41 protein-coding genes are annotated in these 45,374 nt (G+C 52.2%); 18 read left to right on the top strand and 23 right to left on the bottom strand.

The features are described 5' to 3' along the window. From ACPGUT_RS08735 to ACPGUT_RS08725, 3 genes are all read left to right on the top strand, one after another. Positions 1 to 2,103, top strand: a 2,103-nt coding sequence (locus tag ACPGUT_RS08735; protein WP_423990433.1) for an RHS repeat domain-containing protein, incomplete at its 5' end; no start/stop codon positions are given. A 17-nt stretch (positions 2,104 to 2,120) separates the two neighbouring features. Beyond that, positions 2,121 to 2,903, top strand: a complete 783-nt coding sequence (locus tag ACPGUT_RS08730) for a hypothetical protein (RefSeq protein ID WP_423990431.1) — start codon at positions 2,121 to 2,123, stop codon at positions 2,901 to 2,903. Positions 2,904 to 3,060: 157 nt separating this feature from the next. Next, positions 3,061 to 4,275: an FAD-dependent oxidoreductase gene (locus tag ACPGUT_RS08725; RefSeq protein WP_423990429.1), complete on the top strand. Its 1,215-nt coding sequence runs from the start codon at positions 3,061 to 3,063 to the stop codon at positions 4,273 to 4,275. A 475-nt stretch (positions 4,276 to 4,750) separates the two neighbouring features. Here ACPGUT_RS08725 and ACPGUT_RS08720 read toward each other — a convergent pair whose 3' ends face one another. The 19 genes from ACPGUT_RS08720 to ACPGUT_RS08630 form a co-directional block, all read right to left on the bottom strand. Next, positions 4,751 to 5,509: a hypothetical protein gene (locus tag ACPGUT_RS08720; RefSeq protein ID WP_423990427.1), complete on the bottom strand. Its 759-nt coding sequence runs from the start codon at positions 5,507 to 5,509 to the stop codon at positions 4,751 to 4,753. 153 nt (positions 5,510 to 5,662) lie between these two features. After that, on the bottom strand, positions 5,663 to 6,379 hold the full coding sequence (gene socB, locus ACPGUT_RS08715; RefSeq protein ID WP_423990425.1) for a type VI toxin-antitoxin system SocB family DNA replication inhibitor toxin: 717 nt from the start codon (positions 6,377 to 6,379) through the stop codon (positions 5,663 to 5,665). Further along, positions 6,357 to 6,866: a type VI toxin-antitoxin system SocA family antitoxin gene (gene socA, locus ACPGUT_RS08710; RefSeq protein ID WP_423990435.1), complete on the bottom strand. Its 510-nt coding sequence runs from the start codon at positions 6,864 to 6,866 to the stop codon at positions 6,357 to 6,359. The genes socB and socA overlap by 23 nt, the downstream gene beginning before the upstream one ends. Positions 6,867 to 7,520: 654 nt before the next feature. Then, a complete protein-coding gene (locus ACPGUT_RS08705; protein ID WP_423990423.1) occupies positions 7,521 to 8,114 on the bottom strand; it encodes a plasmid pRiA4b ORF-3 family protein in 594 nt (197 codons plus the stop codon). Between the two features lie 10 nt (positions 8,115 to 8,124). Further along, entirely contained in the window at positions 8,125 to 9,276 is a 1,152-nt protein-coding gene (locus ACPGUT_RS08700; protein WP_423990421.1) for a tyrosine-type recombinase/integrase, read from the bottom strand. 395 nt (positions 9,277 to 9,671) lie between these two features. Beyond that, complete coding sequence (locus ACPGUT_RS08695; protein WP_423990419.1) at positions 9,672 to 12,356, bottom strand: Ig-like domain-containing protein; 2,685 nt, start codon at positions 12,354 to 12,356, stop codon at positions 9,672 to 9,674. Positions 12,357 to 12,793: 437 nt separating this feature from the next. After that, entirely contained in the window at positions 12,794 to 13,015 is a 222-nt protein-coding gene (gene rpmE / locus ACPGUT_RS08690) for a 50S ribosomal protein L31 (RefSeq protein WP_423990417.1), read from the bottom strand. A gap of 11 nt (positions 13,016 to 13,026) precedes the next feature. Beyond that, positions 13,027 to 13,401, bottom strand: coding sequence for a 50S ribosomal protein L19 (gene rplS / locus ACPGUT_RS08685; RefSeq protein ID WP_423990415.1), 375 nt, complete (start codon positions 13,399 to 13,401; stop codon positions 13,027 to 13,029). 269 nt (positions 13,402 to 13,670) lie between these two features. After that, entirely contained in the window at positions 13,671 to 14,471 is an 801-nt protein-coding gene (trmD, locus tag ACPGUT_RS08680) for a tRNA (guanosine(37)-N1)-methyltransferase TrmD (RefSeq protein ID WP_423990413.1), read from the bottom strand. After that, a complete protein-coding gene (locus ACPGUT_RS08675) occupies positions 14,464 to 15,306 on the bottom strand; it encodes a hypothetical protein (protein ID WP_423990411.1) in 843 nt (280 codons plus the stop codon). Before ACPGUT_RS08675 ends, trmD begins: the two co-directional genes overlap by 8 nt. Continuing rightward, positions 15,303 to 15,815 carry a ribosome maturation factor RimM gene (gene rimM, locus ACPGUT_RS08670; RefSeq protein ID WP_423990409.1) on the bottom strand — a complete coding sequence of 171 codons (513 nt, stop codon included), beginning with the start codon at positions 15,813 to 15,815 and terminating at the stop codon, positions 15,303 to 15,305. Before rimM ends, ACPGUT_RS08675 begins: the two co-directional genes overlap by 4 nt. Before the next feature lie 3 nt (positions 15,816 to 15,818). Beyond that, positions 15,819 to 16,448 (bottom strand): 5,6-dimethylbenzimidazole synthase, encoded by a 630-nt coding sequence (gene bluB, locus ACPGUT_RS08665; protein ID WP_423990407.1) that lies wholly within the window; start codon positions 16,446 to 16,448, stop codon positions 15,819 to 15,821. A 35-nt stretch (positions 16,449 to 16,483) separates the two neighbouring features. After that, positions 16,484 to 16,852 carry a 30S ribosomal protein S16 gene (rpsP, locus tag ACPGUT_RS08660; protein ID WP_423990405.1) on the bottom strand — a complete coding sequence of 123 codons (369 nt, stop codon included), beginning with the start codon at positions 16,850 to 16,852 and terminating at the stop codon, positions 16,484 to 16,486. Positions 16,853 to 16,911: 59 nt separating this feature from the next. Then, positions 16,912 to 17,208 carry a chorismate mutase gene (locus tag ACPGUT_RS08655; RefSeq protein ID WP_423990403.1) on the bottom strand — a complete coding sequence of 99 codons (297 nt, stop codon included), beginning with the start codon at positions 17,206 to 17,208 and terminating at the stop codon, positions 16,912 to 16,914. A 77-nt stretch (positions 17,209 to 17,285) separates the two neighbouring features. Continuing rightward, the gene (locus tag ACPGUT_RS08650; RefSeq protein ID WP_423990401.1) at positions 17,286 to 17,849 is read right to left on the bottom strand and encodes a GNAT family N-acetyltransferase; all 564 of its coding nucleotides are present in this window, start codon (positions 17,847 to 17,849) and stop codon (positions 17,286 to 17,288) included. Positions 17,850 to 17,852: 3 nt separating this feature from the next. Continuing rightward, the gene (locus ACPGUT_RS08645) at positions 17,853 to 18,185 is read right to left on the bottom strand and encodes an NIPSNAP family protein (RefSeq protein WP_423990399.1); all 333 of its coding nucleotides are present in this window, start codon (positions 18,183 to 18,185) and stop codon (positions 17,853 to 17,855) included. Continuing rightward, positions 18,186 to 19,736, bottom strand: a complete 1,551-nt coding sequence (gene ffh, locus ACPGUT_RS08640) for a signal recognition particle protein (protein WP_423990397.1) — start codon at positions 19,734 to 19,736, stop codon at positions 18,186 to 18,188. It lies immediately after the preceding gene. 262 nt (positions 19,737 to 19,998) lie between these two features. Beyond that, positions 19,999 to 20,577 (bottom strand): FMN-dependent NADH-azoreductase, encoded by a 579-nt coding sequence (locus ACPGUT_RS08635; RefSeq protein ID WP_423990395.1) that lies wholly within the window; start codon positions 20,575 to 20,577, stop codon positions 19,999 to 20,001. A 101-nt stretch (positions 20,578 to 20,678) separates the two neighbouring features. Then, positions 20,679 to 21,149 (bottom strand): hypothetical protein, encoded by a 471-nt coding sequence (locus ACPGUT_RS08630; protein WP_423990393.1) that lies wholly within the window; start codon positions 21,147 to 21,149, stop codon positions 20,679 to 20,681. 185 nt (positions 21,150 to 21,334) lie between these two features. On the opposite strand from ACPGUT_RS08630, the gene ACPGUT_RS08625 reads away from it, so the two are divergent. The 14 genes from ACPGUT_RS08625 (at position 21,335) to ACPGUT_RS08560 (ending at position 41,274) form a co-directional block, all read left to right on the top strand. Beyond that, the gene (locus tag ACPGUT_RS08625) at positions 21,335 to 22,240 is read left to right on the top strand and encodes a LysR family transcriptional regulator (RefSeq protein WP_423990391.1); all 906 of its coding nucleotides are present in this window, start codon (positions 21,335 to 21,337) and stop codon (positions 22,238 to 22,240) included. Between the two features lie 84 nt (positions 22,241 to 22,324). Next, the gene (locus ACPGUT_RS08620; RefSeq protein ID WP_423990389.1) at positions 22,325 to 23,200 is read left to right on the top strand and encodes a DMT family transporter; all 876 of its coding nucleotides are present in this window, start codon (positions 22,325 to 22,327) and stop codon (positions 23,198 to 23,200) included. A 162-nt stretch (positions 23,201 to 23,362) separates the two neighbouring features. Then, complete coding sequence (locus ACPGUT_RS08615) at positions 23,363 to 23,740, top strand: DUF805 domain-containing protein (RefSeq protein ID WP_423990387.1); 378 nt, start codon at positions 23,363 to 23,365, stop codon at positions 23,738 to 23,740. 258 nt (positions 23,741 to 23,998) lie between these two features. After that, positions 23,999 to 24,475: a YHS domain-containing (seleno)protein gene (locus ACPGUT_RS08610; RefSeq protein WP_423990385.1), complete on the top strand. Its 477-nt coding sequence runs from the start codon at positions 23,999 to 24,001 to the stop codon at positions 24,473 to 24,475. A 305-nt stretch (positions 24,476 to 24,780) separates the two neighbouring features. Then, the gene (locus ACPGUT_RS08605; protein WP_423990383.1) at positions 24,781 to 25,740 is read left to right on the top strand and encodes a dihydrodipicolinate synthase family protein; all 960 of its coding nucleotides are present in this window, start codon (positions 24,781 to 24,783) and stop codon (positions 25,738 to 25,740) included. Next, entirely contained in the window at positions 25,731 to 26,681 is a 951-nt protein-coding gene (locus ACPGUT_RS08600; protein WP_423990381.1) for a proline racemase family protein, read from the top strand. The genes ACPGUT_RS08605 and ACPGUT_RS08600 overlap by 10 nt, the downstream gene beginning before the upstream one ends. An 8-nt stretch (positions 26,682 to 26,689) precedes the next feature. Next, a complete protein-coding gene (locus ACPGUT_RS08595; RefSeq protein ID WP_423990379.1) occupies positions 26,690 to 27,934 on the top strand; it encodes an NAD(P)/FAD-dependent oxidoreductase in 1,245 nt (414 codons plus the stop codon). 12 nt (positions 27,935 to 27,946) lie between these two features. After that, complete coding sequence (locus ACPGUT_RS08590; protein WP_423990377.1) at positions 27,947 to 28,969, top strand: trans-3-hydroxy-L-proline dehydratase; 1,023 nt, start codon at positions 27,947 to 27,949, stop codon at positions 28,967 to 28,969. Between the two features lie 128 nt (positions 28,970 to 29,097). Then, the gene (locus ACPGUT_RS08585; protein ID WP_423990375.1) at positions 29,098 to 29,778 is read left to right on the top strand and encodes a GntR family transcriptional regulator; all 681 of its coding nucleotides are present in this window, start codon (positions 29,098 to 29,100) and stop codon (positions 29,776 to 29,778) included. A 101-nt stretch (positions 29,779 to 29,879) separates the two neighbouring features. Then, on the top strand, positions 29,880 to 31,385 hold the full coding sequence (locus tag ACPGUT_RS08580; RefSeq protein ID WP_423990373.1) for an aldehyde dehydrogenase (NADP(+)): 1,506 nt from the start codon (positions 29,880 to 29,882) through the stop codon (positions 31,383 to 31,385). Between the two features lie 198 nt (positions 31,386 to 31,583). Beyond that, positions 31,584 to 32,318, top strand: a complete 735-nt coding sequence (locus tag ACPGUT_RS08575; RefSeq protein WP_423990371.1) for a Crp/Fnr family transcriptional regulator — start codon at positions 31,584 to 31,586, stop codon at positions 32,316 to 32,318. A 521-nt stretch (positions 32,319 to 32,839) separates the two neighbouring features. Then, the gene (locus ACPGUT_RS08570) at positions 32,840 to 37,918 is read left to right on the top strand and encodes an adenylate/guanylate cyclase domain-containing protein (protein WP_423990369.1); all 5,079 of its coding nucleotides are present in this window, start codon (positions 32,840 to 32,842) and stop codon (positions 37,916 to 37,918) included. A 45-nt stretch (positions 37,919 to 37,963) separates the two neighbouring features. Then, the gene (locus tag ACPGUT_RS08565; RefSeq protein WP_423990367.1) at positions 37,964 to 40,171 is read left to right on the top strand and encodes a lipoxygenase family protein; all 2,208 of its coding nucleotides are present in this window, start codon (positions 37,964 to 37,966) and stop codon (positions 40,169 to 40,171) included. Next, positions 40,168 to 41,274 carry a hypothetical protein gene (locus ACPGUT_RS08560; protein WP_423990365.1) on the top strand — a complete coding sequence of 369 codons (1,107 nt, stop codon included), beginning with the start codon at positions 40,168 to 40,170 and terminating at the stop codon, positions 41,272 to 41,274. The genes ACPGUT_RS08565 and ACPGUT_RS08560 overlap by 4 nt, the downstream gene beginning before the upstream one ends. A 65-nt stretch (positions 41,275 to 41,339) precedes the next feature. Here the strand turns inward: ACPGUT_RS08560 and ACPGUT_RS08555 are convergent, their stop codons facing one another. The 4 genes from ACPGUT_RS08555 to ACPGUT_RS08540 all read right to left on the bottom strand — a co-directional run bounded on the left by ACPGUT_RS08555 (position 41,340) and on the right by ACPGUT_RS08540 (position 44,819). After that, positions 41,340 to 41,933 (bottom strand): GcrA family cell cycle regulator, encoded by a 594-nt coding sequence (locus tag ACPGUT_RS08555; RefSeq protein ID WP_423990363.1) that lies wholly within the window; start codon positions 41,931 to 41,933, stop codon positions 41,340 to 41,342. 141 nt (positions 41,934 to 42,074) lie between these two features. After that, a complete protein-coding gene (locus ACPGUT_RS08550) occupies positions 42,075 to 42,965 on the bottom strand; it encodes a DMT family transporter (RefSeq protein ID WP_423990361.1) in 891 nt (296 codons plus the stop codon). A 132-nt stretch (positions 42,966 to 43,097) separates the two neighbouring features. Beyond that, positions 43,098 to 43,928 (bottom strand): class I SAM-dependent methyltransferase, encoded by an 831-nt coding sequence (locus ACPGUT_RS08545; protein ID WP_423990359.1) that lies wholly within the window; start codon positions 43,926 to 43,928, stop codon positions 43,098 to 43,100. Positions 43,929 to 44,027: 99 nt separating this feature from the next. Then, entirely contained in the window at positions 44,028 to 44,819 is a 792-nt protein-coding gene (locus ACPGUT_RS08540) for an ATP-grasp domain-containing protein (protein ID WP_423990357.1), read from the bottom strand. A 371-nt stretch (positions 44,820 to 45,190) separates the two neighbouring features. Between ACPGUT_RS08540 and ACPGUT_RS08535 the strand changes: the two genes are divergently transcribed. After that, positions 45,191 to 45,374 (top strand): aminotransferase class III-fold pyridoxal phosphate-dependent enzyme (locus ACPGUT_RS08535; protein ID WP_423990355.1); only part of this gene is annotated, 184 nt, incomplete at its 3' end.

The following is a 45,374-nucleotide window of genomic DNA, read 5'->3' as shown; positions in this document are numbered from 1 at the left end:
ATCCTCCTTTATTCAAATCCTCAAATCTGTCCAACGGGTGCTGACGTCAGACAGTTGCAGTACAATATACAAGGTTTGGTTTCGCAGGCAAAAATGCCAAATGGAGCTGTTCATAAATTTACATATGATGAATTGTATCGATTGGTTTACGAAGAAATCTACGAGCGCGCTTCCCAGGAGGTTCCTGTTGAAACCATAGCATTCGATTATGACAACAGGGATAGGCTGGTCAAAATTGATAATAGCCACCACGTGCTGGAGTTTGAATATGACGGTGCAGGGTTCCTCACTAAAGAGACTATAAATGGTCGTGAGGTGTTGCACGACCATGACGAGATCACAGGGCAGCGGGTACAGGTCAAAAGTTGCGATCTTCTCGCAAAGTTTGTGTTCTCTCCCGGGGGATTGCCCAAGTCGATTTCCTTCCAGGGCGCTGTTGGTATTGATCTGTCATATAATCCGGATGGAATAGAAACACAGCGTCATACCAGTACTGGCTTTGCATCCGTGCAAACCTACGGACAATCGGGTGAATTAATTTCTCAGACCGCTGGTAAAATTTCTCCTGAGAACTTCCCCAGTGACGACATCCACAGCTTTAGCAATGCGATGGCGTTTTTAGCGGATCTGAAAGGCGCTCAATCGCAGCGTATCTACAAGTATGATAGTACAGCGCGGATCAGTCAGATTGCTGATCGTACATGGGGATCGACTGACTATAGTTATACCAATTCTGGTCAGGTAAAAGCGGTTTCATATGACCGGCGACACTCACATAATGATCTGCGTGAGGAACGGTTCGGATATGATAACAACCACAATCTTAAAGCCACAGGATCGTCTCGGCATCGCCACGCTTCACTGGATACAGGTATCATTCAGCACGCCTTTAGCAGCGTCGATCAACAGCGTGGTATTGCCGGAAGAATTGAGCGCAGAGGGGAATGCACCTTTGCCTATGACGTCCATGGACGTCTGATCACTCGCAAAGTTGTCCGCAAAGGGTTCAGGCCGCAAATCTGGCACTTCGAATGGGACCATCGTGACAGGCTTTCTGTCGCTCGGTCCAATACAGGCGAAACATGGAAATATACCTATGATCCGTTCGGACGGCGGCAATCAAAAACCTGCATAGCAGGGCTGCAGAGAGGGCAAGAAACGGCCTACCTCTGGGATGCCGACGCAATGGTTGAGGCCGTGACAACCGCCTCTGGTGAAATTACTGAAACCATCCGCTATCTCTATGATCCCGGAACTCTGCGCCCCGCAGCGCAGGAAGTGAATGGCGAACTGCAATACATCGTTTGTGACCACCTGGGTACACCCACCGAACTCTTCTCTGAGGCAGGTGATCTGCTCTGGTCGCGCAAATTACGCCTGTGGGGAGAAGATTATGGTGTAGAGCGGCTGCGTGCTGCGAATGATAATGGAGGCTATGTCGATTGTCTGATCCGGTTTCAGGGACAATTTTTTGACGCGGAGACGGGTCTTCATTACAATCGGCACAGGTATTACGACCCTTATGCGGCCGAGTATCTGTCGCCCGATCCGATTGGTCTAGCCGGTGGGTTGCGATCATTTGGGTATGTAACTGATCCCACAAGTTGGGTGGATCCCTTGGGTTTAGCCGGGTGTAAAGCAGGCCTGAGTCCCAAAAGCTTTGATTTAGAAACGCTATCGCAAAACCCGAGGTTACATCGCCACTGGACCAATGCAATGAAGAGTGCCGCTTCTTCAACTCGAAAAAATGGTTACCAGAGATATTTGGAAACCTTGTCTAAAGGTAACACACCAACAACTAAGCAGCTCGAGAGTGCCTTTAGTGCGGTGAACCAAAGGTTCATGAAGTTAGCCCGTGCTGATGGCTTTGATATAGCTCAAGTTCATCACTGGAACTACAATAAAGGATCTTACCCCACTCAAATCGTCGACCCCAGACATTTGGTTCCTGTATCAAGTCGAGATCTGCACACAATACTTCACAGACAAACCACATCGAATCCAGGTAACATTTGGAAGGGGCCAATATCGCCTGAGCATGTTATAAATATTCCGGATTGGTCAACGCCTCTCCCATCGAACTGGTTTAAACCTACTCCTTAATACGATATAAAAACACCATGAGTACCATCCTTGACCTTCTTCACTACCCCAGACTCAATTGTTTGGCTGAGACAGATTTATCAAAGACATTCCCCGACCTGACCGGCCCTGCTGAATGGTACGGTCACCCTCCTGCGTTGATCCCAGTTCTTTCTGATGGATCATTGCCAGCATATCTGGGTGTTTGGTACAACTGGTTTAAGCCAGAACAATCAAGTTTCGTGGGAATGAGCGTCTCAAACAACTACATGCTATCCGAACTTGCTCGCAACGAACATCAAGCTGTGATTTATTTGTGTGCACGTTCCATTGTTGGCGCGGATGGTGTAACTGCCGAAATCTTGCATCTCGCAACAAAATTAGGAATTAGCGCCGATGAACTGGCTCAAATTGACGAAATAACAATTGAAACAGGAGATGATCCTGAAGGATTACTTGAACTCAGCGCATTCAAATCCTCTTCTCCGAAAGAGTGCAACCCTGAAGGTTATAACGGCTACTTCCCGTATCAAGAATCTGAAAATTTGATGCAAAACACTATATTTGAGTTTGATTTCCCCCCATCTCAAGAAAACGCCCCTTGGCTTGATAATCAATCGAACAAAATAGACCTTTTTGAACGAGCACTCGAAGCTGGAGACCTGACACAAGCATGGTTATTGTTAAACGCATCTGGATGGCCTTTTAGGCTCGCAGCAAAAGCCTTGAGGAAGTTATCTGCCGCTAAAAACGATCTAACGTTTCGTCTCTTCTGCAGTGCATGGATAGAACAGGCAGAACATTATGATGGTGGGTATTAATTAGGTCTGTCCATAACCGTTGGTTTTTAGGAGTGAGGTTCTGGCTCGCTTTTGGAGGCTGATATTCTGTCTAAAAAGAAGACGTTCGGTTAAAGTCGTATGAAGGACCGAATATCTGAACTTTATTCGCAGCGACTTGGGGCTATGGAACTTCTAAATGAACCGACGTGATTTCTTATCCTACGCATCAATGGCTGCGGCTGGAACCTTCATTCCCTGGCGTGGCGCTCAGGCCGAAGGACGAACTCTTCGTGGATACCTGCGATCCAATTGGAGCCGTGATCCCTATACATTTGGATCGTACTCTTATGTCGCCAGGGATGCGCAGCAACCTGATCGGCTGACGCTTGGAAAACCTGTCGGGAACCGTGTTTATTTTGCAGGTGAAGCAGTGCACCCCACCCACAACAGCACGGTACATGCTGCTTACGAAAGCGGTGTGATGGTTGCAGAGGATGTTGGGCGTAACACGTCAGGTAACGTTGCCATTATTGGCGCAGGTGTGAGTGGCCTGGCCGCGGCGCAGGCTCTCTCTGAAGGCGGGCGAACAGTAACTGTCATCGAGGCCCAGGACCGCATTGGGGGCCGTGTTCGTACAAGCAACGTTTTAGGATCGCCTCTAGATCTGGGTGCAAGCTGGATACACGGAACGCGCCGCAACCCTATACATGCGCTCGCACGTGATATTAACGCACAAACTGTGGCCACGGATGAGACCTATATCGCGCGCGGTGCCGCCGGACAGGTTTTGGACGATAACACCGCGCCTGGATGGCTTGAAAACGTAACAACCATTCAGCACAATGCTGGTGCTGACAGCAGTGAAATCAATCTTAATGCATATAATGCACAGACGGAATACAGCGGCAAAGATGTGATATTCCCTGAGGGGTATGAAAGTATACTACCTGCCCTCCAGGGGAATTACGATATACAGACCTCAAAACCTGTCAGCGCTATTTCCTATGGAGAAGAGGGTGTCTCTATCACCGCCAACGGTATCGCAACCCAGTTTGATGTGGTCGTTGTAACATTGCCGTTGGGCGTTCTGAAGCGGGACATTGTCACCTTTTCACCCCCACTACCTGCAGACAAACAGGCTGCAATTTCCAAACTGGGAATGGGTACGCTCGACAAATTATACCTGCGGTATGATCAGCCATTTTGGGATGAAGACACCACCTGGATTGCGACCCCGGAAAATGGTCTCCCACAAGGACAATTCAATCAATGGCTCAATCTCTACAAATACATAGGAGAGCCGATTATTATGGGCTTCAACGGCGGGCCACCCGCACTGCAGTTGGCCCAATTGTCTGATGATGAAATTGTGCTGCAAGGACAACAGGCCTTGGAGAGCGCATACTTTTGACGTCGATAAAAATTCGTCGCAATACCCTTTTGTGCATTGCTACAAACTCTGATCAAAACACAATCAGGTAGCGAAGGTTCTTGTGGCTAACGCGAAAACAGTCGTTAGCTGCATTGCAAGAAACTGGTAAAGTGGGCTCATTCCTGCCGTTTGCTGCAATTTTTCCCTATGACCGCTTTTGCCTACTGTTGCCATGGCGCACGTTCCTAATAAGGTTGTGCGTCAGTCTTATTGGGATTCACGCGGCAATCCGGTGGAAATGTGCACCCAGGGCTGTATCTGTCGCCCGACCCCATTGGACTGGCAGGCGGGTTCAGACCCCCAGGCTTATGTGTAAGATCCTGTGGGGTGGATGGATATTCTTGGGTTGAGTGGAGGCCCTGTTGGAGCTGTCCGAAACGCCACGGATAACCTATTGGGTAATGCATAATCCACGCTGCAATTAACGGTAACACTGTTATAAAGAAGCAATGTTTCATTCCCCACAGCGATTAAAGTATTTCCTAAGGACGTTGGTTATAACACCGAAGCTGCTATTTGCCCCTGCGAGATAAGGTCCAATTTTTTGAGCGTCACTTGGAATCTCAACACACTCACTAAACGGTATTTTTATAAACTTGACTTTGCCATCATCACCAAGCTCTTCCGTCCCCTTTTCGACAACTTCCATAGCATTAATGAAATACCAAGATCCTTGGGTGTTTTTCTTCCCGTCGCCGAGAAACGCAAACCAAAAACACATCCTAAAGTGGCTTTCGAACTCTGCCGAAAGCACTAGGTCTTTTTCAAGATCCACTCTAAAATAGCCTTCATCAGACTTCAGAAACTTAACATCAACCGCGATCAAGCCAAGACGCTCAATAAGGACAAAAAAATCAGGTCTTTTAAGTGCGTTTGAAAAAGAAAGGGCAAAACTGTTTGAGCCGCTTTGCTTGATAAACACATAACCTGCCTTTTGACCGTCCAGCCATTTAGAGAATCTTAACTCCCCAAGGTCACCTTTTTGCTTAGATGTTAGTTTTTCTTCATCAACTTCCGTTAAATCTTGCTGCCTTTTTTCTGGTGAAAGAATTTCGGCTATTTTTTTCCTCCGAGATTGAATGCCTCCAACTGCCCGCTCTAAACTCGATGCAATTTCTCCATTTTCGCATCCCTCTCGCACAAATGAAATCAATTTCATTTCTTCGTCTAAAGACCACTGATCTCCTGCTCTATTAGGTTTCTCTCTACTCAAAATATCTACCTCAAATTAGCACAATTTACTCAAGTCGCTGAGCCAGTTACTCAGCGGTTTCCATTTAATCACTGTTCGGCATGCTGCAGTGCAGCCCGTCATGATGTGGAAAGCTCAGAAGGCGTTCGGCGTTACAAGTGTCTTACAAGGTCACTAGATCAGTGGCCCTGTACCAGTTGCGCGGCCACGTGTTTCCCGATCCCGTTCCTCAAGCACATCGCGCCACATCTCGTAGGTTGATGCGACCATGAGTTCGAGCTCCTCGCGAGAATACAAATCGATGCCTTCGTCCGTGTAAAGGCGAACAGCACGGCGACCACCTTCTGGCTTGTGGAATTGTGCGATGGTCAAACAAACACCGGCATAGTCCTCGTCAGCCGCTCGAATACGTTCGTGCATCATGGAAAAGGCGAACCTGCGCCCCTCAGCAGACAGGCCTTTGGAGCCACGTGGTTCAATGAACAGGGCACTCGGTTGTTCGTCAATCGCAAGAATCATTGGCAGCCAGTAGGTAACTTTCCGCCCCATACCCATTGCGAGCGGAAAGAACTCCTGGCGACGACCAATAACACGACCTGACTTAGCGAAGTCGTACAAGCCGAGGGCAACCCGCTTATTGTACCTGAACTCGTCATCCGACTTGCAGCGTTTTTTCAACTCGGTTTCGATCACAGGCCAAGGTGTTGCGGCGGCGCTTCCGAAGTCGAGAGCAGGCTGGATATTAAAAATATCGTCAAAGCAGGACCGTACGGGCCTGTAGGAAAACGTCGAAAACCCACCTTTCATCTGTTCCAAGCTCCGTCGTTTCATATCGTCTCGTTGTGGGGCAATACGAGCAAGGTCGGTGTCAGGCAAAGGGCGTATCGTCACTAGGTTCTCCTGCGTTCGGTTCTATACCGACCGATACCTTGTGATACCGGAATCGGTCCATAATCACATTATCTGGTATTTGTAGCCCCAAAGCAATCGACGTTCTTGATTTGTCCACGATATACGCCCAGGGCGAGTCTTTCGCGTGTGAAAGATCAACCAAGCGCCCGGCAGACATCTTTCCATATGAGCGTAAGACATGGCGAATAAGGTCAATGACTTCGTAGTCCTCCACTGTACGTACAGGACGAGGGCGCCCCGTTAAAGGGTCCTTACCTTCTGCGCGTGTAGTGATCGGAGCGGAGCCGGAACTCTTGAATGCTCTGTATGCCGACGGATGAACAGGGCCATATTGCCACGCCTCAAAATACCCTGAAACGAGGGGCTTCTTGGTTTGGGTCAGGTACATGCCGTGAGCGAAATATAGCAATTTCTGTAGGGCTAGGTTCGTTATATTTATGCCACGTTGATCCGCCTCATCTAACATGAGGTTGGCAATTGCCCGTGGATCGTGGACCGTCATTTGGATGTTCTCAAGGCTTTTGTTCTCATTTTGTTCGCACTCATAATGCCTGAGAAGAAAGTGATTTGGCAAGAGGCATTGGGAGATCTCTTCGCGGCGGCAACGCTCAGCAATTCAATCTTAGCCAAGCCGGTTGCCTAGGGACTGTTGGCGTTCATTTTATGTGCGGCCGAAGTGATTTTCGATAACGTGCAGCCATTTGCAGATCTCCTTGTGAAGCCTGTCTGGAGCCTTCGGTTAGATATTGGCGATATGATCGGGATGATGTCGCAGGCCAGAAGGTCATTTCTCAACCAATCCGCATCGAAAGCCCTGTCGACCAGAAGATGCCCGGCAACAGATCGCGGATCAACGGATCGGTCTCGCGTAAGTCGTGAGCTTGCCCGGGCATCAGACAGAGCTCAACAAGGTTTTCCGAGTGCTCAGTATCTTCGTCGTTATACCCTCTCGAGAGCGCCAAATGGCTTAGCACAGTGTCCCCCTTCTGCGCCCTGATCTCCTTTGCTGCGGTACATGTTGTCAAAAGAGCGGAACCAAACAGCGGCAGAAAATTGACCCTTGTGAGAGATAAGTCCAATTTGTAAACAGTATTGATAACCCAACTCGTCTCAATTTGAACTAGCGCATATTTAACTTTTTCTCGTGTTGTTCATTTCCCCATACAAACATTGCCCCGACCGCAGCATTGGCTTGTTGTAGGCTGAAAACCTTCGGTTGAAAACAACCAGCCCACTGCTTGGTTTCGCGATGCTCGGGATGTTTTTTGTCCGTCAGTGCTTCAAGAAAACCTTCATAGGAATAAGGGCCTCCGCAATCTTCCGGAGGGCAAGCTAGCTCCCCGCCAATACAAGCCGGAAAATCCAGATCTGTCCGTCCGCCATCTTTACTGGTTTGTTCTACAGTTATAAGATGTCTCCACCCATCACCGAAATCGTAAGTATAGGTAAACTGGTCACCTTTCTTAACCAGCTTGCTCAACACGAAGCACTTTTCGTCAAATCGTTCATCTCCACGGTCCCAGCTATCGTCGCTTGACTCTTGCGCTTCGTAGCGTCGTTCGCCGATCTCAAATTCATGTAAGTGACAGTCTTGCCACGGCATTGCACCTTGAATGACGTTGTGCAGCACATCCAATGAAATATCATTTGGTACAACAACGCGCCGCCAGATCGTTGGTGAAATGCCCTGCAGTTCAATTTTTAACTCAATCACTTTTTTCTCCTCAGTTCGTACTGCTCAAATAGTTGGCCCAACTCTGCACTAGGTGTGCCCGTTTTTCCAGCCGATCTGACCGCTGATAAGCTCCGACGACACCCATGTCGACTTTATGACCAAGCGCCATTTCTTTGACCTCAAACGGCGTATCGGTGCATTCTTCAACCCACGTGCGAAAACTGGCCCGAAATCCATGAGGGCGCGCGTCGTATCCTTCACGTTTCATAAACGCGCTCATGGCCGCATCAGACATTGGTTTGCCATGTTCTGTTGGGAATACCAGGCTTTCTGTACTCGATTTGCGAGCGAGATGCAGTACGTTCAGAGCTTCTGCTGACAAAGGGACACGATGCACATTGCCCGTTTTAGTGCGATCTGCACCGATGGTCCAAATGCCATCGGCAATTTCGTCAAAGGTAGCAAAGCGAATTTCACTGGTTCTCGCGACTGTCAGGATCAGAAAACGCAACGCCAACACTGACGTTAATTCCGATTTCTCACACAAAAATGTATAGAAATCAGGAACGTCTTTGTAGGACAGGGACGGGATATGCTTTTCTACATGTCGCCGCTTCCCGAGCAGTGCTTGGGCTTTCATCGTAGCTTGCAGATCTGTATCCAGTCCCAGTGCCGCTGTGTGTTTGAGCGTCAGATTGAGGCGGTTCATAGCCTTACGAGCGGTGTCCGATTTTGTATGCCAAATCGGTTCAAGCACCTTTTTAAGCGAGTGCTGATCTAGATCTTCGACGGCCATATCACCAATTTTTGGCAGGACATGCACATTTAACGGGGACAACCAGCGCCCCGCTTTGCCATCGTTTTTCAACTCAGCTTGTCTCGCTGTGAAACAGCTTTGCACAGCTTCGGCGACTGTCATGCGATGAACTTTACCGCGCTCTTTTTTGCGTTCTTGAATAGGATCGACGCCATCGCGTAATCTGCGGCGTGCTAGTGCGGATCTTTCTCGTGCTTCGGCAATGCTCACATCCGGCCACGGTCCCAACCCCATTTCTCGACGCTTGCCATTCACCACCAATCGAAGCATCCAACGGCCCGCATCTCTTCGAGATTTTACCAGCCACAGCCCTTTCCCATCAGCGTGTTTTCCAGCGCCCAATGACTTGGTTTTCATCTGCGTTAGAACATTGTGCACCGTCATTTGTGAACCACCTTAAAAACCACCTTTTGGCGTGTGAAATGATGTTCACTTATGTTTAGTCATGTTGCAAGGATTTTGATGAACTCCGTTAAATTACAGCAATTTAGTGCTGATATGTTAAACTATGAGTAAAGCATAAAGTGCCTCTTCTGGGCACCACTTTTACCCAAAACAATACTATATATTGCCATACCGAACTAAAGATCACGCCCTTAGGTCGCATCAGCAATCTTTGCCTCTAGTTAACCTCAAAAACCTGAAAATTCACAGGAAACGGCGCCCAACCTCGCAAGTGTAGGCCCCACAGTTCCGGCCCTCTGTGCACCCCAGAGAACGCTGAAAGGGCAAGGCAGAAAGCTTCCCCTCGCTCATGAACATACAAGCAATCAAAATGATCAGAACTTCATGTTGAAGCTCATGTTTAGGCCATAACTTTCATAATCAGACCCGATACCGTCGTAGAAACTGGAGACATTAATTTCCCCTAGCGGCGTCACCTGGTAGATACCACCGGCTGAAATGCGGGCGCGGAGACCTTCGTAGTCGGATGTAGCGCCACTCAGGGAAGAATAGATGCTGCTCAACCCGCCCGTCAGCGTCAGATCTCCGAAATCTGTTTCCAGTGGGGTACGAAAGTTCATGCCTGCGGTCACCTGCGTTAGGCGCAGCTTCTGGCCAGGGATCACGTCACCTACACCATTGACGTATGCTTTCTGTGCATCCTGAGTATAACTCACATCCAGAAGAGGGATAAGCGTAGTGCCTTCGACCAGAAGCTTGCCAGATGTGCGAATTTGGGCAAGCCAGCGCTCTGTGTCATAGCGGTCCGGGGCGCCGCCATAGGGGGAAATCGAATTGCGGGTCTGACCATACAGCAGACGCCCTTCGAAATACAAAGGTTGCCCTGATGCTTTTGCCACAAAATACGGCCCTGCAAGCCAACCTTCGCCAAAGGCATTATTTTCACGCTGCTTGGCAGAATCAAATTGCAACATACCGCCAATCAGCAGATCGGGCGACAGGTGGTGATGAGACCCGATAGACGCCAGCGTATAGGAACGCCCGTCAGACCATGAACCTGACAGGGCGGCCCACATCCCACCACGAGACGCGCACCCCGACACTGCCCCGCCGTCCTCTGATGCGCTGGCATCGAAAGACCCGCACCCGCCATCCAGAAGGAAATGCGTCAACTCAGGCTGGTTAGAGGTCAGGGCATTCATACGATACGCCATGAATTCAGAAATCGCACGCTGGGTGTCAGCAACCGTTGTGCTGCCAATACTGACTGTGTTCGACTCAGTATTGTCGTTCGGACCCCCATCTTGTGCTGCACCTGCGGGAACCATAACAGTGATATCACCCGCCCCTGTGGGGGTGATATCCACGGTGTAGGCCGCCGGCCCACCAGCAATATCTGTGACTGTAGCATTTGCTACAGTTAGATCCGCGACCATGTCATCAAAGCCAAACACATCTTCAGAAAAGGTGACGTCCAGCGTAAACGGTGTCGTTTGCGTGTAACTGTCTGGCGCCCCAGATACCACAACCCCAGGTGCTTCGGTATCGGCCTGCGCCAAACTAACAGGGCCGGACGCCAGATTGCCGTTCATTGCACCGTCCTGCGCTGCGTTCTCAGGAATAACTATGGACGTGGGGCCAGTCCCGGTCGGCGTGATTTCGATCTCGTAAACATCAGGCGCCGTTGGGGTGATAGCCGTCGCCGCCCCATTGGTCACGACGAGATCCCCTAACAGGTCATCAAACCCAAACACATCCTCGGAAAAGGTCGCTGTAATCGTAAACGGAGTGGTGCCTACAACAGAGCTTGTGCTGCTTGAAAGCGAAACAGTGGGGCGCGTTATGTCGCTGAGAATGGTAACCACTGCAGATGGAATGTTAGGGGCGAAACTTGACTGGGAATATGCAGCGGAAGCTGGAACCGCGATTGTTATATCACCTGTATCCGTTGGGGTGATTGTTATCACGAAGTCCACAGCTGGCGTGAAGTCAAAAGGAGGTCCAGTTACAGTCGCGTTGGTTATATTGAGTTGGTTATACTGGAAGTATATGACGGGGGCACTGAAACGAACGGTTACGTCAAATGGTGTAACCCCATTGAATGCTGCAGGCGCGCCAATGATCTCGACCGAAGGTGCGTTGGCATTGAAGAACGCGGTGACTTCATTGGAAGCAGTGTTCTGGTCACCCGCAGCGTTTTCGGCGATGCCTGCAGGGACAGACAGTGTCACATTACCAGCGCCAGTGGGTGTTAACGTCAGCGTATAGCTTGAAGGACCAGCCGAGACGGCAGTTACATTGGCGTTTGTGAGGCTCACATCGCCTGGTGTGCCGATGGGGTCAAATCCGGAAACATCATTGTCAAAGACAACGGTCACATCAAACGGCGATGCATTTATGGCGTTGGGCATTCCAACAACTTCAGTAAGAACGACATTCGGGTCATAGACCACGGTCACCGGCGAAGAAACGACGCTTGGTGTTCCTGCGAAATCTTGGGCGGCACTGGCCGGAACAGACATGACCATATCCCCGCCGCCGGATGGAACAACAGTCAATGTGTATGTCGCACCGCTTTGCGAAACGGCAGTAATGGTTGCGTTTGTGATGCTGAAATCGCTGCTTTCAGAAACAGGGTCAAATCCGGTGACTTCGCGTGAAAACGTTACATCCACGTCAAAGGGCGTTGTCCGGTGAACCGTTGTGGCTGATGACGTGACTGTAGGTTCTGGAGGTGCGGCATTGACTGGAATGATGCTAGCGATCGCGATCGTGTCGGTTGCCCCGGAGAACGCAAATTCATACCGAGAGCGCACCCCTGTTGCATCGTCCGTACCGATGAATGAATAGCCAATATATGTTTGGCTTTCGTAGATTTGGCGGCCCGTGGCTTCGTCTGGATAAAGCCCGGTGTAGGTAATGCTTTGATCTACAGATGAAATCACCAAGTTGGCGATGTCGGAGATGCCACAGCCTTCAATCGTAGACTGGCTCAGCACAGGGTTGTTCTTTCCATAATATGATCTCATGCCCTGCGAACCGTAGATTGTTCCACTCAACGATGTGCCTCCTGGGTGGGCACCGGACATGGATATGAGGACCCTGCCTTGAAGTGTTGCGCTACTATAGGCAGTTTGCTGGTTTACCGAACATGAGCCGAGAGAGCTGTTTTTGGAAGTGTTCGAAACATTCCCATCAAATGCATTTGCCTGTCCGTAATTCAGACAGATACCCACAATAATCGAAAAGCAAACCCGAAAAACACTCTTGAACACCATACACCCCAGTAGTTGTTGACATTTCATCTATTGCGCACTTCGGGCTTCTTGGAAGCATCCCGCACAATTTGATTTATATGTAATGTAGTTTGTCGTTTTTATGGCGCGTTTGCGCCGCTTGTATAGCAATCAAATGTGTCATCATTGAAAATAATCGGACAATAAAAAACCCGGCTGCAAGCGCAACCGGGTTTTCTTAAAATCGAATGAAGCTAAGCTTAGAAACCCAGACCTTCGTATTTCTTTTTGAACTTGGATACACGACCGCCAGTGTCCATCAGGCGTGTGTTGCCGCCGGTCCACGCAGGGTGCGCAGATGGGTCAATATCCAGCGCCATTTGGTCGCCCTCTTTGCCCCAAGTGGAACGCATTTTTACGATATCACCATTGGTCATTTTGATATCAATGAAGTGGTAGTCGGGATGGATGTCTTTTTTCATGGTATCCGTCCTTATGCTTTAGGGGCTTTGTAGTTGGTAACTTCTGCGATACGCGCAGATTTACCACGACGTGCGCGGAGATAGTACAGTTTCGCGCGACGTACACGGCCACGGCGAACAACTGTGATGCTGTCGATGTTGGTGGAGTGCAGTGGGAACACGCGCTCTACACCTTCACCGAAGGAGATTTTGCGAACGGTAAAAGAACCAGCAATGCCGGAACCGTTTTTACGCGCGATGCAAACGCCTTCGTAATTCTGTACACGTGAACGTGTGCCTTCGGTTACTTTGTAACCAACGCGGATGGTGTCACCCGCTTTGAAATCGGGAATGTCAGTTCCCAGGGCGGCAATTTGTTCCGCCTCAAGCTGTGCAATCAGGTTCATGACCTAACTCCTTGATGCTCGTGGTTGTTCCACGAAGTTGATATCACGCGAGAGCTCCTGGTCTTCCATCGGGTCCGGTCATGCCGCCCGCCGGAGATCGGCGTGGTGTTCATCTGGTCGTCGCTACGCCTCTTTCGCTCTGAAGAAAAAGCGCTATGGCAATAACTGACAGTCCGGACGACTCATAAGAGTGCCGGACAGGCGGTGTATAGGGGACAGAGATGATGGGATCAAGCGATGTTTTACAAGCCTAGGTGGGCATAAAGGCATTATTCCGCCTTATATTTTTCCCACAGGTCCGGACGGCGTTCGCGGGTGATTTTTTCGCCCATCTCCTGGCGCCATTGCGCGATCTTTCCATGGTGTCCAGACGTCAGAACATCCGGAATTTTGCGGCCACGCCATTCAGCAGGACGCGTGTATTGCGGATGTTCTAGAAGCCCGTTGGAATGGCTCTCTTCTTCTGCAGAGGCTTCATTTCCCAGAACCCCAGGCAGCAACCGCACGGTGGCGTCAATCATCGCCTGAGCTGGAATTTCACCGCCCGTCAGGACAAAATCACCAAGACTGACTTCTTCGATCTCATATTCTTCCAACACCCGTTCATCAACACCTTCAAACCGGCCACATAGAACAGTCATCCCCTTTGCTTCGGAATATCGCTGGGCCATAGCCTGTGTCAGGGGCTTGCCGCGCGGGGACATAAAGACAACCGGCCATTCCTTTCGATCCATCGGGGTGCCTCTACGGGCGTCATCTAGCGCGCGTGAAACAACATCCGCACGCAAGACCATACCGGCCCCGCCACCGGAAGGTGTGTCATCCACATTGCGGTGCCGGCCCTCGCCAAAACGGCGCAAATCGATACATTCAAGCTGCCACAAACCATCTTGCAGCGCCTTGCCCGTCAGAGATGCGCCCAGGACCCCAGGAAAGGCATCGGGAAACAGCGTCACAATCTTTGCGGTCCAAGCATGTTCCAGATCGGGGCGTGGCTGTATCAGCTCGCGCGGCTGCAAAGTGGCTGAGATCGCGAGACGTCCATGAGATTTCTTCGGGCTGTCAGACATCGGGCTTGCTTTCGATTGGGGTGTTTGCATTTTGCCGGGCTTCACGCAGGCTGGCAATTTCCTGCTTCAGCGTGTGTTTAATATCTGCCAGTTCATCATCATTCAAATCGCTGCGATTCAGATCCAGCAAATGCTGTGCCATTTCCATCGTCGGAGATGTGTTCTGCGGTGCGATCCGGCGCAGTGTCTGGCGTAATTCTGGCGGCATTCGGAGCCAGTCAACCATTGGAGTTGCGGGCCCGAATTCGGTATCATCCAGACTGGTTAAGTTATTTTCAACAAATATAATCTTAGGAAATTCTTTCCGCAGATCAGACAAAACGGCCTGATGATCTGATGCAGGTTTCAACTTTTCACGCATGGTTTTCAGATCCAGCGTCAACCGATCTGCCAACAAAGTATGTTTCCAGACTGATCTGGCCCAGCTTTCGGCATCGCGGGTGCTGAACAATACGGTCACCTCTGCGGGTTCCGGGAAAATGTCGCGAATGCATTCCAGCATGCTGCCCAACAGGATCGGGGCCGTGTCGTAGCTCCAGACATCAAATTTTCCAGGCATCTGACCAATTAGATTTTCTTCACTGATCAAAACCTGCAAATCATCCTGCAATGGCAGTTCTTCCAGCAGGGTTGTGAATTTACGGCGAAAGCGGCGCAGTTCGCGTTCCTGGCCTGTGCGCGAAAACTCTGTCGCTTCCGGGTATAGTGTTTTCATCTTCCGGCGCAAAACAGGCACACAGACCTGACGTATGATGCGGAAGTTTTCCCGCAAAAAGGCCTGTGCCGTTGTTGTGCCCGTCTTGTGAAATCCCAGATGAAGCAGGACTCGGTTCAAGGAAAGATCCCTTCAGGCGGGTCAGCAATGATACGCCCGCTGTTCAGGTCCACCGTAGGAACCGCAGCCTCTGTGAACGGCAACATCACGGTTTCACTGCCCTGTGTTTGCACTTCCAGAATATCACTGGCCCCGTGATTGCGCACGTCTTTGACAATGCCCAAACGCGTGCCGCCCGTATCCAGCACAGCCAGGCCAATCAGATCGGAATAGTAATATTCATCATCGGGCAGACCCGGCAGGCGCGAACGATCAGCCATCAAGCGCACACCACGCAAGGCATCGGCATCTTCTTTCGTGTCCACACCACTAATGCGGGCGGTAAAGCCGTTTTTTGTTGTGCCTGTCAGGGTGATCAGCATGCTCTTGCCAGAATTTTCAGCAATCAGCGGCTGGTAATCTAGGATCGCGTCGGGTTCAGCGCAGAAGCTTTTCAGGCGCACTTCACCGCGGACCCCAAAAGAACCACCAATGGCACCAACACAAATCTGTTCGGGGTTTTCACTCATCTCTTATCTCTCAGTTATCTGCGGACCGTCGGTCCGCGTTTCCCAGCCCTTGCGTTCAAGTTCTGGCTGATCCGTATTTTCAGCAGGCCAACCAACGCAAAGCCATGCAACCATGCGCCAGTTCTCTGACACCTTAAGATCGCGCGTCAGCTGGTCAGGGTCAAGGATAGAGACCCAACCAACTCCAAGCCCTTCCGTTCGGGCCGCCAGCCAGAACTGCGTGATGGCCGTCACGACAGAATAGCGGCGCATTTCAGGCATTGTACCAGCGCCAAGCCCCGCGCCCTTATCGGTTTCTTCATCACAGAAGATCGCAAGTTGCACCGGGGCGTCGCGCATTCCTGAAAGTTTCAGATTGGCATAAATCTTTGCTTTTTCACCGGAATATCCGGACAGAGCCTGATCATTACAGGTCTGGAAATTCTGTTCCGCGGCCTGACGCGCCTGGGGCGACGTCACGCGGACAATGCGCCAAGGCTCAGACAGACCGACCGAAGGCGCAAGGTTAAACGTAGAAAGGAGACGCAGCAGCTGCGCCTCCTCTACAGGATCAGGGCGAAAGTGGCGCACATCGCGACGCCACCGCAGCAACTGGTCAAATTCTTGTCGGAAACTATCCGAAAATTCGTCCATGCTGTTCACCCCGTATTTGCCCTAAGGCGCTGATTTTACTCAGCAGATGCAGCAGCTTCAGCAGCGTCTGCGGCTTTAGCAGCTTTTTCTTCAACGCGTTCTTGGGCTTTTTTGCCTGGAACAGCTTTTTTCGGGTTGTTACGTTCTTTTTTCGCAACAACGCCAGCAGCTTCGAGGAAGCGGGATACGCGGTCGGTTGGCTGGGCGCCTTGGTCCATCCAGTGCTTTACGCGCTCCATGTCCATTTTCACGCGCTCTTCGGAATCTTTAGGCAGCAGTGGGTTGTATGTGCCGAGTTTCTCGATGAAACGACCGTCGCGTGGCATGCGGGAATCCGCAGCAACAATACGGTAAAAAGGACGTTTTTTAGAGCCGCCACGTGCGAGACGAATTTTCATAGCCATGATGAGTTTCTCCTAGATAAGCTATTGATCAGGGGCGCTAACCCGCTGAGATTTCGATATTATTCCTGATGTTTCTTGTGATGCTGGATCACTTCGCTGATGATGAAGTTCAGGAACTTCTTCGCGAATTCGGGGTCAAGGTTCGCACGTTGTGCAAGGTCCTCAAGTCGTTCAATCTGGCTTGCTTCGCGGGCCGGATCAGACGGGGGTAATTCATGGCTGGCTTTCAAAACGCCAACGGCTTGGGTGTGCTTAAAGCGTTCGCCCAGGGTGTAAACAAGGATCGCATCCAGGCGATCAATGCTTTCACGATGTTCTTTCAAAACCTCTGCGGCGCGGGTCACGGTGTCAGTCATCTCTCACCTCCACAGGTGATGCACAAAGCATGCACATGTTATGCATACAGTATGCATATGATTTCGGTTTAGGCCTGTCATGTCAGCGCCTCTGGTGAGGGGTGGCGGTAGACAAGGCAGGGCTCATCGTCGGGCTTTTCAGCCGCTTCATCCACGGTGCAGCCCAGACGTTGTGCAAGGCGGATGGACCCTGCATTGGCGGGATCAATATAGCTGACAGCTGTGGTCCAGCCGAGCGTGTTGTAAGCCCAGGCACGGACAGCTTCGGCTGCTTCGCGCGCAACACCGGTGCCTTCAATCGCCGGATCATAGATAGACCAGCCGATTTCGGCCTCGGGCCAGTTGATGGGATGCCAAGGGCCGATGCCGCCAAGCGCCAAATCATCGCCTTTGCGACACACCATGGACAGGCCATAGCCACGCATGTCCCACATGCCCATGACATGGCAGAAAGCGCGCCAGGTCATGTTTTCATCTGGCGCACCAGGCATGCGTACAAAAGTTCCACGGTCGGAATGCAGAAAGGCACGGAACACCTCAAAATCGCGCGGCTCTGGACGGCGCAAGACAAGGCGTTCTGTTTCCAAAACGATCCGGGTCTTTGCCGGTGAGGGCGCGATATATGGGGTGAAGCCGGTCATGTGTTAAATCCCCAGATCGTCAGGGGTGGCACCTTCCAGCACGGGGCGGGAAAAGGTGCGGTCATAACGGATGATACAGCCGGTTTTCGCAGCATGTGCATAGGCACGCTGACATTCAGCGTCCTCTGCCATACGGGCGCGGTAATCTTCATAGGCAGCCAGCGATGGGAAAGAAAACTTCGCCCATGCCACATCATTGGCACCTTCATGGGGCAGCCAATAGCCGTGATGTGCGCCGCCCAGCTTGTTCACCAGATGAATCCAAACCTTTGCGTAGGTTTCGAACGCATCCAGCTTGGCCGGGTCCAGCTGATATGTCACGGTGCAGGTGATCATTTATTTCTTCTTCCCAAAGCCGGAAAGACCGGGGGGCAAAGCGCCGCCGCCAAGACCAGGCAGGCCACCAGCGCCGCCACCCATGCCACCAAGGCCGCCGGGCAGTTTGCCACCCATTTGTTTGGCGGCTGCTTCCAGGGCCTTCGGGTCCATTTGGGACGGGTCCATGCCCGCAGGCATACCGGGCATTCCGCCGCCTTTGCCGAACATGCCAGCCATGGCCTGTTTCAACATGCCGCCTTTGCCCATTTTGCCCATCTTCTTCATCATGTCGCCCATTTGGCGCTGCATTTTCAGAAGTTTGTTCAACTCGGACACTTCAAGACCCGCACCTTTGGCAATGCGTTTCTTGCGGGACGCTTGCAGCAGGGAAGGATTGGCGCGTTCGCGTTTGGTCATGGATTGGATCAGGGCGATCTGACGTTTCAGGATCTTATCATCCATGCCCGCTTTTTCAGCCTGGGCTGCCATTTTCTTCATGCCGGGCATCATGCCCATCAGGCCTTCCATGCCACCCATTTTGATCATTTGTTCAAGCTGCATCTTCAGGTCGTTCATGTTGAACTGACCCTTCTGAAAGCGCTTCATCATACGTTCGGCTTGTTCGGCCTCGATGGTTTCCTGGGCTTTTTCTACAAGGGAAACAATGTCGCCCATGCCAAGGATACGGCCCGCGATACGTTCGGGGTGGAATTCCTCGATCGCGTCCATCTTTTCGCCAAGACCGACGAATTTGATCGGCTTGCCGGTGACGGCGCGCATGGACAGGGCCGCACCACCGCGACCGTCGCCATCCATACGGGTCAGGACCACGCCGGAAACGCCGATTTGGCCGTCAAATTGTTCTGCAACATTGACCGCATCTTGGCCGGTCAGGCCATCGACAACCAATAGGGTTTCACGCGGGTTGGTGACGTTGCGCACGTCTTCCACTTCCTGCATGAGGGTCTCGTCGATGTGCAAACGTCCTGCAGTATCAAGCATATAGACGTCATAACCGCCCAAGGTCGCCTGTTGTTTCGCGCGCTTGGCGATATCAACGGCGGACTGGCCTTTGACGATGGGCAGCGTGTCAACGCCGACCTGTGCACCAAGAACAGCCAACTGATCCTGCGCCGCAGGGCGATAGATATCGAGGGACGCCATCAAGACGCGTTTGCCTTGCTTTTCCTTGAGGCGTTTCGCAAGTTTTGCAGTGGTTGTGGTTTTACCAGAGCCCTGCAGACCGACCATCAGGATCGGGGCCGGGGCGTTGTCGACCTTGAGTTCACCCGCGTTTTCGTCGTCACCCGCCAGGAAGTGCACCAGTTCATCATGAACGATTTTCACGACCTGCTGACCAGGTGTCACGGATTTGGTGACGTTTTGACCGGTGGCTTTGTCCTGAATGGCTTTGATGAAATCACGCGCGACGGGCAGGGAAACGTCGGCCTCAAGCAGGGCAACGCGGACTTCGCGTAGGGCGGTGGTCACGTCAGAATCAGACAGCGCGCCTTGTTTGGTTAGGCGATCTAGGACGCCACCAAGGCGATCGGATAGATTCTCAAACATAGACAGCTCCCGTTGTCGTTACCTTTGCCCCGCACATAAGTACGAAACGCTTCAATTTCAGCAGGAAACGCCCAAAAGAGCCGCCTGCGAATGCACAAACGCCCCTGCGGGCGAATATCGCTGGCAGGGGGCGATCCCGACATGGGCCGGGACCGGAAGATTAAAACTTCCGGATGTTGGGGGAGGATGTAGGCCGAAATAGGCGCGGAGTCAATGCCGTACAAAGGCAATGATGGCAGGGCGATTGCCGCCCTGCCCGGTATCATACGGCGATTGCAGAGATCGCGCTATGTGCGGATTTTAGTTTTGTCTCGGCATCCTGAGCAAGGGCGTCTGCGGCGATGACTTCGACATTGGTCACGCCGATAAACCCAAGAACATGTGTCAGGTAGGGCACTGCGAAATCGATGTCAGACCCAACCTGTGTGCCCCCGGAGGCCACCGCAAGAATGGCGCGCTTGTTGGCAATAAGGCCTTGAGGGCCCTTTTCTGTGTATTGAAAGGTGCGGCCAACCCGGCTGATCAGATCGATCCAGGCCTTAAGGGATGCGGGCACAGAGAAGTTATATATCGGAACGCCAATGACGATGACGTCGGCGGCCTCTAGTTCATCGACAAGTGTATCTGACAGGGCGAGGGTGTCTTTCTGCGCGTCAGTCCGGGCGTCGGCGGGCGTGAATGTTGCGCCAACCCAGTCGCCCGTCACATGGGGAAGGCTGTTGTTCAGGTCACGATATGTAATCTCTGCACCCGTGAAGTGGGCTGTTATGCGGGCGGTTAGATCGCGCGACACGCTGCCTTCGGTGCGGGCAGAGGCGTCGATATGAAGAATATGGGTCATTGAGGTGTCCTGTGAAATGCAGTGTTCCATCACAGAATAGCTATGTGCAGCCACAAACGAAATACACACCCACACACAACGTGTGTGCATATGTGCGGATTTCAAGTAAGGCGCAGCCAGGTGTTGATTGTATCGACAGTCTTCTGAGGGCGCTGTCGGAGCTCATACAATTCAGTTGTCAAAAAGATCGCCGTTCCATTTGCTGTATCGAGCTGACAGCGGAATGTTTCGCTGTGGTTTTTGCCAAAATGGGTCACTTCAATGGATGCCTGAAGGATCTCTCTGAGATCATAACCGTTCCGTTGCACACCCCAGACGCGCTTTCGATCTATATTCATGCGTTCTGTCGCGCGATCAAAGATGACGTCTGTGCGCAATGTCATACGTGCGAGGATCAGAGACGGAACCACCAGCCCCAAAAGAACCAGCGACCAGCCATAGTAAATGCCGTTCACGCCCAGAAACACACCCGCAAAGGCAAAGCCGATCAGGAACATTGCGATGAAAACAAAAAGCCCCACAGGGTGATGAAAAAGGACCAGCCGATCAGGATGATTGTGCATAACCTTCATGAAAATCCCCACATTCAGATCTAGGGAGCTTGGAGAAAACGAAGATTGGCCACAACAGTGTATCTACAAGTTTCCCAAGCGAGGAGCCAAATAACAGATAAATATAGTTGTCGGGCTTGTGATCTGTGAATTTACGCACATATTATCCCCAATATGTGAAGACATACACAGTTCGGGGAGAGATCATGGACAACTGGGACGAAATCAGAACGGCCTATCAGGTGGCGCGTGTGGGCACTGTGTCCGGTGCTGCTGAGATCCTGGGGGTGCACCACGCAACTGTAATCCGTCATATCGATGCGCTGGAAGAACGGCTTGGGACAAAACTGTTTCAACGCCATGCGCGGGGCTATTCCGCAACAGAAGCAGGGCAGGATCTGATGCAGGTGGCCCAGGCCACGGATGACCAGATGACCCAACTTGCAGGCCGTATTCGCGGCCAGGGCGATTCTGTTCAGGGCGATCTGATTATCACCTCGCTTGCCTCCCTTTCACCGTTGCTGACACCGATCTTGGTCGAATTTCAGGAAATGCATCCTGATGTGAATATTCAATTTCTGACCGGCGATCGCCTGTTCCGCCTGGAATACGGCGAGGCCCATGTGGCAATCCGTGCGGGGCAAGCCCCGGATCAGCCCGACAATGTGGTGCAAAAACTGACGACCCAATGTGTCGCGCTGTATGGATCCAAGAAATATCTTGAGAAAGCCGGTTTTCCTGAAACGATTGAAGATCTGAAAAACCATCGTTTTGTTGCCGGCGATAAGAGTTATAAGCGCGCCCCATTTTACCGGTGGCTGGAGGAAGAGATCCCTGATGTTAAGATTTCTTTCAGGGCGTCAGATTTCACCAATATCGAAGATGCTGTCATTGCCGGAGCCGGGCTTGGCTTTATGACGGAATGGTTCGCAGAAATGCATGATGACATGGTTCAGGTGATGCCGCCCCGTCCAGAATGGGTTGGTCGGTTATGGCTGGTGACCCACGTGGATTTACACCGGACATTGAAGGTGCAGACGTTCCTGAAGTTTTTGAAAGAAAAAGCCCAGGACTGGGGCCCGGAAAATGGCATGGGCTGTGACAGCGAATAAAAGAACAGGGCGGGGTGTCTTACCGTCCCTGACGGGACACTTCACCACCCCGGCGCACGCGGGAGACATCTTGTGGTAAAGGGGATGACGCAAAGCGCGCGCGGGCATGCTGCGATGTTAATGTTTTCCGCCCTGGTTGCGGGATCCTTCAGTCTTGGATCGCTTGCAGCCAATGAGATCGCGCCCCTGGCTGTCGTGTTTGCGCGGTTTGTCTTGGCAGCCGTTCTAATTGGGGTGCTGGTTGCGCTGCGCGGTGGTGTCCCACGTGCCGCAATGGCGGCACCTTGGCGGTATCTTGCCTTGGGTGGGTTGTTCGCGATCTATTTCGTTCTGATGTTTGAGGGTCTGAAAACCGCGCCTCCGGTGTCTGCCGCTGCTGTGTTCACCATGGTGCCTGTGATGGCTGCCGGTTTTGGCTGGATCCTGTTGCGCCAGGTGACCACGCCTTTGATGGCGCTGTCTTTAACGGTTGGTATGCTTGGGGCGCTTTGGGTGATTTTTCAGGCGGATCTGGGGGCGTTGCTGGCGTTTCGCATTGGGACGGGCGAGATGATCTATTTCGTGGGATGTGCGGCGCATGCATTATATACCCCCTTGATCCGCAAGTTAAATCGCGGAGAAGATCCCCTTGTATTTACCCTGGGCACACTGGCGGGTGGGGCCATTGTTCTGGCGCTGGTCGCCGGCCCCACGGCCCTTGCGACGGACTGGGGCGCATTGCCCTGGATTGTTTGGATCACCATCGCCTACACCACAGTTTTTGCGACCGCGATCACATTCTATCTTGTGCAATACGCGACCTTACATCTGCCGTCATCCAAGGTCATGGCTTACACATGGCTGACCCCAAGCTGGGTCATCCTGTGGGAAATGGGGTTTGGCAATGGTGCGCCACCCATTTTGATCCTTATGGGCGTGGCGTTGACGATTGCGGCGCTTATTGGGCTGCTGAAGGAGTGAGGTTTGAAGGGCTACTAATTTTCCCGCGTAAGGAAAGTGTTATGGCGGGCGCGGCAGGCGGGCACCCTGTGCTTTTGAAAAATCACAATATTGCACTGTACCCGCGATTATTTTTCAGGCATTCACCTATCATCATTACGTGATTAATTCAAAGGAAACGCCATGACGTTTGGTCAGTCAATTAAAACCTGTTTATCGAAATATGTTACTTTTTCTGGTCGCGCACAGCGATCCGAATATTGGTGGTGGTCGCTGTTTGTCATCGTTCTCACTTATGGTGTAATGTTTATTGAAATCGCAGTCCTTGGAACTGCAGTTCTCAACCTAATCATCTCCCTCGCACTTTTACTGCCGGGTATCGCAGTGACCGTACGCCGGTTACACGACCTTGACCGAAGCGGCTGGTGGATTTTGATCGCGATTATTCCGCTTGTCGGCCCGATCATTCTGCTTGTCTGGTTCTGTACTAAGGGAACAGCGGGCAGCAACAACTACGGCCAGGATCCTCTTGGTGGTGGTGATGCGGACGTCTTTGCGTAAAGCAAGCCTGCATACAAGAGAACAAGGCGGTGCAATTGCGCCGCCTTTTTTGTTTCGCGTTTCTGAACGCTGATTAAAAGTCGCCTTCACCCTTCATTTTCGCACAGACGGCCTGATTTGATGCACATACACGTTTAGTTGTTTTGAATGTGAACCGATCGGTCCGCATATGATTTCCATGAAGAGACGCCCCATGACGTTCTGCTTCATGCTGAGATCCAGATGCGCCCTGCGGGGCCTGATAACGAAAGGTACATTATGAACTTCATCAAAGCAGCCCTAAGCGGTATCGCACTGTCCGCAACTATCGCCAGCTCCGTATTTGCGGCAGGCAATGACGTTAACGCAACCCCGACCGGCTTGGCCCTGCAGGGTTATGACCCGGTTGCGTATTTCACCGATGGCGAGCCTACAAAAGGCGACTGGAACATCAGTTCTGAATACAATGGCGCGACATACCGCTTCGCAACCGAAGCGCATAAAGCGACCTTTGAAGCTGACCCGGAAGCATATGCACCAGCATACGGCGGCTATTGTGCATTTGGCACCGCAATGGGTTTCAAATTTGACGGTGATCCAACACTTTGGAAAATCGTTGACGACACATTGTATCTGAACCTGTCCCCTGCCGTGCAAGAGCGCTGGTCAGAAGACATTCCAAACCTGATCGAGGCTGCGGACACAAACTGGACTGACATTGTAGACAAGTCACCAGAAGAACTGCAGACCCAATAAGATCCCTGCAGATTCACAGTTTCAGACGGCGATGGGCAACCATCGCCGTTTTGCGTTTTCGGGACGTAGTGTTGCGAATTTACGATCTGGGGAACCATACGAACGCCTGCATTCCCCTTTAAAACAGGCGCTTTCACGAAGGGCTTGCCCACAAAATTCATATTTTCAAATTATATATTGGATTTTGGATCCAATTATTATATCAACGCCCCAACACGACAAATTTTCGGACCTATCTGTCTGAAACTGAACAGCGCCTGCTGATCTTGGCAGGCAAGATAACAACATTTCTCAAGGGGATCCCCATGTCTGATAACATCTTCACCGGCACCATGCCCGCCCTCATGACCCCTTGCAAAGCGGATCGCACCCCTGATTACGATGCGCTGGTCAAAAAGGGCCGCGAAATGATCGACGCGGGCATGTCCGCAGTTGTCTATTGTGGCTCTATGGGGGACTGGCCCCTGCTGTCAGACGAAGAACGTATGACGGGCGTTGAACGCCTGGTCGAAGCAGGTCTGCCCGTTGTTGTTGGCACCGGCGCGATCAATTCCAAATCTGCAGTGGCCCACGCGGCCCATGCGCAGAAAGTCGGCGCTGTTGGCCTGATGGTCATCCCACGCGTTCTGTCCCGCGGGTCATCCCCGGCGGCACAAAAGAACCACTTCAAAGCGATCCTAGACGCGGCACCAGACGTGCCAGCGATCATCTACAACAGCCCGGTTTATGGTTTCGCAACCAAGGCAGACCTGTTCTTTGCCCTGCGTGCGGAACATAAGAACCTGATCGGGTTTAAGGAATTCGGCGGCAAGGACGACCTGCGTTACGCGGCAGAACATATCACCAGCCAGGATGATGATGTGACCTTGATGGTTGGCGTTGATACCGAAGTGTACCACGGGTTCGTCAACTGTGGCGCAACAGGTTCCATCACAGGTATCGGCACCGCCTTGCCAAAAGAAGCCCTGCTTTTGGCGGCGCTGTCCAAGAAAGCCGCTGAGGGTAACGCGGAAGCCCGCACACGTGCGCTGGAGCTGGAAGAAGCATTTGGCGTGCTGGCAAGCTTTGATGAAGGCACCGATCTGGTTCTGTACTACAAGCACCTGTTGGTTCTGAACGGCGAAGATGAATACCGCCTGCATTTCTATGAAACAGATGAATTGTCCGATGCGCAGCGTAACTATTGTGAAACGCAATATGCTTTGTTCAACTCTTGGTTCGCAGATTGGTCAAAGCAGGGCGGGATCATCGCTGAATGCATGTAATCGACAGCCACACCGGCGGGATGCCCACCAGGGTGATCCCGCAAGGTGGCCCGGATCTTGGGTCTGGGCCGCTTGACGTGCGGGCGCAATGTCTCGCGACGGATCACGAGGCGTTCTACAAATCGGTCATGCTGGAACCGCGCGGGCAACCCGGTATGGTTGGTGCGCTGCTGGTTGAACCAATTGATCCGGACTGCGTCACCGGTGTGATTTATTTTGATGCCGAAGCCGTTCTTGGCATGTGCGGCCATGGCACCATTGGCCTTGCCGTGACCTTGCATCACATGGGGCGCATTGGTGTTGGCACACATAAGATCGAAACGCCTGCCGGTGTTGTGACTGTGGAACTGCATGATGCGAACACCGTTTCCGTCACAAATATCGAAAGCCGCGTGATCACTGCAGGTGCAGTGATTGATCTGCCCTCTGGTCCTGTCAAAGCGCCCGTTTCAGGGCCGGTATCAGGAGACGTCGCCTATGGCGGCAACTGGTTCTATATTGTCGATCCCAGCCCCCTGTCCGTCACCACGACGAACATACCCGCCCTGACAGAGCTTGCCATTTCCATGCGCGAGGCCTGCAACAGAAATGGTATTGGCGGACCACAGGGCCAGCCGATTGATCACGTTATTCTGCGCGACCCCAACCCAGATACTGGCGCACACAGCCGCAATTTTGTTCTGTGCCCAGACGATGAATATGACCGTTCGCCCTGTGGCACCGGCAGTTCTGCCTTTATGGCGGTTCTTGCCGCCAGCGGACGACTGCAGCCAGGGGAAGATGTGGTGCTGGAAAGCGTGATCGGAAGTTCGTACCGCGTATCTTATCAGCCATCCGAACATGGCGTGATCCCAACCCTGACAGGCAAAGCCTGGATCATGGGCGAAGGCACAGTGTTCTTTGACGCAACCGACCCGTTTAAGGGCGGGATCTATCTTTAGGAAACGCCATGGGCAAGCCTGACGAAATCGTGGTGATTGGTGCTGGTGTTATTGGCATCAGCATAGGTCTTGAACTGGTGCGTGCCGGATATCGCGTGCGTGTGCTGGATCGGGAAGGTCTGGCCGCTGGGGCATCCTTGGGCAATGCAGGCGCTTTTGCCTTTACCGACATTGTGCCGCTAGCCACGCCGGGCATCATGCGCAAAGCCCCGAAATGGCTGCTAGATCCGCTAGGCCCGCTGTCCATCCCGCCACGTTACGCATTAAAGATCGCGCCATGGATGCTGCGGTTTTGGCGGGCAAGCTGGAAAGACCGCTATGAACATTCGGTAGAGGCGCAAAGCAAGCTGATGGACCTTTCCAAACACGCATTGGAACGCCAGATCAGCACCACCGACGGCGAACATCTGATCAAGCGTCAGGGCCAGATGCAGTTGTTTGAAGGCGAGAAAGAGTTCCGGGACAGTCTGCCCATGTGGGATTTGCGCCGCGCGCAGGACATTCGTTTTGATCTGTTGGAAAGCCCGGGGGCCATCGCAGAAATCCAACCTGGAATCGATGCGCGTTTTACCCATGCGGGCTTTACCCCGGACTGGATCAACACTGTGGATCCGAAAACCTGGGTCGAACATCTGGCACGCTGTTTTATGTCTCTTGGCGGTGTCGTTGAACATTGTGACATCCAAAGCCTGACCCATACCGCAGATGGTGTGCGTCTCACCTATGCAACCGGCGAGATCACGGCGGACAAAGCCATCGTCGCAGCCGGGGCCTGGTCGCATCATCTGGCGAAAACCCTGGGCGATCATATCCCGCTGGAAACGGAACGCGGTTACAACACGACCCTGCCCGCAGGGGCATTTGACATCCGCACCCATCTGACATTCGGCGGACATGGCTTTGTGGTGTCTGGCATCAATGACGGCGTGCGCGTTGGGGGTGCCGCGGAACTGGGCGGGCTGACGTTGCCGCCGAATTACAAACGTTCTGATATTCTGCTGAAGAAAGCCGCGCGTTTTCTGCCCGGCTTGAAAACGGAAGGCGGGACACAATGGATGGGATTTCGCCCTTCCACCCCTGACAGCTTGCCGGTGATCGGCGCGTCCCCCAAGGCCAACAATGTGATCTACGCTTTTGGTCACGGCCATCTGGGGCTGACACAAGCCGCCGCCACGTCTGAAATTGTCGCCGCGATGATGCAAGGCAAGCCCACGCCCATCGCGACCGACGCCTATCAACCCACACGTTTCTGAACGGAGAACACCATGCGCAGCTCAAAAACCATTCACGTGATTTCCGCCCATGCCGAAGGCGAAGTTGGCGATGTTATCGTCGGCGGCGTTGCCCCGCCCCCGGGCGATACTATCTGGGATCAGCGAACGTACATTGCCGAAGACCAGACCCTGCGCAATTTTGTGTTGAATGAACCACGCGGTGGTGTCTTTCGCCATGTGAACCTGTTGGTGCCGCCGAAAAACCCAGAGGCCGACGCAGCCTGGATCATCATGGAACCAGAAGACACACCACCCATGTCCGGGTCCAATTCCATGTGTGTGTCCACCGTTCTGCTGGATGGCGGCATTATCCCGATGCAAGAACCCGTCACCCATATGACACTGGAAGCGCCCGGTGGGCTTGTGCGCGTGAAAGCGGATTGTAAAGATGGCAAAGCCGAACGCATCACTGTGCAAAACGTGCCATCCTTTGCGGATAAACTGGACGCGATGATTGAGGTCGAAGGCGTTGGCACCCTGCGCGTGGACACAGCCTTTGGCGGCGACAGCTTTGTCATCGTTGATGCGCAGGATCTGGGTTTTTCCATCACCCCGGATGAGGCCGGCGATCTGGCCCGTATGGGTGCGCGTATCACCGATGCGACCAATGAACAGCTGGGATTCAACCACCCTGATGGCGACTGGAACCATATTTCATTCTGTCAGATCGCAGGCCCGCTGACCCGTGAAGGGGATCTGCTGACGGGTAAGAACGTCGTTGCCATTAAGCCCGGCAAACTTGACCGTTCCCCCTGTGGCACGGGGGCGTCTGCGCGTATGGCGATGCTGCTGGCCAAAGGTCAGATGGCTGCGACCGACCGGTATTATGCACGTTCGATCATCGACAGTGAATTCCGTTGCCGGATTACAGAACAGTTTGATCTGAACGGTCGGCCCGCCATCACCCCTGAGATCAGCGGGCGCGGCTGGATCACCGGCATTCATCAACACATGCTTGACCCATCTGACCCTTGGCCGGGCGGATATCGCCTGAGTGACACCTGGGGCGCATGAAGCGTTACATTGGATACAATAGCCCCATCGCAATTGCGGGGTGAAAATACCCATTCAATTCCCTGCTTTCCCTGTTATTATACGGGGAAAGCAAAAATGTATCCAAAGTGCAGATCAAAGGGTTGAACATGGCAGGCAAACGCGCGGTGGCAAAACAAAGCCTTCCTGAAATCATCGCAAATGATCTGCGCGAACGCATTTTGTCCGGCGAACTGGAAGAAGGCGAAGCGATCCGACAAGAAGCTTTGGCCACAGAATACGATGTGTCCCGCATGCCAATCCGCGAGGCCCTGAAACGCCTGTCAGCGGAAGGCCTTGTTGACTGGGCGAACAATCGCGGCGGCAGCGTCACACGCCATTCAATCAGCCAGATTGCAGAGATTTTTGACCTGCGCGAATTGCTTGAGATTGATCTGTTTCGCCGTGCCATCCCCAATATGACCGCCGCCGATTTTGCCCGTTGCGAAGAGATCATGCAAAAGATGGAAGCCTCATACGAAGGGGATGATGTCGGGCAGTGGGGCGAGCTGAATTATGATTACCACGCCGCCCTTTACGTCGCATCTGATCGGGGGCTGACAAGCGAACTTTTGGATCGGATTAGCCTGCAATCGGATCGCTATATCCGTATGCATCTTAGTGTGATGAAGCAACGCGAACCAGCGAAGGATGAACACCGACAGCTTTTGGCCTTTGCCAGATCCGGCGATATCGACAGCGGCTGTGCCTTGCTTGAAAAACACATTCGCCGCACCCGCGATGAACTGCTGGAAATGGTGAAAAAGCGCCGCGCGACTGAAGCAAAGTAATCCCTTCACGGGTAGGTCTTTCCTTGCAATCCAGTAAAAATTGGATACAATATCCACAAATTCAGAATCCCCCTATCGCAGAACACGGAGCGCCCGAGCCCATGACTTTTAATCCGCACGGAAAACACCTGATTGCTGGCGAATGGCTGGCAGGCAGCGAGACATTCAAATCCTCCCCGGCACATGGCCCGGCACATGACTATTCCGTTGGCAGCATTGCCAATGTAGATGCAGCGGCCCAGGCCGCAGAAGACGCATTCTGGTCCTTCGGGTATACAACCCGCGAAGAACGCGCGGCGTTCCTGCATAAAATCGCGGATGAAATCGAAGCGCGCGCAGATGCGATCACTGAGATCGGAACCCAGGAAACCGGTCTTCCTGAAGGTCGCCTGCAAGGGGAACGTGGCCGCACCACGGGCCAGATCCGCATGTTTGCAGACCACATTCTGAAAGGTGATTACCTGGATGAACGTCACGACGCAGCCCTGCCAGACCGCGCCCCGCTGCCGCGCCCTGAATTGAAAATGATCCAACGCCCGATTGGCCCGATTGCGGTGTTTGGCGCATCGAACTTTCCGCTGGCCTTTTCCACCGCGGGCGGTGACACGGCTGCTGCGCTGGCCGCGGGTTGCCCGGTCGTTGTGAAAGGTCACAGCGCCCACCCCGGCACCGGTGAAATCATCGCCGAAGCCGTGCACGCCGCGATCAAAGCCTGCGATATGCATCCAGGTGTGTTCAGCCTGATCCAGGGCGGAAATCGCGAAGTTGGCGCCGCCGTTGTGCAGCACCCGTTGATCAAAGCTGTTGGTTTCACGGGATCCCTTGCCGGTGGCCGCGCACTGTTTGACCTGTGTGCACAACGTCCGGAACCTATCCCGTTCTTTGGCGAACTTGGTTCTGTGAACCCGATGTTTATTATGGACAATGCGCTGGAAAACCGTGGTGAAGAGATCGCAAAAGGCTGGGCCGGGTCGCTTGCTATGGGGGCTGGTCAGTTCTGCACCAACCCGGGTATCGCAGTTGTTCAGGCTGGTGAGAAAGGCGAAAGTTTCATCGCAACCGCACAGGAAGCCCTGGGCGCAACTGGTACGCAAACCATGCTGACCGATGGCATTGCAAACGCCTATCGTGATGGCCAGCGCCGGATCGCAGAAACCGCAGGTGTACAAGAAGTCCTGACATCTATGTGTGATCAACGCGACGCAGCACCTTACATGTATCGCACCTCTGCCGAAAACTGGCTGAAAAACGAAGTGCTGGCGGAAGAAGTCTTTGGTCCGCTTGGGGTGGTGGTTGTCGCCGAAAACGCCGATGAAATGCAGCAGATTGCCCGCAGCCTTCAGGGGCAGCTGACCTGTACATTGCATATGGATGAGGCTGATACCGCCGCAGCACAACGCTTGATGCCGGTGCTGGAACGCAAAGCTGGCCGGATCTTGGCCAATGGTTTCCCGACCGGGGTCGAAGTGTCTGACACAATGGTACACGGCGGGCCTTATCCTGCGTCTACCAACTTTGGCGCAACATCTGTTGGCACCATGTCTATCCGCCGCTTCCTACGTCCGGTGTGTTACCAAAACTTGCCAGACGCGCTGCTGCCAGCATAGGCACTGCTGCTGAGATATAGATCAGACGGTTAAAAGAGAGTGGCGGGTATTTTAAGTTACCCGCCACATGTATATGTGATTGCCAAATTATTTTTATATATCCTTATGGTTTCAATGACTTCCTAAAAAGTTGTATTGTTCCGACCTGTCGAAAAATTCATCTTGTGATATCGTGAGATGCTGTGTCTGATAGCTTTTATGTGTTCAGACAAAGGTCAGACCGAAATGCCACAAAACGATGAAAACGAACTGGCGACACGTCTTAAGAAAAATGGCCTATTCACCGGGGTCACGGACGCTGCTTTGCGTGATGTTATGGCAAAAATGCACCTGCAAAACACCCGCCCCGGGCAAATTATCATTCACGCTGGCGACATGAGTGATCAGGTCTATTTTCTGATTGAGGGATCCGTTCTGGGCCAGATGGTTGCAGAAAACGGGCGCGAGGTGATGTTCACCAGAATACAGAGCAATTTCTGCTTTGGTGAAATGGCTGCGCTTGATGGCCACCCCCGTTCCATCACAGTTTCTTCTCACGACCATGCTCGGCTGGCCGTTCTGACCGGGGCCGATTTCAGGGGCATTCTGAACAGTCACGCCGTGATCGCCAGCAATCTTGCGACCGAAATGACCCGACGCCTGCGTTATATGAATGAACGGCTGTTTGGCTTGATCGTTTATGATGACGAAGCCCGTGTACGTTTGCATCTTTTGCGTCTGGCACAGGAAAAAGGGAAGTTGGCAGATGGCGCCATTCTGGATGCGCCGCCTACACATGAAGAAATCGCATCCTATGTCGGTGCCAACCGAGAAGCGGTTAGCCGTGCAATTGCGAAGTTGAAAAAGAGCGGCGCCATTAAGGCGGCCCGAAAGTCCATTCAGCTGCTGGATTGCAACGCATTATTGGACGGGCTGACACCGGCGACGGGTTGAATCAGCACAGGGCGCCAACAATTGACGCCCTGTGCAGGTCTCGCCGATCAGAACTTTCACCGAAAGTCAGACCGTCCCCGGATTTTACGTCTGATACGAAGACTTAGCCGTATCAAACTCCAGGTTTCAGAGCGTCACTATTGCCAAAATTGCATCGCGCCCTGGGAAATCAGTAGTCGCGGATTACAGCTGCTGTCACCGGGCATAATAATCGCCGCGTGTGTATCACCTTCTGCTTTCCACAGATCCCAGACCTGTCTTAAAATATTTACCGCAATCGATAGCTGCAAACTGTGTCCTGCCGCACAGAGCGGGAAAGTTTTTCAAAAAATCTGTCACGAGGCGCTGAACATAGATGTTCTCGCAAGGAACGAACCATGTTCAGGTAATGTCCATCACGGCGGCATCAACGCTTGATTGTATTTTCAGAATTTTCTTGACGAAACACAGTCCCCACCACACCCTGAACAGGCATTTATGTGCGGAATGACAATACCTTGTCGGTTCCGGGGGGAGCATTTGTGAAAGACTGTATTGTATATCAAAGCCAGAAGTCGAAGGTTTTCCAGCGCGTGGACAACCAAGGGCGCGCCTATGCAGTTAAAGTCCTGAACTTCGAATTCCCACGCCCTTCGGACATTGATAAATTCCTGAATGAATTTGAGATATTGAAACTTCTCGCAGCGACCGGCGCACGCCAGGCCGTGCAAAAAACACGGGAAAATGGGCGACACGTTCTGATTCTTGACTGGATCGAAGGGCAGCCTCTTAAGAAAGTATTCCAAGGTAAATCGGGGAATATTGCAGATATACTGTATCTCGCGATTTCAATTGCCGAAGCCTTGGCCCAGGTGCATGAAAACCAGATCATCCACCAGGATATTTCCCCGCACAACATTATTGTAGATCTGCAGGCCCGCCACGCGTCACTGATTGATTTCGGCAATGCGACACGTCTTGGTTATCGCAGACCTTATTCCAGTGATCTTGCCAAAATTGACAGCCCCCTTGCCTATATTTCGCCGGAACAGACCGGTCGTATGAACCGCCAGATTGATCATCGTTCTGATTTATACTCTTTTGGTGTGACGCTATATGAAATGCTTGCTGGTGAAGTCCCTTTCAACAACCCGGACCCGCTGGAACTGATACATTCACATCTTGCCCGCATTCCCCCACCACTTGCCCGACATAACCCAGATGTGCCGCCTGGGCTGTCAGGCGTTGTAAATCGTCTTTTGGCGAAGAATGCCGATGATAGGTATCAGTCTGCCCGGGGTGTTCTGTATGATCTTAAGCGGTGTCTGAACTCATGGGAAAGGCAGGGTTTTACCACGCGGGTTTTTCCCCTGGGAAGCCAGGATTATACCGGGGCATTCCACCTGCCCCAAAAGCTTTATGGCCGCGAAGATGACCTGCGCCAAATGGTGTCTGCCTTTCAAGATTGCGCTGCGGGACATCAAAGGCTTTTGCTGGTCGGCGGACAATCTGGCACCGGGAAAACCACGCTGGTGCACGAGCTTCACAAACCTGTCACCCATAGGAAAGGGGATTTCTGCAGTGGCAAGTTTGACCAGAACCATCGTGCCACGCCTTATTTTGCTGTTTTTCAGGCCTTCCGTGAACTTTTGGATATGCGGCTGGCACTTAGTGAAACCCAACTGAACACCTTGCGTTGCGATCTGCTGAAATCTCTTGGGGATGAGGCCGGGGTGCTGGTTGATGTATTGCCAAAGCTTGAACATATCATTGGTCCACAACCTGACGTACCCGCACTGGGGGGCGCAGAAGCACAAAATCGTTTTCACTATGTTTTCCGCAAGTTCGCCCGGGCTTTATGCAGCGCTGAACATCCAGTTGTTCTGTTTATTGACGATCTGCAATGGGCTGACTCTGCATCACTTGAACTGTTGAAAAACCTGCTCTCTGATCCTGACATTAAGCATCTGCTGACCATCTGCGCATATCGCGAAAACGAGGTGGATCTGACGCATCCCTTTATGCGCATGATCGACGAACTGGACACACTTGGCCAACACGCAGAAAAAATAGACATCGGCCCATTGTCGCAACAAAACCTGGCATCCCTGCTGTCTGATGCGCTTCATGCGGATGCTGCGCATGTCACACCCCTGGCCAAGCTGGTACACGGAAAAACCGGGGGCAATGCTTTTTTTGCCACCTCGTTTATTCAGTCTCTCGCGAAAGACGGTCTGTTAAGATTTGATCGTGTAACATCGCGTTGGCATTGGCAGATCGACGAGATTGCACAGAAAAACATCGCGGACAATGTTGTGTCACTGATGGTTGGGAAGCTACAGAAATTGGACGGGGATGCCCTTCAGTTTCTGAAAACAGCAGCCTGTATTGGCAACCGCTTTGATCTGTTGGTTTTGGGGCAGATCGCTGAATGTGACAGACAAGTTGTGATTACGGCCCTGCAACCCGCCCTTGCGGAAGGTCTTATCATTGGCCTTGGGCAGGATCAGTTCAAATTCAGCCATGACCGCGTGCAGCAGGCTGTTACATCTTTAATTTCAAAAGACGCGTTGGAACAAACCCACCTGCGTGCCGGGCGCAATCTTCAGGCAACGGATCATGGAACGCAAATCTTTGATGTCGCCAATCACCTGAACGCGGCCAGAAATCTGATCCATGGGGACGATGCAATTGATCTTGCGCGTCTGAACCTAGAAGCCGGGCAGCAGGCCCATCATAACGCTGCCTTTCCGACCTCTCTTGAGTATTTCACAACCGGGATATCACTGCTGAACGGCACATCCGCCCCCTGGGACGCGCAGTATCAGCTTTGCCTGGATCTGCACAAAGGCGCGACAGAGGCTGCATATCTTAGCGGTGATTTCAATCAGATGCATATCTGGTTTCAGGAAATTCTTTCCAGATCTGACAGCATTCTTGAAAAACTGAAACCATATGAAATTCGCATTCTCGCGTATAAAGCTGAGAACAATTTTGATGCCGCGATTGATACCGGGCTTGAACTGCTTGCGGCCCTTGATGAACAGTTCCCAGAGACCCCGCATATGGGGCATGTTTTTCGTGATCTGATCAAAACGGATCTGGCCCTGCGCCGCTATAGCGATGCGGATCTGATGGATCTGCCCCTGATGACCGATCCCCGAAAACAGGCGGCGATGCGGATTATGGCGGACATCATGTCATCCGTTTACTGGGGGCGTCCAAAACTTGTGCCCATTCTTGCATTCCGCATGGTGCAACTGACATTGCGTTATGGGAACCACCCTGTTTCGTGTTTTGCCTTTGGGTCGTACGGGGTGTTGATGTGTGGCGTTCTTGGGGCAATGCGCCGGGGTAATCGTTTTGGGCAACTTGCCTTGGATTTGCTGGACAAGCTTGATGCCAAAGAATGGAAGGCGCAGATTTATGTCACGGCCTATACGCTTATTTTTCACTGGAACCGCCACGTGCGCACCACACAGCGCCCCCTTCAGCAGTCTTTTCAGATTGGCATGGAAACCGGCGCCGTGGAATTTGCCTGTGTAAATACGAATATTTATTGTATCCAGGCCTTTCTGTGTGGCGTGCCGCTGGATCAAATTGTGCGGGAAACCGAAGCCTATAGCGCGCAGTATCTGCAATTGGGGCAGGAAACGAATTACAACTACAACCAAGTTTTCCATCAGGCGATGCTGAACCTCAAGGGGCATTCTGATGATCCGCTGAAACTAACGGGAACAGTGTATAACGAAGACGAAATGCTGGCGCAGAACACGGATCGCAGTGATAAAACCGGCACGTTTTTCATCCATTTCAACAAGCTGGTGCTTGCCACATTTTTTCGCCAGTTTCATGAGGGCAAGAAACACGCGGCCAAAGCACGTGATTTACTGGATGCCGTTCTTGCCAAATTTGAAATCCCAAACCACCATTTCTATGAAGCGCTGACACTGATTGCCCTTGCAGGAAATGCGACCGGGACAAAAAGATGGCATCTGATCCGGAAAGCCCGCCGGGACATCGCCAAGTTAAAACGCTGGGGCAGGTCTGCGCCGGAAAACTATCGACATAAATACGATCTCTGCCGCGCGGAACTGGCCCGCATTCGGGGACATAAGAACACCGCACGACTGGCTTATGATCGTGCTATTTCTGGTGCGACAACCTATGAATTTCTGCACGAACAAGCCCTGGCCTGCGAACTGGCTGGACGTTTCTACGTAGAAGAAAACAACAGTATTCTGGCCGAATTTCACCTTAAAGCAGCATATAACACCTATCGCGAATGGGGGGCTTCAGCGAAGCTTGCGCAACTTGCGGCCAGCTTTCCAAAATACCTTTCAAGGGATGATACCACCCGGCAAGCTATGCCAACACATGCCGCATCAATCATGGATGTCCCCGCCCTGGACATCGCGACGATCCTGAAAGCATCTACCAGTATTTCACGCGAAGTTGCACCGGCCAGCCTGCTGCGTGTTCTCATGAAAATTGTTCTGGAAAACGCCGGGGCCCAACGTGGATTTTTTCTGATGGAAAACCAGGGCGTGCTGAAAGTTCAAGCCCACGGTGAAGATAGCGGAGAGGTGATCCATGTTCTGCAAGACCTGCCGCTTGAACAATGTGACACCCTGTCGGTTCCCTTGGTACAATTCGTGCATCGCACAAGCGAACCTGTCATCATTTCCGACGCCGAACATGATACACGCGTGCCCCGGTCTGACACCCATATGCCCAGATCCGTTCTATGTATTCCGATCCTAAACAAGGGCGATCGTGTTGGTGTGCTTTACCTTGAAAACAATGTCACCAGTGATGCATTCACCCGGGAACGCGTGGATCTTTTGTCGCTTTTGTCTGGGCAAATCGCTGTTTCAATCGACAATGCTATGTTGCACCAAAAGCTAGAACAGAAGGTGCGTGAACGTACGGCAGAATTGGCGCAGGAGAAGCAAAAATCAGATGAGCTTTTGTTGAATATTTTGCCTGCTGAAACCGCAGATGAGTTGAAACAAACCGGGCACGCAAAGGCCCGATCTTATGAAAATGTAACGGTCATTTTTACCGATTTTCAGGGATTTACCGAACATTCATCCCATCTCAGCCCGGATGATCTGGTGCAGGAAATCAATGTCTGTTTTCGGGCATTTGATGAGATTTGTGAAACGCATAAGATCGAGAAAATCAAAACCATCGGCGATGCATTTATGGCCGTTGGCGGGCTGCCTGTTCCCAACTCGACCCACGCTGAAGATGCCATGAAAGCCGCGCTTAAAATGCGTGATTTCATTGCGCAACGTAACGCTGCCGGGAATGGTGCGGGGCTGGGGCTGCGTATCGGGATCCACAGTGGTCCGGTTGTTGCTGGCATCGTCGGATCAAAGAAATTTCAATACGATATCTGGGGAGATACGGTAAACGTTGCTGCGCGCATGGAAACGGCTGGGGAGCCTGGGAAAATCAACATTTCACGCACCACCCGCGACCTGATTGCGGAAAAATTTCACTGTGTCAGCCGCGGGAAAATCGCCGTGAAGGGCAAAGGGCCAGTCCAGATGTATCTGGCAGATCGTCTTCCATCCACCAACACACCGATATCTGAAGATAAAATGCAGGTTTGACCTGTCCCTAATCTATTTTCTTGAAACAATTTGAGGCCAATTTTTATGACGTCTGACACCAAGGAACCGAACATTCATTCCCATAAGCACACCGAAGGGGAAATCTGTAAAATTGTTGAACGCTGTAAACATGAAACCCGCATTGAATACTCGGATCAGGGCGGTTTCTTTAAGCCGCATCTATGTGGGATCAATCATCTTGAAGTCGGGAAATCCAAGGTCATCTCAAGCCCTCTCACGATCCTGATTGAATGGGGGTATCTGCAGATCGTGCGGCTTGGCAATGCATATCGCCGCCTGACTGCTTGGCTGTTTCCACGCCATGACAAGATTTGGTGTGATCGCACCGACAGCCATCTGACCGGATGTATGGTTTATGCAAGCAAACGGGGCGATGGCGCGCCTGTGCATCATCTGCATCTGGAATTCTGGGCACGAACTTGGTGGGGAAGCTGGCGCAAGTTAAGCAGCGGAAGAACCGGAAAGGACGGGCAATATCGGCTGGGGTTTGATCTTCGCCAGGCAAGAGCCCTTCCCGTGCGCAAGCTTTACTTTGAAATCCACAACACAACCCGCGTCTATTTTCAGGAAAGCGAACCCCATCTTCATTTCGATCTGTGGCAACGTAGGGCGCTGTCCAAATATAACATGATTGGGATGGACTATAATCTACACACGATGGAACTGGATTTCTGGACCTATCGGACAGATGCCGTGACACCCCGTGCCAACGTCAGCGAAAGTGGTGATAAACCCGAAGAATACACCCAGGGGCGCGTGGATGCGCTGATGTCACAACTTATCCCGATCGAGCTGACCAAGATTGGGCATCTTGAACAGATTGAAATGGCACCTGGCACTTTAACCATCCCGCAAATTCAGGCGGATTACCCCAAGAACCTGACCACCCGTATCGAAGAGGAAATCCCCGGCCACACGCGTGGCGATGATTGGTTCGGTCAACGTATGATGAATGGTATGAACCGCGGATGTTTTCAACCTGACCCTGATCGCGAGGGCCATTATTGGATCCGTTATTTTGGCAAGGCTTGGTATCCCGGCAATGACATTTACGCCCTGCCGGATGCGGAAATCTGTTTTACACTCAAGGAAAACGGTTTTCCAAAGCCTGTTGAAATTCATCTGACCGGTAAGCTTAGCTGTTTTGACAAAGATCCCTGGAAGAAACGCGTTTATACCCCCGCCGACGAACCCAACTGGACCTATGCCAAACGTGTCGCCCGTGTCTCTGGGGCTTTCAATACTGAGGTCGAAGAACATTTTGCAGGCACGCATCTGAATGCTGAACAATTTGCCATTCCCTGTTATCGCAACCTGAAACTAAATCCTGTGGCGGCCCTTTTAATGCCGCATCTGAAGGAAGTTTCCCTGATCAACCACGTCGCAGATAAGACGCTGATCGGTGGATATATCCAATCCGCAACTGCCTTGAACAAGGATGGGCTGAACCAGCGCACACGTGATGTCATGGGCATGCAAGATTGGAAAGGCTGGCACCCCATGCAAAGCCTCAGTTCTGCCCATTGCTGTGCGCGTGCGGAAAATCTGTTCTGGGAGGTCACCGGGAAATTCGTTGATCAGTTCTTTGAAATCCGCGCGGAAGAAATCAAAGAGCATTGGTACGAAATTTTCCGGTTCTCTGAAGATCTGGTCAATCATGCGGTGCCTGTGGCCTTTAGCGCGCCGCAGGATGCCCCGCCCAAAGGAAAGGAATGGAAAGCCCTAGCGGAACGCCGTTTTGATTATTACTGCCAACAATATTGTTTTGATCCGACCCTGAAACGCCCGGTGGTGAATGGCGAAACACGTGCGATTTCCCGGATCACATCGGCGGATAATTATGCGGATGCCGGCCCGGGCGACATGCAGAACCTGAAAGACGCCTGCCGTTATATCATCATGATCGCGACCTATATGCACACTTGGATCAACGAACTTCAGTATGATGATTTGGGTGAAGTTTTGTACAGCTGTGGCGGGTTGCGGTTTGGCGAAAAACCCGAGGGGATTATGGCCCCGGAAGATGATTATGATATTGCCCCCGATCTGGAACGCAGCACCCAGATGTTATGGTTTACGAACCTTCTGTCGCGGACAGAATACGGCTTTATTACCAAAAATGAGGAAAATGACATCAACCCGCTGTTTGCCCGGTTGCTTGAAGAAAAGCGTGAAGAGTTCAAAGACCTTGGCGTTGATATTGATGCGATTGAATCGAGGACAAACATATGAAGAAGCCTTATAAAAAAACGTTCCCCGGTGTTTTTGTCTATTGGACGCGTCGGATTGGCGATTATCTGTTGCTTTGGGTGCTAGCCCGGCTTTTAGGCCTGTCTCTTGCGCTGTTTCTAAGCTTTCCCTTTCGCAAACGCATGAGCCATGACAACGGCATTGCCGCGACCGGCAAGCTGCGCATTGTCAGCCAGCCTGATTTTCCAGCCCATGCGTTTTTTGCGCCCGGACGGGAATTCCCCCTGCGCATTCGCCATGGGTCAGCGACTTTCTTGGATGATGCTATGAACTGTATCCGCAGCATGGCGATCAAATTGGATGACACACGTTTCGAAAGCCCTTTCGATTTGGAAATGAACACGGGGGAAACCAGCCTGTTCTGGTCCGCTGCCAGTTTTATGAAATTTGCCCGGTTGCGTGGCGAAAAATATGGTGTCGAATATCGTGACTATAACCGGCAGTATCCTGATGGGCTTGAGGCCTCTAAACGCGCCGGACGCAGACATGCCACATCCTTTTCCAACCTGCATTATTACTGCAAGACGCCTTTCTTGTTTGAGGGAGATGACGGATTAAAACGCTATGCAAAATATCGGGTTATCCCGGCCGATGGCACCCCGCAATCCGGTGTCGAAGAGGAACTGTGCAGTTGGGATCAATGCAATCAGCGTGTCTTGCCCTTTGAAACCCGCGGGCGGAATTTTCTTAAATACGAATATGAAGATCGTATTCAGAAAAACGGCGCCTGTTACCTGCTTCAGATCCAGCTACATCCCGCGTCAGAAGATGAAGATCCCGAAGTGTTCAACAATATGGTTGTCTGGGACGAAGATGTTTATCCATGGAAAGATCTGGCCATCATGACGATTGATCAGACATTAGATTGGGAAGAAAGTACATTAACGGCCTTTTCTGTGAATAACATGCCTGACACCCTTGGCGTTCTTCCAGCGCGATCGATCTATGATTACAATTCCCTGAACTATCTGCGTGCCCACGCAGAGATTGCCCGCAAGGCGCGCCTGCTGTCTTACAAGGTCTTTGGTATGGTGCCGCCGATCCCGGACAATAAGAACCGTAATATTTCAGACTGGGGCAAATAAGAAACCCGGCAACAGATTATCTCTGTTGCCGGGCTGTTTTCAAAAACCTGCAGTGTCAGCGCGGATCAGCGGCGACGGTCACGACGGCTGGTCATCGGCTGGAATGCAACGCCAACATGGGCTTCGCAATAGGGTTTGCCGGTTTGTGTTCCCAGGCCACAGAACCAGAATTCATCTGTTGCTGGGTCACCGATAGGCCATTTGCAGGTGCGTTCTGTCAGTTCCATCAGGGACAGTTTCTTTGCGCCTTTTTCAACTTCACGCACAGACGCCAAGGCTTCTGGGCTGATCTCATTTGCAGAAGGCTGCGGCGGCAGAGGCTGGCCCGCAGGAATGATTGCTTTGCGTCCGCCAGGCTGCACAACACGTGCAGGCACGGCACTGGTGGTGCCGGGCACTTCTTTAGCGGGTTCCGCAGCTTTGGGCTTTGCCGCAGCTTTGGGTGCGGCTGTGCGTGCCTTTGCGGCGGGTTTTGCAGCGGCCTCTTTCTTAGGGGCGGCTTTTGTGGTGCTTGCACGGTTAGACAGGCCAAGGCGATGCACCTTGCCGATGACTGCGTTACGGGTCACACCGCCAAGTTCCTTTGCGATGACAGAAGCCGACTGGCCTTCGCCCCACATTTTCTTAAGTACTTCGACGCGCTCGTCAGTCCAGGACATGCAGTCTTCCTTTATCATCGCGTGTATTGCGGGGCCTGATGTGCACCGTGGAATCGGCACAGCCTCAGGGGCCGCAGGAATTAGTGATCGCTTATTTTAGCGCGCTGGCTGGCGGATACAAGGACTCGGGGTGAAATTATATCACACTGCCTTTGCCCGCATTTCCCGAAAGAACAGGAAAAGCACGCCGGATAGAATAATGGCAGCCCCCAAAAGGCTGATCCGATCCGGTACGGCACCAAAGGCAAAATAATCCATAACGGTCGCAAAAGGCAGCGACGACAGGGAAACGGAAATCACAAAACTGGCTTCGGCACGGCGCATCGACTGGATAAAACAGGCCTGCGCACAAATCATCGTAGCGCCCAGCGCTGCCATAAGAGCCCATTCACCGGGCGCGGGCGCCGACCAGACAAAAAAGGCAGCACAGCTGGCGATGCACAGGCCGATGCCATTGTTGGTCAGAAGAATTTGCAACGGTTCCTGGCGGCCACTGAGGCGTTTGATCAGAATAACTTCGAAGCCAGTGATCACGGCAGAGGCCAGGGCAAACAGCGCGGCAGGTTGAAAGCTAGCCGCAGATGGGCGCAGCAGAATCAACGCACCACAAAAAGCAATCATTGCCGCCAGCCAGCGCCAGGGCCCCACACGTTCCCTCAACAAGGGGATCGCGAAGATCATAGCGAAAACCGGGTTTAGAAAATTAATCGCCTGGGCATCCGGCAATGGGATCCAGATCAGGGCGGTGAAGGCCAGGGTAATACCCGTCCAGCCTGCGGTGGTACGCGCGATGTGCAAAGGAAGTTCCAGCGGCCCGAACTTTGGCCGCAACACAGTTACCGTCAGAGCGATAGTTAAGAACGCAAAGGCAAACCGCCCGAAACTGATCTGAAAAACATGCAATCCATTGCCATCGGGTGCGAACACGCCCTGCCCAAGGGTCTTGGCCAGGATGCTTGTGCCGGCCAACAGGAAAGACGCCAACAGCATAAACAGAACAGAGGCAAGTTGCGGAGAGATACGGGAAGGCATGCAAGAACTTTCATCAAGTGTTCCTGTTTTGTATCCATCACATCCTGAAACACAAGGCCCGTTACAGGCGATCTGCAAAATTTCCTGACATGAATGGCGATGGGAATGGTTACAGGTTCATGGAACCTACACTTAGGCCTTGCGCGCAATAATCTGAACCGGGGCAATCGCACCGCTTTGTACATTTGCGTGCATATTGCCCAACTTATCTTTGGCATTGGTTCCCATCAGAATGTGCAACCCCAACGGTGGCGGGCCTTCTGTCTGAATGCGGGTTTTGATGCGTTCAAAAAACGTCAGGGCCAGATCTGCTTTTGAAACAGGCGGATCCACTTCGAACCCCGCAGCCTGCAACAAATCCGTGTATTTTTCAGGGGTGGCGAGGAAGGATGTGTCTTCAGTCTCAGCCCAGGCAACCGGATATTGTATGGATCCGCTGTTCAGTTGCATCACATCATAAATTGCAAAACACCCACCGGGCCGCAGGGCCCTATACGCATGACGAAAGACAGCAGGCTTGTCTTCAATGTTCATGCCTACATGCAGCATAGTCGCATGGGTAAAGCTTTCTGGGTTAAACGGCATATCAGTAGCGCTGGCCGTCTGTAGGGTGATCTGCCCCGCAAGCCCAAGCGCTTCATTCAAGACCGAGCCGGTTTTAATATATTCCTCTGTCAGGTCAACGCCGGTCACCTGTGCCCCATGGGCGCTGGCGATGTAACGTGCTGTCCCCCCGAGACCGCAGCCGATATCCAGCACATGGCTTTCGCTGTTCAGATCCATGGCTTCTGCCAGCGCGGTTGTAGCGACACGTCCACCCATATGAAATTCGTCAATCGCGGCGAGCACTTCAATGATTTCCGCCGGCGTTCCGGCTTTCAATGCCGTCAGCCCGGCTTGCACGGCCTCAAGAAGATTGCCATGCGTGTAATGCGTGCTGACTTTTGCTTCTGTTTCGGACATCTCGGCCCCCCCCGATTGCATTCCGCCATCTCGTATAACACATTTGGGATGATTTATCGAACCGGCGCTACAACATTTTTACACGCCAACATTTACGTCTCAGCACTGATCTGAATTGATACCATCGATCGCTTTGGCCAGTTTCACCAGATCTGCTTCATAAAAACCGGCGGCATTCATACAGTTGGTTTCCAACATGCGCAGCCCATCTGCCGTTCTACAAACATCAATAACATAGGCTAGGGCGTAGCCGGGATTGGCATCTACCAGCATCTGCGCAAACTCTAGGGCATCGGCGTCAATTTCATGGCGATATATCACCCGTGCCCCGTCTTTATACAAAGACCAGGTGATGATCTTTCCTTCCACCGCCCAAAGCCGCCATTCCTGAAGAATATGCGCAGGCTGCGTCAGCATCAGTTCCGTATCATGACGCAATGATCCAATTGGAATTTCATCTTTTTCTAGGGTCAGGACACGTTTTGCCAATGCGATAATCTCATTGGAAGACCGAACCCCTCCTGGAATCTCCTTATTGTCCTCGATGGGTCGTATAAACCAAAGGCGATCATTATCTTGCAGTTTTTCAGGAATATCGGACAACTGAACGAAAACCGCATCCGCACCATTCAGCATATATGCCTTCCATGCCTCTTCCTGCACAAATGGGGATACCCTAAAGATACCAGGTGTCATGGAGTGTCGCGCCGCATATTTCCACAAAGCATAAGAACCGAACATGACCGTGTTGCTGGCATGGTTGAGATCTGGTTCGGGAATAAGGTCACCAACAAAGGGAATAACTTTATGCCAGCTATAGCGGATGCCCAGATGATCCAGGGCGCGCGCGAGTTTGTGATTATCTTCGAAGTCTTGGAGTAGCCACTGCATCACATCTCAACTTTCACATATTTACCCATGGCGATTTGCTAACAAGTAAGACGCGGGACCACAATATGGATCAAACCTAGTCTCTAGCTTTGTTCCTCTATTGCAATCGCTCATTGAAATATGATCTTGCATCCGCCCTTTCTGCCCGCTACTGAAATCCTATGAACGCAATGAATATCTCATCCGTCCTCCGACGACGCTGATTTAACCGGGCCGCTGGCCCTAGGGTTTTCCTGTGAAAACCTGCTTCATCTGCGCAAAATGCGCGCAACCCCCTTAAACATCTCTGAATAAAATTGACATGGCCCCCGGGGTTTGGCAGCAATTGCTTTTCGCAGCCTCAAACCGGACCATCTGAAAGAGGAAACATCATGATCCCCTCCGTTTTGCCGACCTATGCACGTGCACCGCTGTCCTTTGTAAAGGGCGAAGGCTCTTGGCTGATTGAGGCAGATGGCCGACGTTTTCTTGATCTGGGCGCTGGCATTGCCGTAAATGCGCTGGGGCATGCCAACCCCGCGCTTGTCGAAGCCCTGACCGATCAGGCGCAAACGC

Origin of the sequence: Halocynthiibacter sp., assembly GCF_049608145.1 — a bacterium.
GTDB lineage: Bacteria > Pseudomonadota > Alphaproteobacteria > Rhodobacterales > Rhodobacteraceae > Halocynthiibacter.
This window is presented reverse-complemented; position numbering and strand designations above follow the sequence as displayed.

Bases quoted from the DNA above. Each gene is read 5' to 3' on its own strand.
- rpsP (WP_423990405.1), bottom strand. From the start codon at position 16,852: ATGGCTATGAAAATTCGTCTCGCACGTGGCGGCTCTAAAAAACGTCCT.
- ACPGUT_RS08650 (WP_423990401.1), bottom strand. From the start codon at position 17,849: ATGACCGGCTTCACCCCATATATCGCGCCCTCACCGGCAAAGACCCGG.
- ACPGUT_RS08595 (WP_423990379.1), top strand. From the start codon at position 26,690: ATGGGCAAGCCTGACGAAATCGTGGTGATTGGTGCTGGTGTTATTGGC.
- rplS (WP_423990415.1), bottom strand. From the start codon at position 13,401: ATGAACCTGATTGCACAGCTTGAGGCGGAACAAATTGCCGCCCTGGGA.
- ffh (WP_423990397.1), bottom strand. From the start codon at position 19,736: ATGTTTGAGAATCTATCCGATCGCCTTGGTGGCGTCCTAGATCGCCTA.
- ACPGUT_RS08655 (WP_423990403.1), bottom strand. From the start codon at position 17,208: ATGACTGACACCGTGACCCGCGCCGCAGAGGTTTTGAAAGAACATCGT.
- ACPGUT_RS08625 (WP_423990391.1), top strand. From the start codon at position 21,335: ATGGACAACTGGGACGAAATCAGAACGGCCTATCAGGTGGCGCGTGTG.
- ACPGUT_RS08600 (WP_423990381.1), top strand. From the start codon at position 25,731: ATGCATGTAATCGACAGCCACACCGGCGGGATGCCCACCAGGGTGATC.
- ACPGUT_RS08730 (WP_423990431.1), top strand. From the start codon at position 2,121: ATGAGTACCATCCTTGACCTTCTTCACTACCCCAGACTCAATTGTTTG.
- ACPGUT_RS08615 (WP_423990387.1), top strand. From the start codon at position 23,363: ATGACGTTTGGTCAGTCAATTAAAACCTGTTTATCGAAATATGTTACT.
- ACPGUT_RS08725 (WP_423990429.1), top strand. From the start codon at position 3,061: ATGAACCGACGTGATTTCTTATCCTACGCATCAATGGCTGCGGCTGGA.
- ACPGUT_RS08610 (WP_423990385.1), top strand. From the start codon at position 23,999: ATGAACTTCATCAAAGCAGCCCTAAGCGGTATCGCACTGTCCGCAACT.
- rimM (WP_423990409.1), bottom strand. From the start codon at position 15,815: ATGAGTGAAAACCCCGAACAGATTTGTGTTGGTGCCATTGGTGGTTCT.
- ACPGUT_RS08620 (WP_423990389.1), top strand. From the start codon at position 22,325: ATGACGCAAAGCGCGCGCGGGCATGCTGCGATGTTAATGTTTTCCGCC.
- ACPGUT_RS08605 (WP_423990383.1), top strand. From the start codon at position 24,781: ATGTCTGATAACATCTTCACCGGCACCATGCCCGCCCTCATGACCCCT.
- ACPGUT_RS08565 (WP_423990367.1), top strand. From the start codon at position 37,964: ATGACGTCTGACACCAAGGAACCGAACATTCATTCCCATAAGCACACC.
- ACPGUT_RS08550 (WP_423990361.1), bottom strand. From the start codon at position 42,965: ATGCCTTCCCGTATCTCTCCGCAACTTGCCTCTGTTCTGTTTATGCTG.
- bluB (WP_423990407.1), bottom strand. From the start codon at position 16,448: ATGGACGAATTTTCGGATAGTTTCCGACAAGAATTTGACCAGTTGCTG.
- socA (WP_423990435.1), bottom strand. From the start codon at position 6,866: ATGTTAGATGAGGCGGATCAACGTGGCATAAATATAACGAACCTAGCC.
- ACPGUT_RS08630 (WP_423990393.1), bottom strand. From the start codon at position 21,149: ATGAAGGTTATGCACAATCATCCTGATCGGCTGGTCCTTTTTCATCAC.
- ACPGUT_RS08590 (WP_423990377.1), top strand. From the start codon at position 27,947: ATGCGCAGCTCAAAAACCATTCACGTGATTTCCGCCCATGCCGAAGGC.
- ACPGUT_RS08545 (WP_423990359.1), bottom strand. From the start codon at position 43,928: ATGTCCGAAACAGAAGCAAAAGTCAGCACGCATTACACGCATGGCAAT.
- ACPGUT_RS08560 (WP_423990365.1), top strand. From the start codon at position 40,168: ATGAAGAAGCCTTATAAAAAAACGTTCCCCGGTGTTTTTGTCTATTGG.
- ACPGUT_RS08700 (WP_423990421.1), bottom strand. From the start codon at position 9,276: ATGACGGTGCACAATGTTCTAACGCAGATGAAAACCAAGTCATTGGGC.
- rpmE (WP_423990417.1), bottom strand. From the start codon at position 13,015: ATGAAAAAAGACATCCATCCCGACTACCACTTCATTGATATCAAAATG.
- ACPGUT_RS08585 (WP_423990375.1), top strand. From the start codon at position 29,098: ATGGCAGGCAAACGCGCGGTGGCAAAACAAAGCCTTCCTGAAATCATC.
- ACPGUT_RS08540 (WP_423990357.1), bottom strand. From the start codon at position 44,819: ATGCAGTGGCTACTCCAAGACTTCGAAGATAATCACAAACTCGCGCGC.
- trmD (WP_423990413.1), bottom strand. From the start codon at position 14,471: ATGTCTGACAGCCCGAAGAAATCTCATGGACGTCTCGCGATCTCAGCC.
- ACPGUT_RS08555 (WP_423990363.1), bottom strand. From the start codon at position 41,933: ATGTCCTGGACTGACGAGCGCGTCGAAGTACTTAAGAAAATGTGGGGC.
- ACPGUT_RS08635 (WP_423990395.1), bottom strand. From the start codon at position 20,577: ATGACCCATATTCTTCATATCGACGCCTCTGCCCGCACCGAAGGCAGC.
- ACPGUT_RS08580 (WP_423990373.1), top strand. From the start codon at position 29,880: ATGACTTTTAATCCGCACGGAAAACACCTGATTGCTGGCGAATGGCTG.
- ACPGUT_RS08645 (WP_423990399.1), bottom strand. From the start codon at position 18,185: ATGATCACCTGCACCGTGACATATCAGCTGGACCCGGCCAAGCTGGAT.
- ACPGUT_RS08575 (WP_423990371.1), top strand. From the start codon at position 31,584: ATGTGTTCAGACAAAGGTCAGACCGAAATGCCACAAAACGATGAAAAC.